Source organism: Pseudoalteromonas sp. MMG022, from assembly GCF_021654245.1.
GTDB classification, from domain to species: Bacteria; Pseudomonadota; Gammaproteobacteria; order Enterobacterales; family Alteromonadaceae; genus Pseudoalteromonas; species Pseudoalteromonas amylolytica.
On sequence record NZ_JAKFZQ010000030.1, the window covers coordinates 1 to 40,907 of the forward strand.

37 protein-coding genes are annotated in these 40,907 nt (G+C 42.5%); 12 read left to right on the forward strand and 25 right to left on the reverse strand.

The window, feature by feature from the left end; genetic code table 11:
- Positions 1 to 26: 26 nt before the first annotated feature.
- From L1070_RS18965 to ffh, 7 genes are all read right to left on the reverse strand, one after another.
- A complete protein-coding gene (locus L1070_RS18965) occupies positions 27 to 587 on the reverse strand; it encodes a hypothetical protein (protein WP_237126728.1) in 561 nt (186 codons plus the stop codon).
- A 191-nt stretch (positions 588 to 778) separates the two neighbouring features.
- Positions 779 to 1,648 (reverse strand): PhzF family phenazine biosynthesis protein, encoded by an 870-nt coding sequence (locus L1070_RS18970; RefSeq protein WP_237126729.1) that lies wholly within the window; start codon positions 1,646 to 1,648, stop codon positions 779 to 781.
- Positions 1,649 to 1,674: 26 nt separating this feature from the next.
- Positions 1,675 to 2,202, reverse strand: a complete 528-nt coding sequence (locus tag L1070_RS18975; RefSeq protein ID WP_237126730.1) for a T6SS immunity protein Tdi1 domain-containing protein — start codon at positions 2,200 to 2,202, stop codon at positions 1,675 to 1,677.
- A 142-nt stretch (positions 2,203 to 2,344) separates the two neighbouring features.
- Entirely contained in the window at positions 2,345 to 2,719 is a 375-nt protein-coding gene (locus L1070_RS18985; RefSeq protein WP_237126731.1) for a hypothetical protein, read from the reverse strand.
- A gap of 110 nt (positions 2,720 to 2,829) precedes the next feature.
- Positions 2,830 to 4,596: a hypothetical protein gene (locus L1070_RS18990; RefSeq protein ID WP_237126732.1), complete on the reverse strand. Its 1,767-nt coding sequence runs from the start codon at positions 4,594 to 4,596 to the stop codon at positions 2,830 to 2,832.
- Between the two features lie 127 nt (positions 4,597 to 4,723).
- Positions 4,724 to 5,476, reverse strand: a complete 753-nt coding sequence (locus tag L1070_RS18995) for a hypothetical protein (protein WP_237126733.1) — start codon at positions 5,474 to 5,476, stop codon at positions 4,724 to 4,726.
- A 427-nt stretch (positions 5,477 to 5,903) separates the two neighbouring features.
- Complete coding sequence (ffh, locus tag L1070_RS19000; RefSeq protein WP_070986713.1) at positions 5,904 to 7,283, reverse strand: signal recognition particle protein; 1,380 nt, start codon at positions 7,281 to 7,283, stop codon at positions 5,904 to 5,906.
- Positions 7,284 to 7,448: 165 nt separating this feature from the next.
- On the opposite strand from ffh, the gene ccsA reads away from it, so the two are divergent.
- The 3 genes from ccsA (at position 7,449) to L1070_RS19015 (ending at position 11,661) form a co-directional block, all read left to right on the forward strand.
- Positions 7,449 to 8,255 (forward strand): cytochrome c biogenesis protein CcsA, encoded by an 807-nt coding sequence (gene ccsA / locus L1070_RS19005; protein WP_237126734.1) that lies wholly within the window; start codon positions 7,449 to 7,451, stop codon positions 8,253 to 8,255.
- A 61-nt stretch (positions 8,256 to 8,316) separates the two neighbouring features.
- Positions 8,317 to 9,588, forward strand: a complete 1,272-nt coding sequence (locus L1070_RS19010; protein WP_237126735.1) for a CNNM domain-containing protein — start codon at positions 8,317 to 8,319, stop codon at positions 9,586 to 9,588.
- A 213-nt stretch (positions 9,589 to 9,801) separates the two neighbouring features.
- Positions 9,802 to 11,661 carry a choice-of-anchor I family protein gene (locus L1070_RS19015; protein ID WP_237126759.1) on the forward strand — a complete coding sequence of 620 codons (1,860 nt, stop codon included), beginning with the start codon at positions 9,802 to 9,804 and terminating at the stop codon, positions 11,659 to 11,661.
- A 145-nt stretch (positions 11,662 to 11,806) separates the two neighbouring features.
- Here the strand turns inward: L1070_RS19015 and L1070_RS19020 are convergent, their stop codons facing one another.
- Positions 11,807 to 12,226 carry a helix-turn-helix domain-containing protein gene (locus L1070_RS19020; protein WP_070986708.1) on the reverse strand — a complete coding sequence of 140 codons (420 nt, stop codon included), beginning with the start codon at positions 12,224 to 12,226 and terminating at the stop codon, positions 11,807 to 11,809.
- Between the two features lie 422 nt (positions 12,227 to 12,648).
- On the opposite strand from L1070_RS19020, the gene L1070_RS19025 reads away from it, so the two are divergent.
- A complete protein-coding gene (locus L1070_RS19025; RefSeq protein ID WP_237126736.1) occupies positions 12,649 to 15,594 on the forward strand; it encodes a TonB-dependent receptor in 2,946 nt (981 codons plus the stop codon).
- 88 nt (positions 15,595 to 15,682) lie between these two features.
- Here the strand turns inward: L1070_RS19025 and L1070_RS19030 are convergent, their stop codons facing one another.
- The 8 genes from L1070_RS19030 to L1070_RS19065 form a co-directional block, all read right to left on the reverse strand.
- Complete coding sequence (locus L1070_RS19030) at positions 15,683 to 16,066, reverse strand: hypothetical protein (protein ID WP_237126737.1); 384 nt, start codon at positions 16,064 to 16,066, stop codon at positions 15,683 to 15,685.
- A gap of 184 nt (positions 16,067 to 16,250) precedes the next feature.
- On the reverse strand, positions 16,251 to 16,802 hold the full coding sequence (locus L1070_RS19035; protein WP_237126738.1) for a GNAT family N-acetyltransferase: 552 nt from the start codon (positions 16,800 to 16,802) through the stop codon (positions 16,251 to 16,253).
- Positions 16,803 to 16,814: 12 nt separating this feature from the next.
- On the reverse strand, positions 16,815 to 17,414 hold the full coding sequence (locus tag L1070_RS19040) for a class I SAM-dependent methyltransferase (RefSeq protein ID WP_237126739.1): 600 nt from the start codon (positions 17,412 to 17,414) through the stop codon (positions 16,815 to 16,817).
- 118 nt (positions 17,415 to 17,532) lie between these two features.
- The gene (locus L1070_RS19045; protein ID WP_237126740.1) at positions 17,533 to 17,853 is read right to left on the reverse strand and encodes a hypothetical protein; all 321 of its coding nucleotides are present in this window, start codon (positions 17,851 to 17,853) and stop codon (positions 17,533 to 17,535) included.
- Between the two features lie 76 nt (positions 17,854 to 17,929).
- Positions 17,930 to 18,439, reverse strand: coding sequence for a hypothetical protein (locus L1070_RS19050; RefSeq protein ID WP_237126741.1), 510 nt, complete (start codon positions 18,437 to 18,439; stop codon positions 17,930 to 17,932).
- A 237-nt stretch (positions 18,440 to 18,676) separates the two neighbouring features.
- Positions 18,677 to 19,510, reverse strand: a complete 834-nt coding sequence (locus L1070_RS19055; RefSeq protein WP_237126742.1) for a DUF6279 family lipoprotein — start codon at positions 19,508 to 19,510, stop codon at positions 18,677 to 18,679.
- A gap of 143 nt (positions 19,511 to 19,653) precedes the next feature.
- Entirely contained in the window at positions 19,654 to 20,046 is a 393-nt protein-coding gene (locus L1070_RS19060) for an ACT domain-containing protein (protein WP_237126743.1), read from the reverse strand.
- A gap of 20 nt (positions 20,047 to 20,066) precedes the next feature.
- The gene (locus L1070_RS19065) at positions 20,067 to 20,381 is read right to left on the reverse strand and encodes an SMR family transporter (protein WP_237126744.1); all 315 of its coding nucleotides are present in this window, start codon (positions 20,379 to 20,381) and stop codon (positions 20,067 to 20,069) included.
- A 440-nt stretch (positions 20,382 to 20,821) separates the two neighbouring features.
- On the opposite strand from L1070_RS19065, the gene L1070_RS19070 reads away from it, so the two are divergent.
- The gene (locus tag L1070_RS19070; protein WP_237126745.1) at positions 20,822 to 23,068 is read left to right on the forward strand and encodes a M14 family zinc carboxypeptidase; all 2,247 of its coding nucleotides are present in this window, start codon (positions 20,822 to 20,824) and stop codon (positions 23,066 to 23,068) included.
- 92 nt (positions 23,069 to 23,160) lie between these two features.
- Here L1070_RS19070 and L1070_RS19075 read toward each other — a convergent pair whose 3' ends face one another.
- The 5 genes from L1070_RS19075 to L1070_RS19095 form a co-directional block, all read right to left on the reverse strand.
- Complete coding sequence (locus L1070_RS19075) at positions 23,161 to 23,388, reverse strand: helix-turn-helix transcriptional regulator (RefSeq protein WP_237126746.1); 228 nt, start codon at positions 23,386 to 23,388, stop codon at positions 23,161 to 23,163.
- A gap of 92 nt (positions 23,389 to 23,480) precedes the next feature.
- Positions 23,481 to 24,050, reverse strand: coding sequence for an SCO family protein (locus L1070_RS19080; RefSeq protein ID WP_237126747.1), 570 nt, complete (start codon positions 24,048 to 24,050; stop codon positions 23,481 to 23,483).
- Between the two features lie 58 nt (positions 24,051 to 24,108).
- Positions 24,109 to 24,504, reverse strand: a complete 396-nt coding sequence (locus L1070_RS19085) for a hypothetical protein (RefSeq protein ID WP_237126748.1) — start codon at positions 24,502 to 24,504, stop codon at positions 24,109 to 24,111.
- 16 nt (positions 24,505 to 24,520) lie between these two features.
- Positions 24,521 to 25,066, reverse strand: coding sequence for a carboxymuconolactone decarboxylase family protein (locus L1070_RS19090; RefSeq protein ID WP_237126749.1), 546 nt, complete (start codon positions 25,064 to 25,066; stop codon positions 24,521 to 24,523).
- A 43-nt stretch (positions 25,067 to 25,109) separates the two neighbouring features.
- On the reverse strand, positions 25,110 to 26,357 hold the full coding sequence (locus L1070_RS19095; protein WP_237126750.1) for an MFS transporter: 1,248 nt from the start codon (positions 26,355 to 26,357) through the stop codon (positions 25,110 to 25,112).
- Positions 26,358 to 26,482: 125 nt separating this feature from the next.
- Here L1070_RS19095 and L1070_RS19100 point away from each other — a divergent pair, with 125 nt between their 5' ends.
- From L1070_RS19100 to L1070_RS19110, 3 genes are all read left to right on the forward strand, one after another.
- Positions 26,483 to 27,439 carry a LysR family transcriptional regulator gene (locus L1070_RS19100; RefSeq protein ID WP_237126751.1) on the forward strand — a complete coding sequence of 319 codons (957 nt, stop codon included), beginning with the start codon at positions 26,483 to 26,485 and terminating at the stop codon, positions 27,437 to 27,439.
- 379 nt (positions 27,440 to 27,818) lie between these two features.
- Positions 27,819 to 29,750 (forward strand): hypothetical protein, encoded by a 1,932-nt coding sequence (locus tag L1070_RS19105; protein WP_237126752.1) that lies wholly within the window; start codon positions 27,819 to 27,821, stop codon positions 29,748 to 29,750.
- An 8-nt stretch (positions 29,751 to 29,758) separates the two neighbouring features.
- Positions 29,759 to 31,498, forward strand: a complete 1,740-nt coding sequence (locus L1070_RS19110; protein WP_237126753.1) for a HEAT repeat domain-containing protein — start codon at positions 29,759 to 29,761, stop codon at positions 31,496 to 31,498.
- 57 nt (positions 31,499 to 31,555) lie between these two features.
- Here L1070_RS19110 and L1070_RS19115 read toward each other — a convergent pair whose 3' ends face one another.
- Positions 31,556 to 33,706: a winged helix-turn-helix domain-containing protein gene (locus L1070_RS19115; RefSeq protein WP_237126754.1), complete on the reverse strand. Its 2,151-nt coding sequence runs from the start codon at positions 33,704 to 33,706 to the stop codon at positions 31,556 to 31,558.
- 232 nt (positions 33,707 to 33,938) lie between these two features.
- Here L1070_RS19115 and L1070_RS19120 point away from each other — a divergent pair, with 232 nt between their 5' ends.
- Together L1070_RS19120 and L1070_RS19125 are read left to right on the forward strand one after the other, a co-directional pair.
- Positions 33,939 to 34,799, forward strand: coding sequence for an alpha/beta hydrolase-fold protein (locus L1070_RS19120; protein ID WP_237126755.1), 861 nt, complete (start codon positions 33,939 to 33,941; stop codon positions 34,797 to 34,799).
- An 18-nt stretch (positions 34,800 to 34,817) separates the two neighbouring features.
- Entirely contained in the window at positions 34,818 to 36,041 is a 1,224-nt protein-coding gene (locus tag L1070_RS19125; protein WP_237126756.1) for a serine hydrolase, read from the forward strand.
- A 75-nt stretch (positions 36,042 to 36,116) separates the two neighbouring features.
- Here the strand turns inward: L1070_RS19125 and L1070_RS19130 are convergent, their stop codons facing one another.
- Entirely contained in the window at positions 36,117 to 38,180 is a 2,064-nt protein-coding gene (locus L1070_RS19130; RefSeq protein WP_237126757.1) for a S9 family peptidase, read from the reverse strand.
- 156 nt (positions 38,181 to 38,336) lie between these two features.
- Here L1070_RS19130 and L1070_RS19135 point away from each other — a divergent pair, with 156 nt between their 5' ends.
- Positions 38,337 to 38,840 (forward strand): hypothetical protein, encoded by a 504-nt coding sequence (locus L1070_RS19135; RefSeq protein WP_070986687.1) that lies wholly within the window; start codon positions 38,337 to 38,339, stop codon positions 38,838 to 38,840.
- Between the two features lies 1 nt (position 38,841).
- Positions 38,842 to 39,051 (forward strand): helix-turn-helix transcriptional regulator, encoded by a 210-nt coding sequence (locus L1070_RS19140; protein WP_070986686.1) that lies wholly within the window; start codon positions 38,842 to 38,844, stop codon positions 39,049 to 39,051.
- Between the two features lie 74 nt (positions 39,052 to 39,125).
- On the opposite strand, the gene L1070_RS19145 is transcribed toward L1070_RS19140, so the two are convergent.
- Together L1070_RS19145 and L1070_RS19150 are read right to left on the reverse strand one after the other, a co-directional pair.
- Positions 39,126 to 39,302, reverse strand: a complete 177-nt coding sequence (locus tag L1070_RS19145) for a hypothetical protein (protein WP_237126758.1) — start codon at positions 39,300 to 39,302, stop codon at positions 39,126 to 39,128.
- Between the two features lie 249 nt (positions 39,303 to 39,551).
- Positions 39,552 to 40,907: FimV/HubP family polar landmark protein (locus L1070_RS19150; RefSeq protein WP_343221780.1), on the reverse strand; the 1,356-nt coding region annotated here is incomplete at its 5' end.

The following is a 40,907-nucleotide window of genomic DNA, read 5'->3' on the forward strand; positions in this document are numbered from 1 at the left end:
GTAGCGCAAGCCAAACGTGTTTCTTATTATTGAGTAATTGCATTACTTTTCAACCAGTTACTAATGTAACTGGTGGTATCTTTAACTGATGCTACTTCATTAAATATTAAATCAGCATTATTTCTAACTTGTTTAACAGCTGAGATATAAATATCTCTAAAGTGATCTTCGTATCTATCCAAGTAATTAGAGATAGAGCATATTGAATTAGAGCTCGGTTGCTCAGTATGCCGCCTGATAATACGAGATAGACACAACTCCAAGGGTTGATCTAACAAAACAACGTAATCTATCAATGGCGACATAGCATCACGCTCTTTACCAAATGGTTCTTCAATAAAAATAAAACGGCTACTATTTTTTGAAATTAAGCTTTCCAATGAAGTAACAAATTTTGGCGTTTTAATCAAAGAAACGTTTGCTCCATTCATTAGCCAGTTTTTCATATTTTTAGGATATGTATGTTTATCAGTGTGGTCATCAAAAAGTAGAAATGGGCAACCAAACGCTTTAGCAAGTTCTTTAACCATGGTGGTTTTTCCCGCACCAGATGCACCACTGATTGCAACTACTTTTGTGTTATTCATATTACCCTACTGTTTTGCGTCCTGATTTCATTAGTTTGTTAGCGTTACACAACCATTTAGTTACAAAAATATTGATACCACAAACAGAATGACAAGAAAGACTTGTACTCGACGACACCACCTAAATTTAACCCATATACTTTGAGCGAAGCGAAAATAGCAAGCGTTGCAAGTTACTCTTAAATACGTTGTTATAAGGAAATTTCCTGTCTGCCAACTTTATGAGCAAAACCACCAACCCTAACCTTAATAATTCCCCGATCGCTCGCCTCAACAGACGCGGTAATTCTTGAAATACACTTCATCGCTCGACCTTGCTCAAAAGCAAAGCTATTCGAATGTGTATTAGGAAGATGCTTGGCTAAGTAACAGGCTAATGCACCGCTCGCACTGCCTGTCGCTGACTCCTCTGGGATCCCAAACAATGGAGCGAAATTACGACAACTTGCTGTTACTTTACTTGTTTTCTCACACAGCTCAAAAGCATGGATACCAATTACATCATGCCTTTTACAGAACTCACTGGTTAAATTTTCATTCACTTGAATTTGATCAAGATACCCAAAGGGCACTGGAACAATAATATCAGGTAAGCCTGTTGAAATAACCTCAATCGGTAACTGAGTTGACTCAAGTATTGTCAAGTCTAATCCAATTAGCTCCGATATAACCTCATGACTAAACTCTCCACGAAACTCTGGTAACTTCTGGTCCATAACTATATGACCATTCGCCTCTACAGTGACCATAAGTAAACCCGCTTTAGTCCGTTGAAGGTACTTACCTTCAGTTATGATTCCGCCTTGATACATTGTCGAAAATGCAGCCAATGTGGCGTGCCCACAGAAATCAACTTCACCTGTTATCGTGTAAAAAGACAACGCAAAGTCGGCTTCGTCATCGCGAGATACAAACGCAGTCTCAGAATATCCAACCGCTTGAGCTATTTGTAGTTTTTCTTCGTTCGACAAATGATCGGCGTGAAGCACTACACCCGCAGGATTTCCACCAGTTCCATTCGCTGTAAAGGAATTCACCAAAAAAGCTTCAACGTTCTTCAATCTCAATCTCTCCGTATAACGCCGCGTTAATGGGCGCATAAATGCTTGGCTAAAATTAGCGACGAAGGAGCAAAATCCTGCTGTTTTGTGCCCTTTTTTAACGGCCTTGTTAGCTTTCGCTTACACTGACTTGTTGTGCCACTTGACCTGTTAGGGAAAAATGAACCCTCAATTTCAGTTGGTTCAATATTTTCAATTTTATACTCCCCACCCAACAGCCAAGGTTTTGTTAAGCTATAAATTTGGTTGTGTGATAATGATTTACCTGATTCTATTAAATCACCTACCATTTGAACTGCAAAGTATTCTATAACGAACTCTTTATCAGCTAACAACTCATTGAAACCTTCAGGCGTCTCTGCCACTTGTGAGAACTCACCGCCTCCTGAGTCAAGCCACCAAACTTGGCCATTATTTACATTTTGAACAAATGCATCATCGGAAGCTGAAAGTAATATAGGTAAATACTCTCCACCCAATAACCACTCCCAGTCAGATAACAAAGAGTCTCGTTCAAGGTGCGAGAAATTTACCGTTAAGTCATTTAATGTCATCTGAACTTCCTAGAAAGCTAACGCCCTGTTAAGGTGTGAGCAACGCAATACAAAAGCCGCCGCATACCACCTTAAACACTAAACGCAACGTATAGTAAAAATGCCGCGCGTTGCGAATCACTCTTAAACAGTTTGTTATAGCTCAAGCGTAAACGTACTGCTCTACTGTTTTTCCTCGGTCATCTACTGTAAATACTTTTACATAGATTTGGTGATTTTTAGCCATGTAAGCTTGAAGATAAAACTCTTTAACACAATCTAATGAAACATTGTGACTAGCTGCATGTTTGGGAAGCCACTCACGATAATAACCAATTGATTTTCTTATTCTCGGTGTTAGCCGAAACAACTCCTCGGTGCGAACTGGAACCCAAGAAATCTGAACAGGCTTACCTTTGTTCAAGCGAGCTAAAGTATACAAGTCTTCAAAAACAAAGGCTTCATCAACATAGTTGCACCCACCAACAAACGAGTGGGTAAAGTTGTGAGCCATTGACTTAATTAACTTATACTTCATGTTACCCCTGATAACGCCTTGCTAAGCGGCAAAAATAGTTGGCTAAAAATAGCGAGGAACGAGCAAAAGCCAACTGTTTTTTGTCCTGCTGAATTGACTTGTTAGCACTACTATTCAGCGCAATAAATTATTGGAATAGCATTCATGTCTTTAACCGCATGAGCAAATGAAGACAAAATCCAAAGTAATTGAGTAACATGACCCGAAACAGCCTCCCCACGTTGAATTTTTTGAAACTCAGTTGTGATTGCTGATTTAGATATAAAAGAACAACTTAAAATGCACTTCCGATGAAGTTTATAATCTTTTAACAAGCCGTCTAAATAGTTATCTGCATTAGAAGGATCGCCTTTTCTAACTCTTGTGATATTAGTGCGGCATCCATCGTTATTATAAGTCCTTGAAAATTTCTCTCTTATTCTTTCGAGCATTTGTTCTTTAGTAAAATACATATTACCTAAATTCTTAATACCTTGACCCACAACATCATGAAGGTTACTTGCTGACGTGCTATCACTTCCATGTTTAGAATGAATAAAGCTTATATTTGATTCAGCTCTGTTTAGAGCGATATGGTCAGCCCACTCTATGCCTAAATCATCACAAAAAATATAATCATCATTTTGATGAAGAGCTTCAACTACGCCGAACATTGAATCAGAATCAAATTCTATAGTTACATCAGAAAAGCTACCCTTTTCAGAATTGACACTTTGTATTTCAACTTTAGGGTGTAATATTTCTAATATACTGCTTATCTCAGCAATTCCAGAAGCATCTTCAAAACAAGAGCCCATAAAATACATATATTTAGGATCTGAAAACGTCACACTATAATATGCATTTTTTACTATAAATTTTTGCAGTGTAATTTCTTTACCATTTTCAATAACTCGAAACTTGGTAAGGGCTTTTGATGTTAGAGTTAAACTCTTTTCATTTTTCCTTAGTTTCGTGCAAGATTCTCGTCCCACAACCTTACAGTGAGAGTCAAGTTCATAGACTTGTTCGAGCGCAGAAAAAAGCAAATTCTTAACCCTTGAAGATATAACAATACTTTTGTTTTTATTGGTCTTGTACTTGATGATAAGACCATCATTTTCGATTCTTTCATATAGTGGGGTGGCTTCAATTAGAATAGCATTTGGCTCACATGCACCTAACACATCACTTAATTCAGCTTTTTTTGCGAATGAGTCGAGAAAGTTGTTATCAGTAGTGGGGTTTTCAATTAATTCAACTTGCTCCTTTACCCATAGAGCAATTTCATCGAGTGACTTTCGTTGAGAAGATTCTACTAATCGCCCTGTCCCTGAAATAGTCTTTGTAATTGCCCCCTGTCTAAGTTTTAAATAGAAGGGAATAGAGCGACCTGCTGAATGAGTAGAAAGTAGACCTTTTAAATCAGCAGCTTCATAAGATCTAGCTCTCATAGCTCTCTCAGAAACAGTCATGTTTCTTAAGGCTATTTTTTGAAATTCAACACTATTATCGTCAAAAGTAGCCGTTAAATCTCGGCTATCTATTAACGTAAAGTGTTGCTTTATAAGCTCGGAAATATTCGCACAACTTTTCTTAAAGACTGCTAAATAATTTTGGTACTCGATCAATATAATGAATGCATAAACCCTATCTTCCAAAGGTTCATCGATAAAATATACAGGCCTGACTGAAAGAAATACCCTTATGGAATAATTGTAACTAAAGTCTTCCTCTTCAACAGTTTTCTCAGTTCTGAACACATCAACAACAAACTGTGCGTTCGTATCCATATTGTCAACAGCCGCTCCGAGAATGTCATTTATAATCGAATCATCGATTGAGTTTTTTGGAATGTAGAATTGCGCATTTTTTGTGAGTTCTAATCTATCTGGCAAAGTCCATACCTCCGTGTAGTGCTAACGCCGCGTTAAACGGCAAAGTAATGCTTGCTAAAATGTGAAGCGGAGCGGAACCGAGCAAGCATTACGGTGTCCGAATTTTTAAACGCCTTGTTAGCAGTACTTACACCATACTTTCTTGGTCTTCAGTTATACCTTTATAAATTAAAGATAATACGCCGATTTCAATTATTGCCACAACACTCCAAACTAAAGCTATTAACGCCGTGTATATATGGGAGTCAAAGCTTGGTAAGTAAGATATGATTAAATCCGTAACAACCGGTAATAAACCTACACCAATAAATAATTTAGCTGAGTAGTCGTCAGAGATTTTCCAAGCGGATTGAATTGATAAGCTATGATCTAAAGCCGCAGATGGTAAAACGATGGAAAGTCTCGACCAAACAAACGCAGTCATCAGCGTTGTAATTAAACCAATAACAAAAAGGATTACCTGATTTTCTGTTCCCTGAGCCAATTCTATCAAGTACTTACCAAACATAGCCATAATGACAATACCAACTAACATCATAACTATATTTAGTGCGATGAACTTTTTGATAAAACGAAAATCCCTTCTCGTCAATTTGAACAGTTCTTTAATTGAGGCATTCTCGCTTAATATAAATGATCTGTGGGTATGAACTATGGATTTAGCCAAAATAACTAAAAAAGCAAAAACACACAAAAAGATTAAAGGTATATAACCGAATTCTTTTGACTCTGGGGAAAGCTTACTTTCTATATCTATTGCGTACAATCCAAGTCCAATTACCAACAATGTAACTAAAGCAGGGAGAAAATTTCTAAGAAATAGAACTTTATCTCTATTAAAAGTAAAGAGAGCTTCAATTATTATTTTTCTAACTTCCATATTTAAATTTACACCTAATTTTACAGTACTGCTAACAGTGTATTAGCGTGAATTCGCGTTAATGTTCTACCGACTAGCCCTACAACACACCAATTATCAAATTTAATTGCACCAAATATTAGCAGGTTAGATGCTATTAGACCCTCTAAAAAATAACAATGGGCGTAGTTCAAACCGAGAATCTACTTAAACGAGAATGAGTGAACGTGTTTATAAAAGTTAAATCTATTATAAATCATGAAGATAAATATCCAGCCTGATCTTTAGACAAACAATTTACGCAAAAATTAACAGGGCCTCTAGTTACGAATTTTAACGCTTTAAATTACATCAGTATAAAAAACAGCCAATGCATTTACAATAAACAAGCAATGCGAACAGACACAAAAAACCCGAGCCTTGCTCGGGTTTTACTAAAAGTCAGTGATTAAAACTTCGGACCGCCCCCGCCGAACATACCCGGTGGCATCATACCTTTCATGCCGCGCATCATTTTTTGCATGCCGCCCTTGCCCTTCATTTTCTTCATCATCTTTTGCATCTGCGTGAACTGCTTAAGCAATTTATTGATGTCTTGAACTTGGGTGCCAGAACCTGCTGCAATACGCTTTTTGCGAGAACCTTTAATAATGTCTGGACGAGCGCGCTCTTTCGGTGTCATCGAGTTGATAATGGCTTCCATTTGCGTAAACGCCTTATCACCCACTTGACCTTTTACCGCATCGGGTAAGTTATTCATGCCCGGTAGTTTTTCAAGCATAGACATCATACCGCCCATGTTTTTCATCTGGCGTAGCTGCTCGGCAAAGTCTTCTAAGGTGAAGCCATCGCCTTTAAAGACTTTTTCGGCCACTTTGGCTGCTTTGTCTTTATCAACTTTCATCTCCACTTCTTCGATAAGTGACAATACGTCACCCATACCAAGAATACGCGACGCTACACGGTCTGGGTGGAAAGGCTCAAGCGCGTCGGTACGCTCACCCACACCAATGAATTTGATTGGTTTACCGGTAATATGACGAATTGATAACGCCGCACCACCACGAGCATCACCATCCGTTTTAGTTAAGATCACGCCAGTAAGTGGCAGCGCTTCATCAAATGCTTTGGCAGTATTTGCCGCATCCTGACCCGTCATCGAGTCAACAACGAATAAAGTTTCAATCGGGTCAATGGCACTGTGAAGGGCTTTAATCTCATCCATCATGTCGTTATCAACGTGCAAACGACCTGCGGTATCCACAAGCACGACATCGATGAACTTTTTCTTCGCATGGCTAATTGCGCCCGTTGCAATATCAACTGGCTTTTGTGAGATGTCACTTGGGAAAAACTCAACATCCACTTCACCGGCTAGAGTTTCAAGCTGTTTGATTGCCGCAGGACGATATACGTCGGCACTGACCACTAATACCGATTTTTTCTTGCGCTCTTTTAAGAATTTAGCAAGTTTACCCACACTGGTGGTTTTACCCGCCCCCTGAAGACCCGCCATCATGACTACCGCTGGCGGTTGTGCTGCTAGGTTTAGCTCTTCGTTGGCTTCCCCCATGGCTTTTTCAAGTTCTTCACGAACAATTTTGATAAAAACCTGACCTGGGCTTAGGCTTTTTGTCACCTCAACGCCAACGGCACGCTCTTTTACTTGTTTTACAAACTCACGAACTACAGGTAAAGCGACATCGGCCTCAAGTAGCGCCATACGTACTTCGCGCAGAGTTTCTTTAATATTTTCTTCGGTTAGACGGCCCCTGCCGCTGATGTTTTTAAGCGTTTTACCTAAACGTTCCTGGAGGTTTTCAAACATGTATTAGGTTCCAATAAATCGTAATTGCTCGACATTATACTGATATGGCCCCGACTAATACAGTGTTCAAGTGCAGACAAAGTTTCTTTTTGGAAACTCTATGCAAGCAGCAACGCTTAAAATACAATAGCTTTACAAAGGAAATTAAATATTGGGCACACTTTGATGTTGATTATCAGCTTGTCTTTATTCGCCAGTCTGTTTTACGTGCTTGCCACTGGCCACGTTTTATCAAGGCTATTTCATAAAGAAGGGCCAAATCAAAAACTGACCATTGTTCTTAGCACGCTGGCTATTCTCTCGCATATGCTGCTATTGGTAAACTCAGTGTTTACCAGCGAAGGACAAGACTTAAGCACGGTAAACGTCGCGCTGTTGACCTGCTGGGTTATCGTTGTCAGCGTCACGGCGGTGTCGTTAAAGCTCCCCGCTACCTTGCTGTTGCCCGTGGTGTATGGTTTTGCCGCAATATTACTCACCTCAAGCTTATTTATTCCACATCATATTGTGATGCAAACCATCAATGTTGATTTGGGTCTGGTTGTACATATTTCCTTATCACTGCTGGCCTATTGTGTGCTCATTATCGCCACATTGTACGCTGTACAGTTTTTCTATATCGATAACCGCCTAAAACACAAAGACCTTGCCATTATGCACAGCCATTTGCCACCACTTATGCAAGTAGAAAGACAACTGTACCAATTGTTAACCATAGGTACTGCGCTGCTTACTTTAGCGCTGTTGTCTGGGTTTGTTTTCCTAGATGGTATGTTTGCCAAAGAGTTTATTCACAAAACGGTCCTCTCGTTAGCGGCTTGGGTGGTTTTTGCGGGGGTTACCTTTGGTCATCATCAATTTGGTTGGCGTGGTAAAGCAGTGGTATTCTCAATTATGGTTGCATCTGGCTTAGTAACACTGGCCTATTTTGGCAGTCGATTTATTCAAGAAGTCATCTTAGGCAAGTTTTAACTTGACTCTTTGCGCTGGCTAACGCTTAATACACGTTCGTAAGAAAGAAAGGGATCCACTGTTGGACGACATATCTACAAGCACCTTATTTATTATATTGGGCTTGCTTATCATGATCTCGGGCTATTTTTCTAGCTCTGAAACGGGGATCATGTCAATAAACCGTATTCGACTACGTCACCTCGAAAAAGAAAACCACCGTGCAGCTAAACGCGTTAGCAAGTTGCTACGACGCCCTGATAGGCTTATCGGCCTGATCCTTATCGGTAACAACCTAGTGAATATCGCTGCAGCGCAAGTTGCCACGATTATCGGCTTGCGTTTGTACGGTGATATGGGGATTGCAATTTCAACCTTTGTACTAACACTTGTGGTACTGATCTTTGCCGAAGTAACACCAAAAACGCTCGCTGCGTTATATCCTGAAAAAGTCGCTTTTCCAAGCTCGATTATTTTAAAAGGCTTATTAAAAGTACTGTTCCCGCTGGTAATCACAGTTAACTGGATCACCAACGGCATGCTCAAGCTATTCGGTATTTCTAATCAGCAAATTGAAGAGCATAGCCTCAGCAAAGAAGAACTCAAAACTGTGGTGAATGAATCCAGCGCGTTATTGCCAAGCAATCACCAAAACATGCTGACATCAATTCTCGACTTAGAGCAAGTCACCGTTGAAGACATTATGATCCCGCGCAACGAGATCAACGCTATCGATATCAACGATGATTGGAAAGACATTTCTCGACAACTGACCAATGCACAACATACCCGTGTATTGTTGTATCGTGATCAAATTGACGATGCCGTTGGCTTCATCCATGCCCGCGATGCGTTGCGACTACTGACCAAAGAGCAATTTGATAAGCCTTCTTTGCTCAGAGCGGTACGTGAGATTTACTATATTCCTGAAAATACCTCACTGAATACTCAGCTGCTAAAGTTTCAGCAAAGTAAAGAGCGTATTGGCTTAGTAGTTGATGAATATGGTGATATTCAAGGCCTTGTGACACTTGAAGATATTCTTGAAGAAGTGGTTGGAGACTTTACCACCACGCAAACCCCAGCTGCCAGCGATGAAGTTGACGTACAAAGCGATGGCTCAGTGTTGGTAGATGGTGCAGCAAACATCCGTGATATCAACAAAGAGATGAACTGGGAGTTACCAACGGAAGGCCCGAAGACGCTCAGTGGCTTAATTGTTGAACATCTAGAGGATATCCCCGATGCACCTTTGAGCTTAATTATTTCTGGCTATCCAATGGAAGTGGTTGAGCTTAAAGAGAATATGGTGAAGCTTGTCAAAGTAATGCCTGGAAAGCAAAAACACGCCTAACGAGTATGTCCGTGGTACTGCCACGGGCAAACTGCTTACCAAACTTGCTACTTATCTTTTTCCTACCCACAGATAATATTGCCTTTTAAGAAATAACCTATTTATATTAATTGCCATAAAAAAGAAATAATTAAGTCACATTAGAGTCACTAATCTATGGTTGACTGTCCCCTTTTTAAGATTAATCAAAATTTAAAAGGGTCACTCATGAACATGCGCTCGCTACAACATTCTCTAAAATATTCATTACTTTCGTTATCGATTATTTCAGCCCTCGTTGGTTGTTCACTCAGTGGTGATGACGGCCAGCCTGGTGCACAAGGCACAGCAGGCGCTCAAGGTGAACAAGGAGTAGCGGGTGATAAAGGTGAAGATGGTCAGGATGGACTTAATGGTGAAAATGGACAAGATGGAAAAGACGCCAACCGCTTATTAGATATTCAATTAGTGGGTCGCGCTGTACTTAACCCACAAAGCCCAGAAGGTGCCGCCGAGATTGTTGCCTATCAAACCTCGAAAAAATGGATCTATGCAATAAACAGCTCTGGTGATAGCGCGGTGGTAGAAATTCTACCCGCTACCTCATTTGATACCGTAGCGCTTGCCAAAAATAACGAAAGTGTGGTGACAACCACAAACTTAAGTAGCGCCATGACCATTTTGTTAAATGAACATACACCAGGCGATGCCAATAGTATTGCTATCGACAACAACAACCAGCTGCTCGCAGTCGCGATGGCTTCAAAAACCACAGGTATTGCGGGTCATATCGCATTTTACGACATCTCTGGAGATGGCCCTGTATTTTTGAAAAACGTCCAAGCTGGTGCCCTACCCGACATGGTCACTTTCAGCCCTGATGGAACTAAAGTGGTGGTTGCCAACGAAGGTGAGCCCACTGGTGATTACAGCATTGACCCTGAAGGCAGTATCAGTATTATCGATGTCACTAACGGCGCAGTTGCAGATACTGCGACGCACATTGACTTCACGGCCTTCAACGACAAACAAGCAGAACTTGAAGCGCAAGGCATGGTATTTGCCAACCCAACAGGTCGCACGATTAATGGCAAACTCATTAATACCACTGTTGCAATGGATTTAGAGCCTGAATATGTCACCATCACTAAAGACAATCGCTATGCGTATGTTTCAATACAAGAAAACAATGGCATGGCGGTGGTTGATCTAAACGACAATAGCGTGAAGTTACTGGGCCTGGGCTTTAAAGACTGGTCAAACTTGACCATGGATGCATCTGACAAAGACGGTAAAATCAACTTCCGCGCATACCCTGGGTTGTATGGTATGTACCAACCAGACACCATTTCCAACTTTACATGGAAAGGCGCGAACTTTATTGTCAGCGCCAACGAAGGTGATGGTCGCGAGTACTTTTTTGACGTAAACAATGAAGCTGACTGTGCAGCCAAGGGTGGCCTAGATTACGACGAAGACGATGGCTGTTTAGCCTATATTGATGAGAGCCGAGCGAAAGACTTAACGCTTGCAAGTAACTTTTCATATCTGAACAATGACAATGACGACATTGGCCGATTAAAAGTCACCACGGTTAAGGGCGATGTTGACAATGATGGCCAGTACGAACAGCTTTACACCTATGGTGCACGCTCATTTACCATCTGGGATAGTAATGGTTTGGTGGTATTTGATTCTGGCGATCAGATAGAGCGTATCACTGCGGCTATTCACGGCGACGCATTCAACAACGATGAAGATGCCAACGAGGGTGATACCCGCTCCGATGCCAAAGGTCCAGAGCCTGAAGCGCTGGCACTTGGTAACATTGGCGAACGCCTGTTCGCGTTTGTTGGGCTTGAGCGCATGGGTGGTGTGATGGTGTATGACATCACTAATCCGTATGACGTTAAGTTCACTGATTATTTCTACAATCGTGGGCTGGTCGAAGACGCTGACATTTCAGGCGATCTAGCGCCTGAGGGTATGACATTCGTCAGCGCAGAGCAAAGCGCGACAGGCAAACCGCTGTTGATTATCGGCAATGAAATTTCAGGTTCTATTGCTGTATGGCAGGTTGACCTAAAAGACTAACTCAATGTTTTGCTCACACAAACAGGGTTACTTTCCATGTTTGTGTGAGCGCCCACATCTTTCGCCATGTTACTGCGTTTAAAACCAATACAGCCAAGTTAGATATCGATCTTATGCTGCTATGAGTTAACTCCATCAATAGCGACTAAGACAAAACTTCTCTTTGCATAATCACCAGCAGTTTATTGTCTGGCACTGCATAATTACCCATAATTTTATCTGGTGCGATAACCTGCGCCAGTTTCCAACCTGCCTGTCCATGCTTGTTTAGTTCCGCATTGAGTTCAGAGGCTAGGGGCTTGTTAAAATCCAATGCGATACGTGCATCAAACGCTATCTCCACTACTTTAAATTCATACCGTATTTGTTCATCCAACTCGCTTAGGGAGTCGACCTCAACATCAAATGTAGCAGCCAACGCTTTACTTGAGCGCATTGAAGCTACACCTTCATTTTCAATGCGCTGTATTGTTCTAAGGTTTAATCCAGTTTGTTCAGCCAATTGCTCTTGAGACCAAGATTTACTGCGCCGAAATCGGACAACTTGCTTTGCATTTATTTTCATACCTTTTCACAACTCGTTCTTTGCTTCCACTGTATAGAGTTCGTTACAGCTGAGCGCCAAAATTTAGCCGACATTTTTACGACACTTTTTCCAAATACAGATAGAACAGCATACGGGGATATGAACCCAGCAAGATTTTTTATTCAAAATTAGAGAATAAAAACCCACAAATCCCTTGCTATATCTAGCACATTAAAAATGCAAAATACCCAACAATATTCAATGAAAAACACAAATATGTAAGCATCCACTTACTTAGAGCTAAAACTTAAAATATTCAGCCCGATTTATGGGACGAAATGGTAAATTAATCGTAAACAATAATCCACATCTATGAATATTGTATTCATTCCAATCCATGTTCCCATATATAAAACTGTAATAAGGTAGCGCCAGTGACAACAACTAAAGAGTAAAAAACCGTGCAAAAAATCAATAAAATAACTCTCAGCCTTTTAGGCATATGCTCTTTTTTATCAACTTCTTGTGTACAAGCAAATACAGATAAAAATGGTGAAGAAAAAGTCGAACGGATCTCCGTAACAGGTAGTCGTTTGTTAAGTATTGAAGCCACCTCACCTTCTCCAGTGACCGTGATTGGAGAGGACATAATTACTGCCAGTGGTGCAACAGATATTGCAGAACTGCTGAACAAACTTCCTTCCATGGCACCCGGCCTAAGCTCAGGTACCAGTAACTATAACGGCAGTGCTGGTGTCAGCACGCAGGACTTACGTGGCCAAGGCGCTAAGAGAACATTGACACTGGTCAATGGCCGTCGCCATGTTGGCTCCATTCCGGGTGAAAGTACGGTAGATATAAGCTCTATCCCAACTGGGCTTATCAAACGTATTGAAGTACTCACAGGTGGTGCTTCATCGGTATATGGTGCCGATGCGGTAGCAGGTGTAATAAACATCATCACTAAAACGGATTATGTTGGCTCAAAATTAGATTTGTCAGCGGGTATATCTTCTCGCTCAGATGGTGAAAAACACGGCTTTAACTTTCTTCACGGTCTAAATTTTAACGACAACAAAGGTAACGCTACATTCTACTTTTCTTATAACAAGGAAGCAGAAATAGACGCCAAAGACCGACCATATACCAACGCAAACTGGCAATATTTACCTAATCCAGAACACGTTGACTTAAAACTAAGACTGCTCGCGGAAGGTAAAACCTCTGAAGAAGTGACCGAGATCACTAAACATGATGATATCCCAAACAACATCATGGCTCGACGTTATTCAATTTCTGCCAGCCCCACCACTGTGGTATTTATCGGTGGTGTCGCATACACCTTCAACAATGATGGCTCTATGCGCCCAGTAAAGTTGGGTAACAGCGGTGAACTGTATCGCCCAGAAAATGGCTTAACTGGTATTCAAACCGATGAAGGCGGTGAGCAGCTAGGCGCATATGAGTTCCAACGCCTACGCGTACCAGTTGAAAAAGCCCTATTTAATAACACCATTAATTATGAATTTGATTCAGGCCACCATTTCTCTTTGGACACCAAGTATGTAAAAACTGAGTCAGAGTCTCGTATGTTTCCGCACTCATTGTATGGCAGTGTACCGCTTACCAGAGATAACGCCTTTATTCGCTCAGATCTGGGCGCGTTGATGGATCAGAACGAAATGTACTATCTGCCCATTGCCCGTCACTTTGGTGAAATGGGCCAACAAGGCAGTGATTACAGCCGAGACTTGTTCCAGATTGTCGCGGCGGTTCAAGGCGAGTTCTCTAACAACTGGCTGTGGGAGTTTTATGCGCAATACGGTAAGGCTAGCGCAGATAACACCACCATCAATAGCTATTATGAAGACCGGTGGCTTGCGAGCCTCGACTCAGTAAGAGACGAAAATGGCAATGCCGTTTGTCGTGCAAGCATTGATAGTACAGCCGCCCCTATTCCGGGCAACGATTACAGTAATTGTGTTCCCCATGATGTGTTCACCCCTATGACGGATGAATTACTCAACTATATTGACCTTGAGCACACCTCTTCGCAATCGCAAACTCAAAAGGTGCTGCACTTCAACACCAGCGGTGACCTTTTTGAAGGATGGGCAGGTCCAATCGCAGTTTCTTTAGGTGCTGAATATCGTAAGGAAAGTAGCGAAACAGAACCGTCAGAAGCGCTTCAAGAAGGCTACGGCGCAGGCTACGCTGTATCACGTCCTGTGGTGGGAGAATACGATGTTAAAGATGTTTTTGTTGAAGCAAACATCCCGTTACTCAAAGATGTGTTTATGGCCTCCAAGCTTGATATGAGCTTATCCGCCCGTTCAGCGCATTATAGTGAAGCAGGTCAAAACACTAGCTGGAATGTCGGCGCAACTTGGCAGCCTATCGATGATTTAACGATACGTGTATCTCGCTCTCGCTCGGCCCGTGCGCCAAATATTAGTGAGCAATTTACCTCTGACGGTGAAGGGTTTGCATGGCTATATCAACCATGTAGTCAAAACCGCATTCAAACTGCCGAACCGCATGTGGTTGAGAATTGTAAAAAGCTGGGTGTGAATGTCTTTAAAAATGAAGATGGTATCACCACCAGTGATATTCGTTGGTATCAACCAGGCATATTGCTCACCTCTGGTAACAAAGAGTTAGATGTAGAAACTGCCAATACCCTAACAGCAGGTTTGGTGATCACCCCGCAAAGCATCGAAAACCTTGAAGTGACATTTGATTACTGGGATATTAGGCTTTCTGGGCTAATTAGCAGTTTTAATGTAGCTACTGTTGTAGATGCCTGTGTTGAGCAAAGCTCACTGGATAATCAATTCTGTGCCCTGTTAACGCGTCAGCCAGATGGCATCATCACCCACGTCAACCTAAAAACCCTGAACTTAAACGAACGTCGTACCAGTGGCTTAGACATAATCGCAAACTATAAGTTTGATGCTTTAGGTGGCACATTTGGCATTAACTCCATAGTGCAAAAGCTCATTAGGCGTGATATTCAAACTGACCCGACACTCGAGTTAGAACCGACAGTTGGCCTGTTTGCTCATCCGCGTTGGAAAGGGACAATTAACCTTAGCTATGAAAATGACGACTTCCGCATTGGTGCATCAACTCGCTATGTGGGCAGTCAGCGCAGCAAAGATACCTATACAGCATCTATCGTTACACCTCATGAAACACCCACTATGATGTATACCGATTTAACGGCATCCTACAACATCAATGAGCAGCTACGTATCAATGTAGGTGCCAATAACGTGTTTGATAAAGAAACACCACAAATGCCTGAGGCTGATATTGGCGGTGCTAGCTACTACACTGGCACTAGCGGTGGGTTATTCGACACCTTTGGCAGAACTTACTTCGCCAGTATTAACTGGGAGTTTTAAGATCTTAGATTAGTCCAATGTAAGCACAGAGGCTCCCCTTCTCTGTGCTTATTTCATGGTCTTTGACGCAGCAAAGGGCATAATATATTTAATTGAAATACGTGTTAATGATATAATGCCATGGCAAAACAATGGGCGTTAAAACAACCCCAATGATGCACGCAAACGCAACACCCATAGCATATTCATCCAAACCAGCATTCAAATACATGGGTAATGCGAACAACGCCAACCATAATATTTTCCACAATAACTCAAACATTAGAATTGGCAGCATTTTTAATGGATAAAAGGCACCCAGTAGTGACATCAACATAAACCCCATGAGCATTGCATTGATCACAGTGTAGGAGTCTGTGGATACTCCCATTTCAGATATGGCCTCAGGCGTATTTGAAAGCCCCAGACCCACGAAGATAAAAATATACATCGCTCTGAGTAAATAGAGCTTAACCTTTCCTATGTCTTCCATCACTCACTCCTTAATGTCTAAACAGTTTGTTATATGACTCAACCAGATACTTCGTATTACGAGTGCTTTGCGCATTTAACATCACTTTGCTTGGCCTGTTCAAAGTGAAGCACCACTAAGTTACGACGAGATTATGACCTTGAATTTACGGCAACCAATAAAATCGCTAACTTGCAACCTTGGCTCAGATCTTTATGACTTTTGGGCGAATGAAAAAGCCTAAAAACTTACCAAAGAGGCTTTTGTACATTGATTCGATTTCTTCTTGGTTAATGCTTCCTCCACGAATAAGCATTTCATGCATCTCACCAGGTTCTGCAACAAGAAAGCCCGTAGAAGTAAATCCATTTTTTTCATAAAACGCTTTACGTTTCACCCGTTGTTGATAGTTTTTTGCTCGCGTATCAATTTGTTCGATATTTAGGACGATTCTTTTTGTAGGATACATGCCAGACATAGTATTCATTACCTTGCTTCCATATCCTTTGGAGCGAAACTGCCCTGCGATAGCTAAGAATTGTACAAAAACAATGTCTTGGTAATGTGTGCAATAGATAAGACCAACCCATTTATCATTTTCATACAATACATTGAAGCCTTTGGGACCATTTCTCAATTTATAACGAAGCACAAAAGTCGGTATACGTTGTGCACCGGGAAATGCCTCTTTATATAAATCGATCACTTTTAAATAATTAGCATCGTTACTGTTAAACACTTGGAAGTTGATACTCATATGCTCGCCTCTTTAGGCTTTTTCAACAATTAGGTAAGCGTGTAAATCGGGATAATGCTCGTATTCAAGGTGCCTGCAAATACAACCCTCGCTAATTAATAAACTGAGAAATCCGTTAACCCCCAAAGTCGAATAGTAAACCTCAGGACCCATCGCGTTGTTGGTATGTTCATCTGGTGCAACTGTGCCACCGAAGGAGAAAATCAACACTCCACCTTGGTTAAGGCTGGCAAGCAACTTTTTCAAAACCTGCGCTTGGTGCTTAAGGGGGACGTGCCACATACTGTCCCAAGCCGTTATGAAGTCATATTGCTGTTCAATCACCCACTGACATATATCGCGGTGGTGAAAAACAACATCAGGGTGACGCGCTTTGGCTAAACTAAGCATTTTCTCAGAAACATCCACCCCCTCAGGCGAAAACCCTTCACTTTGTAAAAGGTCGATAAACCGCCCAGTACAGCCACAACCAACGTCCAGTGCCTTACCTTTGTTGTGGGCAAATACTAACGCACGCCTGTGCGCCTCAATACCATTGAGCCTGTTAAATTCTTCACTCTCCCATCGAAAAGTGATTTCATCGTATGCTTTACCGATATCTTGAGGGTTCATATCCAAAAACCTAACACCCTGTTAAGGGCCACTGTTATGTTGACTAAAATAGTTGGGAAGCAAAACAAGGTCATCAGCTACGTATCTCGCTTATTGTTTGCTAAACAGTGCTTCTCAATTACCGCTCAGTTGATAGTTCTGCTGCCTTTTTCAGCGCCCACCAGCCAATCACAACACTCGTTAATAAACGAATTGGAAAATACACCAGCGCGGGTAGTGAAAACACCCAAGTGACAAACCCATTTGGCATCACATAATAAGCGAGTTGCTTTACCCAATAAATAAACGCAACATGCTGCTTTATGAATGCATCCAAAGACATTAACACTTCATTACCACTGGATTGTACAACCACCCACAAGGCGTATAGCCCAAGCGCGCCATCAGCAAAACTTCCGACAACCGAAGACCAACCGATAAACAACAAAAACCAACGCATTATTTTGCTCCCTAACTTCTTGTAATACAGAATTTAAAGGCCTTAGATGCTTGCCTTATTTGTTGGCAATCCTGCCCTACTTGCTTGGTAGGCTTTTTAATACAACAATTGAGGACTTCCACTGTGCTGTAAAGAAGCTATTATCTCTGGCACCAATTACAAGAAACTCCACCTTAATGGGGCGATCATATTTCAGCACCTTAAATTCAGAGAATATCTTTCTATCGCCTGGCGATAGCCTGATGCGCTCAGTTATCGCTGCTTTAGAGTCAATATCTACCTTAGTAACACCTTCAAATTTAGTATAAGGAACAATCACCTCATTGCTTATCGCATCTTGAATTTTATAACTAATACTATTTACCCTAACAGAACCATAGTTCCCAGACTTTAATGACAAGCTCAGGTTTAACGCACTTCCCTCTTTTGTATTAACAAATTCAGCTTTGGGCTCTAACTCCATACTAATAACAAACGAGCCAACAAAAGCCTGAAATAGGAAATACCCTCCTACCCCTAAGATTGCTACTATTTCAACCAAGTTTTTAATTGCTTCGATTTCGTTTTTGTAGTCATTTAACTTCACGTTATAACCTTTAAAACTGATGTCCTGTGATTAGACAAAATATAGCGAAGGAAAATTTGAAAAAGCTTTTCCAGTAATGATCATATCGATACTTAAGCTCCTTCCAATATATTTTGACCATTTCGATTTCTTCGGTTTTCAATGGATACACCTGGTAGCACTTACAGTCACGGTAAGCACGCATACCTCGTTATTGTGTGCTTACCAAACAACTCAGTCCAATGAACTGTGGCAGCGTTACTTTTGCAAAGAACTCAAATCTTCTGCCAGATCATCAAGCTCTCTAAGCAAGTGTTTACGCTGCTTGTCCGTTAAACTTTTATAAATTTTAACTAGAAACGTGCGGTCTAGCGCTTGATTATGCTCATTTCTTGCATTGAGTTGTTCAGATCTAAACTGCTCTGGGTTGTTCAATAGTGCCAGCAAGGTGTTAGTGAAATTTTCACCTCTATCAGGTTGTTCAAACACCGCTTTTAGTTGTTGATGATATTCCGTACGATATTGATGCCAAAGATCCGCTGTGCTTTGTTTTTTCCCGTACAAATCTTCCACTAACTGCTCTTGCTCATCGGTTAGCTTACCCAACCACTGATTTAAATTATCTTTATTTCCCTCGACCCAGCGCTTCTTACGCTGCTCTGCAGTTCGCTTTTCACGCTTTTTAGCATTCTTCGACTGGGATTCCGCCAGCTCTTCGAAAAGTTCATCCACTTGCTCTTGGTTAAGCATGTGTGCCATTTGCGCCAAATCTGGGGTTAGCTTATCTCTAATTCTATGCCAGTGAGACAACATTCTATTTTGGTGTGCTTCGATACTTTGTTCGGTTATATTGTCGGTTTGTATATCAGATTTTAAATCGTTCAGTTGCGCAACATATTTACCAAGCTCTTGCGACTTATGCCATTGCAGCCAATCAAGCAAACGTTCGTCAAAACGCGCTTCTTGTTCACTGTCCAACGAGATATAGTCATCTAAATACCAGTAAGTTAGCCAATCGGCGTTTCTGTACACGAATTTGGTGGAACAGCCTGCTAGCACCACCACAGTGAGCATTAATATTATTTTTTTCATTTTTTATCCCATTGTTCATGTTGTTCCCTAGTCTATACACGGAACCACAGAAAATGGATTAAAAAAGTGTCTGAAAGTATTACAAAATGTGTCACAACTTCGTTGGTGCATTCCACAGAGATAACTTTAGTGTTCAGACGCAGCTAACACTGGCGCAGTGCAACCAGCGCATCCTGTGCCTTGTGCGCTTGCACAAAAATATGGTCATGATAAAAACCCGCGATCACATTGGCGCTAATCTTTTCTTCAGTTAATCGTGTGGCAAATGCCGCTGTTAGTCCTACGGCATCGAGGCTCGAATGTACATTGAGCGTAATACATTTGAATACCGAGCTATAAGCCTGCTGATACTGATCTGCTCGCGCTTTGGGAATAACCAAAGTCATCCCTTCTGATTCCATGAACATAGCAATGGGGTTTAGCTGTGCAGCATCACCATACTTGCTTTGCTGCAAAGTGATAAATACAAACTCCTCAGCTAACAAGGTAGGTTGCATTGATTTAAGCAAGATTGCTAAGTTAGTTTCACCATTCATAATTACTCTCCTAAATACTGTTAACTACTCACCTTAAGGCCTATGATTGCAATAAATAACAACAGCATAAAAATGCCCTGCATGAGTGACACCGTGCTGCCCAGAAATACATGATTAAAAAAGATAAGGCTACAAACGCCCACACCAAGCCATACCATGTAGGCAATTGCAACTTCTATATCTTTGACTGATAGTGCGAATAAATAAAGGCTAATTGCCATTGAACCACATGCTAAAAACACAAACGGTGGTTTAGAAAATGATGCAGATTTTTCTAAAAAGATAAGCCAGCCAGCTTCAAACAAACCAGCCAGAACAAGATAAAACCAAGACATACTGCACTCCATCTATGGGGCCGTCCCCAAATGAGATAGAGCGGTGAGGTCGTCCTCACTTCATGGTTAGAGGTGCTAAGGCTAAAACGCTTTGTGTTTGCTGTCAATATTGCTTGGTATCTAAACCTCCACCATGTACCTCATCGAAAACCCCCATTTATGAGATAAACATATTGCATGGATATGATTATTTTCATATCCATATAATTTTTATGAGTTTTTTATAAATTTCTTCGTTTCCCTGTAGCGCAGAATATACCTAGGCTGAGCACTAAATTTTGCATAAAACCGTTCCAAGAAAAGGTAATTTAGGTGAAAAATGAGATTGAAAAATAATCAACTTCAAATTACGGTAGGTTAAACGCATTGAACATAAGGAGACCATTTACGCTGTAAAAATATTACCAAATAACAATAACTACCAGTAATAAGGAAATAACATGAAACTAACTTCAGCGATGATGCTGTTGGCGTTATCTGTCTCTACCAGCTACGCCACCACGCAGTCACATTCTCAGCTTCCTAGCGATGTTGCAAGTACAACAAATTCATTAAAAACTTATCGTATACTCGCCGACAGTGCGCAACACAGCTATCAACTGGCGCACGAATATCATGATGCCCTGATAGACAGACAAAACCGCTTTGTGACTCTATTGTTAGACGAACATGATGTCGATAAGCTGCGTGAACGTGGGCACTTAGTCGTGCAAGTAGAAAGCAAACAAGTGCTTAAAAATCAGCCTCATTTACAGCAAGCGCTACAACAAAAAACCACCAGCAAACTGACGCGTTCAACCAAATTGAGCAATCTAAATGAGTCAGCTGGGATCCCTGGGTTTGCGTGTTACCCCACTGTGGAAGAAACCTATCAACAGGCGCAAAATATTGCAAAACGTTACCCACAACTGGCCTCGTGGCGCTCAATTGGCCCATCTTGGCAAAAAGAACAAGGCTTAGGTGGCTATGATCTAAACGTGCTTGTGCTTGGTGATAACAGCAAAAAACGCAAAAAGCCTAAACCTATTTTGTTTATGCAAAGCGCATTACATGCCAGAGAATACACAACAGCGGCCACGACCCTAGCATTTGCTAATTATTTGGTAGACAACTATCAAAGTAACGCCGACGCACAATGGATACTACAAGAGCGTGACATCCATATTCTCTTTGTTGCCAACCCTGATGGCCGCAAACAAGCCGAAACGGGAGTGTCGTGGCGTAAGAATACCAATGAAAACTATTGCGCAGATACACCGCAAAGACGTGGTGTCGATTTGAACCGTAACTTTAGCTACGAATGGTTTGCGATTGATAATGGCTCCAGTGGTGAGCAATGTGACCAAACTTACCGTGGCCCAGTTGCCGCTTCAGAGCCTGAAGTTCAGGCTATTGAGCGTTATGTACGCAGTTTGTTTGAAGACCGTCGTGGCGACTTACCAACCGACCCAGCACCACTGGATACACCGGGTCTATTTTTGGATATTCACAGCGCGGGCGGTATGATTTTATATCCCTTTGATACAACCTATGAACCAGCTCCCAATGAGCCGCAGTTAAAGCAATTGGCTCAGCGCTTTGCAGCTTTCACGGGCTACCGTGCAATGCCCGCAGTAGACTTGTATCCAGCAGATGGTACGTCACTAGGGCTTGGTTACTCTGAATTGGGCGTCCCCAGTTTTGTATTTGAGCTAGGCCGAACCTTCTTTGAAAGCTGTCAAGACTATCAACAGGAAGTCTTGCCCAACAACTTACAAGCATTGCTTTATGCAGCCAAAGTAGCTGGCACCCCTTACATCACACCACAAGGGCCAGAAGTGCTAGATTTAAGGATCTCTGGCGCAGGCTCAATGGCTGTGCCGCAAGGGAGTGAACTAACCTTACAAGCAAAAATCAGCGATGAGTTTTTATTGGCACCTGATAATGGCCCAATCGAAGCAGGTCAAGCTATCAAAAAAGTACGCCTGAGAGTTGAGCGCAACGGTAAAAAGTTTGGCAAAAAAGTTAAGCTCAGCCCTGTTGATGGCGTATTTGATACGCCCGAGGAGTTCATCAGTCACACTTTAGATACTCGGTATTGGCCAAACGGCACTTACACCCTTATTGTGCAAGCACAGGATAGAAATGGTAATTGGGGCGTCAAAGCAACCCAACAGCTGACGCTTGATAATAACGCTCCAGCCCCTGTTTCAGCACCTGAGGCAAACTTTATAACAGAATGTGTATATGGCGGCTGCGCGCTAACCGCAACAAAAGAGCCAATTCAAGGGGACGCTCTGACCTACAAATGGTACATCAATGAGAGCGAAGTACCATTGCACGGACCTAGCGTACAGTTTTGGGGGCTCAAAGGTACACAAACAGCCAAACTAGAGGTCGAGAACAACTATGCTCAGCGCACCATTATTGAGAAAAGCTTCGAAATGGATGGCCCTGTTCTGCCCGTAACCAATGTAAGCTACGAGTGTGACAAACTACGTTGTCGCTTTGATGCTTCAAAAAGCTACGACCCCGATGGCTCGATTGAATTTTTCGTTTGGAGAATAAACGGCGAATACTTAAGCTCTAGAGAAGCCATACTTGAATATGAGTTTAGTCAAGCCGGCGAACAGAAAGTAGAAGTCGCAGCAATAGATAATGAGTACTACTTGAGCGTAAAAACGCTCCTTATTACCGTAAACGAATAAAATCGTTCCCCAGAATCAAGGGCCCTTGTGGCCCTTTTCTTTGCCATCTATTATGTCAATGAACATGCTCAGTAAATGTATTGCTATATCGGTTATGCTAACTCAATATCAAAAATCAAGGCCATTTCATAGGCTTGCTTGACGCTCATCACCGTTCTTCCGCTTTCAAAATTACTTATCGTGGCTTGATCTACCCCGATTAGTTCACCGAGCTTGGCTTGTGATAAGCCATTTTCCCTACGCAAATCGCGAAAACGCAGCCTTAGTTCTGTTGTGTATCTGTTAGCGGCCTGATGCCTGTTAATATTATTATCTCTCATACCCACTCTTATCACAGCCAAACCCTCCCCGTTAACTCGTTGGTTAATATGCTGAGTGATTTAAATTTGTTGGTTGAAATAACAATCACACTCTATGGCTTCTCTTGGAGAGGCGACATACTCGCTTGCATTTTTATTCGTAACTCACGCGCTAATACCTTGGCATCAAAATCAGGTGCAAACCGCCCTACCAAGGTGCCATCTGGCGCTATCACAGAAAACATCACACTGTGTGATACGCTATAGTTTTGCTCCTCAGATGAGACACGAAACCGTACCCCTAAACTACCAGTGAACCTCTCAAGTGCTAGCTTGTCTGCCGTTGCGCCCACAAACGATGTATCAAAATACGTTACAAACTGTGTTATGCGCTCTGTGCTATCTCTCATTGGATCAACGGACACAAAAACAAATGATATTGGCACAGGCCCAGTCCCCAAATACCGAAGCTGTTTTGCAAGTTCCGAGGCCTGCATTAAAGCCAATGGGCACACATCTACACACTGTAAAAAGCCAAACCACACAATAGTAAATCGACCAAGTAGTGATTGCCGGTTGTATTCTCCTGCTTGTGTTTGCAGACTGAAATTCACTATATGCTTGGGCTTTTCTAGCCACTCAATACCACTTACCGACTTAGCCTTGGGGGCAAAAAAAGACAACGCCACTCCAAGCAAGATAGCCACACAAATGACGCAAATTGTCAGCTTGAAGCGCCTACTAACGATGCAATGTATAACTGACATAAGTTAGATACACACTTAACAGAGCAGGTAAAGTCACCCCTAAAAAATCTATCGCAAGAAAAATGGGGCTACATAGACCGACGAGAACTTCCCAAATATGAAAAATGCCATGACCTAACAACCAAGCAGCGGGATAGAACCAAAGTGCTAACCGAAATCTCTCAAAGGTGCAACCAAGTACAAAGGCAACCCCAATGAGCAAGTAATTTATGCCTATGTCTCGCACAAGATGTTGATTAAATGGCCCTCTGTCAGGTACCCCTGGCACCAGCCAATACCAAGGCTCGGGAGCCAAGATCATAAATGTTCCGTTTGCCACAGCAAGTACACCTAACAGCAATGCGATTGTGACACTCATCCGTTGTGACATGTCAAACCTCCCCCCGCTAAACACGGCTGATGTTAGGGGTCAGGGTCATATCATTGAGCGTTATGCGGCTGCAACTTTTGCCATAACCCAGCGTATATTTGAGTGTGGGATAAACCCGCATCGAACTAATAGCAAGTGCGAGCGAGACAACCCCCTTTTGCCCCCAAATCGCTTGGATCTTTGCTCTTAATTCATCCGCATAGAGGTTATGAGCCAACACACTATCTGTAAATTCAACAATCAATGCTAACTCTTGAGGTAACAGTTTTGTATCATTGGCGATAACCGCTTGAATATGCTCAGCACTCACACCCGCTTCTAAGGCCATATTAACAACCAATTGTGTACACGGGCCGCAATCCTCCCAAAGGATGGCTCTAAGCCTGGCTGCAAAGACAGCGTCTGCCGGCAAATTACCTGAGTAAGCGGCCATCGTCTGAAACCCCATAAACCTTGTAAAAGCCGATAAGTCATTGGTTAAAATGTCTTGCATATAACTCACGTCGTAATCGTAACGTTCAGCGTGAGCACGCAAGGTCTTATTCAATATAAAGTTGATCATTGTCATCTCCTTGAGCAGTTATTGGTATCGTTGTTTCTACACGCTATCGCACCGTCTGTTGATGTGATGGCGAGTTTAGCGGTTTACTGTTGGTTGTTTTGTGTCTAAGCACTGGCTTGATCAGCAATAAAAAGCTCAAGGCAAACAACAATACACAGCCGCTTAGCATGATAGAAAAGTGTGCTTTGCTAAGTAACACAGACCCCAGCATAGGTCCGGTTGCCAACGCACCGTATGACACCAATGCAGCTATACTTGCCAGCTTCACATGGTTGTTATGTTGCGTAATCAACGAGAGAAAGTAGGAATGAACCGCAGGCCAAGCAAAAAATAGCAACGACATGGCGACAACATAGGCCAGCAGCTGATGTGAAAAGCACAGTAAAACAGCACTACCTATTGATAGCGCAACCCCGATCATTAACCAGTAGCAACGCCCCACTCGGTGAATACCAATGATCGGCAACATGGCCCCTGCCAGCCCCAACAACCCCGTCAGCGCGATGGAAGTATGGATCGTGTGTTCATCGAACCCCGCTTTAAGGCCGATTTGACCCACGTAGCTCCAAATAGCACTCGCAGCAATTAAATAAGTGCTCATAGCAAACAATAGTCGATATGCCTGCGAGCTTGATTGTGACTTTTTACCCTGATGTGATTCATGGGTACTTGCGGGCACGCGCTGAGCGTTAAAGTTAGGTAGCAACAAAGTACACATCAAACCAAGTGCACACAGTGCTGCCATCACGTAGAACACCGCCAGCTCACCTCCCCAAGCCTTTAACATAGGAAGTACATAGATCACCAAGGAGCCAATACCAAACTGCATCAACAACAGTAAACCAAAAGCACGATCGCCATTGTGCAGCTTAGCTAAGATGGTAAACGCAATACCAACGCCCATCCCGCCAAGCACGCCACCAATAAACCGCAAGCTATGTATCAGCGAGTTATCATTAAGCCAAACCGTACCAATATCTACCGCGCACAATAACGCCAACACCACAAAGAGCATGCTTCGCCATGGCAAACGGTCGATTAGCAGCGTCACGCCCATTAAGCCCAATAAAGCGCCATATCCATTTAGCGCCACAACCTGCCCTGCCTGCGATTCGCTCAACCCCATACCACTTACCAACGCATCCACAACAGAGGGTAAAAAGTTAAGATAAGCCAGACCCACCATGGCAACAAAAGCCATAAATAGATAACCTAACATGCTATCGGCCGATACTTTACCGAGTCGAATGTGTTTTAACATGATGTACTCACAAATTGATTTATTGTTCATGAGCTAGATTCTATGCTGCTGAAAAAAAGAGAAAAATGGGGGTTCTCACCAAACAATCATGAATAGTATTCACGAATTCTTACTGCTATATTCAACATTGATACTGGGTAACTGAGATACAAGGAATGGATAAACTTAGAGCGTTGGAAATGTTTTTAGCCACCTGTGACAGTGGCAGCTTTGCCTATGCTGCAAAGGCCTGTAAGACCGACCCATCCACAGTCAGTAAGGCGATTTCTCGCTTAGAGGCACAGTTAAATCTAACTCTGTTTCAGCGCTCAACAAGACAACTGCGCATCACTGACAGTGGCCTGCACTATGCAAACACCGTACGCAAACTTGTCCAAGAGCTGTCAGATGTTGAAAAGGAGTTGCGCCATAGCAACGATGCGCCAAGCGGCACATTACGGATCAGCTCAGCCGCTTGTTACGGACATCTGTATCTAAGCCAGATTTTACCTGCTTTTTGTAAACGCTACCCGGATATCAAATTGGAATTAGAAATTAATGACCTACATGTTGATATTATCGACAACAATATCGACATAGCGATAAGAACGGGGTTTGTAAAAGACAGTCGCCTGATTGCCCGCAAACTAAGCCCTATGGACTTTCTTACCTGTTCATCTCCTTTATATTTAAAAGAGCACGGTACGCCAAGAACATACCAAGACTTCGAACATCATAGGTGGATTGGCTTTCGCATCAAGGAGACACACCAACTACAACCTATTTACCTACCCAATGAGCACGGCGAGTTTGAGTTATGCGAGCTCAACCGAACCCACATAACCGATGATGGTGAGTCCATGGCAAATATGTGCGTAAGCGCTATGGGCATTGCGCAACTACCGCACTTTTTAGCCAAACAACATCTTGAAAATGGCGCTTTGCTGTCTTTGTATCCTCATATTCGGCCACCACAAATCGACAGTGGTGTATTTGCAATTTACCCAAAACGCGAATATTTGCCTGCTAAGGTCAGAGTATTTCTAGATTTTTTGATAACAACGCTTGAGCAACAAGGAGAAAGCACACAGCAAACATGGGCGCAGCACTATGAGAACATAGTTAAGTTTTAACGTTACAAGCTTGGTTTGCCTTTGCACCACTGATGACTAATTGCTTATGCGCGGTGATAGCGCAGAGCACCATCAACAGAGCCCATATATTCAAGCTCAGCGTGTAATCAAACACTGTGAATGAGACGCTATATCAGCAATAGGAAATACCCACAGCAACACAATGCATTTCACACCTGCAAATCGGGCGGATTGTATTAAAACTTACAAAAAACGTACTCGGCCTTTTCAATTCATCATCATCGATGAGGCCCTCTAGTGACTGAATAACAAAGAATAATTAATCACTAAAAACTGGTCTGAACAGAATACTCCTCCATATTCCCTCCATTTTTAATTGCTACAAAAGCACTGTTTTTTATAATGGAAATAAGAAAATATGCGCACAAAATATCTAGCCTTAGTGCTACCACTCTTTTTAGCGGCCTGTTCGAGCGACGACAACGCTCTAAAAGTTACTGTAGATGACCAAATCACTACTGATGTTGAAAACGTTGCTTTAGTGGAAATTAAAAATCCCGAACAAGGGCTTTTCCAACCAGGTCAACCTATCAGCCTAGATTTCACAATTAATACGACATTGCTTGAAACTGAGCACGTTGGTGTGACCTTTATGGCTATTCCAAAAGACAAAGTAGAGCAGCTAAAAACGCACGACAATCCAGAAGGTTATAACTTAGGTGTGCATTACATCGCGCAGCTAACGCCCGGAGAGCAAAGCTTTACTGCCCAGCTGATGCTACCAAACCAAGAAATGCCAAGCGGTGAATACCTGGTAGCAGGCTATGTTGATAGTGCACGCAGCATCGAAAATGAACAAGATCTAGAAGACAATGCCTCACGCGGACACGAAAGCGGTGACTTCACCACCTACGCACAAGTTACGGTAGACTCGTCTAAGTATCACGATTTTGTGATGGACAAGCTGGTTGTAGGTGATGGCTATGCTCTTTTCCCTTACATTGGTTTGCGTGAAACCACATCTGATAATGCGCCAGAACATAAAGAAGCGGACTTAATCGGCCACTTTGATGCCAGTAAGTTTGGCTCAGGTGTAAACAGCGCAAATGTATCAGCGACCATTACCATCAACGGCGAAACCTTGCCTGTTCACTTTTGGCAAGAAGGTCTAAATCACTATGATGATAAGATGCATATTGAGTTTAAAGATCACGAGCAAAGCCATTATTTCCCGTATGACATTGCCATCAATGGTGTGTTACTTGGTAAGTTACAACAAGCATATGATGAAAACGCTGATAGCAATAGCTTTGAGCTAACCATGACGCTTGAAGACACCTCTGAGTATGATGAAAGCAACACAGCTAACAATACGCTGACTATTGAGGTGCCATACTCGCTGTATAAAAATGAAGTGCCTGACGATCATCCTATGGCTGATGAACTCAACCAAGTAGCAGCTCAGTCCAATGCAATGCCTTATCCGTATGCTGCAAGAGCCATCAACGATAACGTCGATACATCTGCGGTTGTTATAAAAGGGCAAGACTCGCTATTTATCATGGACATGTTTGTTAATGTGTATGGCGATAAGTCAAAAGTCGCTGTAGTTCCTTTATTTATGTCGTCTTTAGCCTATGCCAATGTCAACGGTGGTCGAGCTTCAGCAGCCGCCAGCGGTGCTTTTTCGTTATACATGTTTAATCAAAGTAAGAGCCTGTTTAGCGTAGGAGCTTATGGTAATGCAGATGGTGGCGCTGGCACTATCAAGTATGGTGTGAATGTGAGCTTGATAGGTAACTCTCTTATTGATGAGTCGCACACACTCGAAGCGCTAAATAAAAGCTATGGCCTTGATTGGGAAGAAGAACAAAAGCTATTCTCCACGACCTTCACGATTGTGATTGTGCCAATTAGCGTTTCAGCAGGCGTAAAAGGCAGTGTTGGTATTAACACAGATCTTAAATATGAAGATCAACGCTTTAGTATTGGCGGCGACGTATTAACAGCAAGCCTTGAAGCATACGCAACGGCTGGGATTGACTTATTAATTGCCAGCGGTGGTATCGGCGTCGACTTCTTGATTATTTCCGATACGCTCTCGGCAGAAGCCTATGTAGATATCAGCAATGTTATCTCAAACTCAGAGTTTATCTATGGCATCGATGTTAGCAACAACATGAAAGCGATTGAGGGTGAGTTTTATCTATGGGTTAAATACCCAGGCTACGAATTCTGTTGTTCATTCCCAACCAGAGAAGCCACTAAAACGCTTTACAACACAGGCGCTTTATACGATAAAACTTGGCAGTTAGTTAACTACCAAGACACTCTGAACTTCGCTAATTAAGGAGTAACATGTCGCGTTTAACCTTATTTATGGTTAGCGCCCTGACACTGCCATTTGGCAGTGTCAGTGCTAGCGCCAACGATAACTGTACCAGCTGGGGTAACTTTACAACCTCAGCAAGTACACAAATGACTACATTAAACAGCCCTAGTAACAACCGCTTAAGCATCTCAGGCGCATTGGTTTACAGACCTCTACTGCGCACAGAGAAAGCGTATTGGTTAGGTCTGCAACTTCACAAAGCAACATTAAGCGTTGATAGTAACACAGCAAAATCGCCGTTCTATCAGGTGCCATTCGCCGTCAAAATTGGCGCTCAGTCGGGCCAAATATTGGCATACCATTTTGCTGCCAAGCTCAAAAGTGAAGATGAGCAAAAGCTCATCGCTTTATATCAAGCAATGCATATCGAGCACCTCAAACACCTAGATTTAACTGTTCCAGTTACGGTTGAAGAAAATGACAATATGGGGCGCTACAAGGTACGCTATGAACGCGTTGATAACACGTCACTCATACGTCAAAAGTTGGTTTACCTGCAAACCACTCAAGGTAGCAACCTGTTTAACTTCAAGCTACCCGAAGTGAAAGCCGACACTTTCAACATTCAGCAAAATGCCTGTTGGATCTCTTTGCTTGAGGGCGAAAACAAAACCTATGTGGAGAGTGAAAAGGGCGATATTCGCATCAACGTGCAACAACAAGTATCGTATAAAACGAGTCAACAGCCTGTGCCCTCAGAGGCCTTGCTATTAACACTGCCTCTAGATCCAAAGAAATGGCCAATGTTGCCAAGCAGTGTGGTATACCCTAAACCTGCACCAAATCCACTGCAAGATGTGCAAACGTTTATCAATACACTGACAGCCTTGGACTTAGCAAGTCTTGACGAAAAGACCCTAGAACAACTGCTGTATGACAATCAAGCCTACCTACTGTCATTGCAACAAGCCATTCGTGATGGCCTATTCAATGATAAAGCGCTAAGCCGCTTATTTTTAAAATTAGGTCAGAATGATTCAACTAACGCACACCAGTTGTTGGTTGACTTGTATCTTGATGGTGAAATAGCCCCAAAGCAGCGTTTTCGTAGCTTAATGGCGCTTAAATACATCCAAAACCCGCTTTCTGAGAAATTGGCTGAGCAAATTTTTTCGCAGCTCGACAGTACCGAGTTGAGTGATGAAGAACAGCTACTGTCTCGCAGCGCCATGATGGTCATGGGGGTCATTGCTCACAATCAAAGTGGCAGTGATTTTGCGCATAAAGTGACAGACACACTTGCAGACAAACTCATCACAACGCGCGATCAGCAAAAGCAGGCAACTTTATTGAATGCATTAGGAAATAGCCGCGATATGCGTCACCAAGATAATATCAATAAGTATATGAGTGACGACAACGCCGAACTACGTCGCCGTGCAGCTGAAGCGCTCGGCAAAATGCCTAACCCACAAAGCCTAAAAATGCTCGAAACCCACTTAGGTTCAGAGCAAAACAATAAGGCTAAAAGTGCGATTCTTGAGGCGATGGGTAACAACAAGCTCAGTCACCGACAGCTAGATACCCTAATGGCTTACACCCAAAAATCAGCGAGCAAATCATTACGCCTCAGTGCAATAAATGCTGTGGCAAAACAGCAAAGTGATGATGTGGATGTAAAGTCAAAGCTCAAACCTTTGCTTAAAAAAGAGCGGGACCAAGAAGTTCTTCGAGCCTTAATGCAAGCCATTCACGGCGGCAACTAAAAAAGGGACCTTGGGTCCCTTTTTCGTTGTTCGTCACCTTGATCTCAGTAACTTACATCAGTCGTCTAAAATCAACTCAACCACAGCTTTTCTTGAAACTAGTGTAATATCCATCAACACTTGGCTTGCATTGACATCAGTCAGGTTGCTTACATTACTTGGTACCTTACCAATAACGGTAAATTCTTCGCTGTCTAAATCATATGACCATAGTTGGAGTGCGTCGTTAATACCGTAAATGTGATTGTTTCTCACGACAAAGTTTTTATCACTGCCTTGATTTTGCAATGCTTCAAGGTGTCTATCCTCCAAGGCAGAAGACAACCAAAAGCGGTCCATTTTGTCTTTATATACAACTTGCCCATCATCGCTACTGTCTGCCCAAGTGGCTTGCGTGTCTAAAATAACTTGGATACTGGCCAAGTTCAGGTTGATCTGTACCAACTTGACGATTCCAGCAATCCTAACGTGAGCCAGTACCATATTGGTGTCACTGTGCCATTGAAACAAACGCTCTACAGGGTGATCTAATACAAAGCTAGTTACCTCACCTTCTAAATTAATTAAGGTAAGTGAGCGATTTAAATTCACCAGCAATCGATCCCCTTGCCTCGACCACACCATACCCGCCATCATTGAGTCCATTGCAAAGTTTGACAGCTGGCGGGTCTTGCGGCCCTCGGTTAACCAAACTTGTAGATCACCCGAACGCGCTGACTCATAGGCTATCAACTCTCCGCTGGGCTGGAAAGTTGCGCTATCATCCGCAACACTAGACCGATGCAGTACGCGATACACACCCTGCTTATTGCTTTGTTCCTGCGCGGCTGTACTGTTTGTAATGTCATCAAGTGTAGCGATTATCACATCACTGTCGAAATAACCCTTGATGGCCAACATTCTCTCCCCTTGTGGATGAACCACAGGTGCAGCGATAGGTTGATCAAGCGGCAAGCTAACCTCTGAAATTTTGCCTTGTTGTGTTACCGTAAACAGTCGTCTTCCTGTACTAAAGATCAGTTGATCTTCCTGCGGGGAAAAATTTGGATAAATCAGCGTATACTTTGCAATATTTTCTGGATACTCAATGCGGTGACTAGATAGTACCTCACCTTGCAGTGAGAGCATTTCAATATAGTATTGGCCATCATTATGAAACCCAGTCAACGAAATTTTATTGCTGTTGGTGGCAACATCATAGTCACTAATACTGCCACCGGGCATCTCGTACAGCGGCGCACTCTCATCTTGTGCCACGGAATAACGTATCAACTTCCAAGCATCAGTATGTTTTTGTAACAAGGCAATATCATTGTTATTTAACCAAATTGGCTTGCGGATCTCGGAGTTCTTACACTCCATCAATACCGTGGGTGACTGAGGGGCATTTAGCGCTTGAGTTAAATCTAAGCTGGCCAATTGATAACACATTTTTTGCGTGATGGGCTTGTCGCATTCGTCTTGTGTAATAAAAGCCAACTTACTGCCATCGGTAGAAAAGCTATGTGGACCATAGGCTCTAAGATTTTTGGTCAGTTGGAATTCTTCCTGCGTTTCGATATTTTTAGCCCAGATATGGTTAATACATAACTCATCTGAATAACGGCTAAAAACGATGAATTTACCATCAGGTGAATAAATACCGGTACTTTCTTTATAGTCAGTGGCGGTCAGAGCCCTTATCTGACTAACGGATATACGCACTGAGTTTGACGTTGAAAAGTAATGAAAACCGACCATGAACATGACACACAAAGTAATCACTAAACTTCCCCACTTTACGGGGGCTTTAGCTGACATCGCAACGGGCTGATGGTCCTCGGCGTCGTGCTGTGTAATGCTTGCTGTGGTAGCATGTTCTGTTGAAGAATCTGTGACACGCTTTGTCGCAGCTTTTTCTCTGCGAACTTCACATTCCAAGCTATACCCTTTTTTGGCATGTGTTTTTATCAACACCTGAGTTTTACCATCATCTCCGAGCGCCTTGCGCAGCTGCGCAATACTACGCTGTAAGGTATTTGGCGACACCACCGTCCCTGCCCACACGTTATCAAGCAATTCATCCTGACTTATCACATCCCCCTGTCGCTGCGCCAAATATGTTAGTACCGCAAGCGCTTTGGGTGCCAGTATTTGCGTGGTGTTATGTTGTGTGATCTGATTTCTCGATAAATCTATAAAAAAGTCACCAATCCAGTAGTGCTGCATTGCTTGTTACCTTAATTTTGATGAATATGCGCATTCAAAAAAGAGCTTGAATAAGATGAACACCTTATCGAACCCAGTTCATTAGTCAAACTAAATATACCTAACAGACTGATAAAACTACTTTTTATTTTATCATTAAGACGTCAGTTAAAAATCACCTTAACATCAAGTTATTTAGTCGCTGTTGCGTGATGCTTGGGTTATTCAACACCTAAGCACAAGGACTTCTGATATGTCTAGAGCCATTTTATTCGTTATTTTTCTACTGCAACCCATTTTGATGACAAACGCCAATGAGCAAAACCAATATGTAATGCCCAGAACACACATCATTGATCTCAAAGACAGCCGCATGGGCTATCAGTATGAACTACTGATCAAATTACCCGAAGGCTATAAAAAAAATAAACACTTAACCTATCCCGTGATCTACTACACCGATGCCGTGTGGCACATTGAAAGCCTCTCGGGCATTAGTGAATTTTTGATAACCGATGCCATTCTAGTCGGCATATCATGGCAAACAGATAACCACAATCCGTTATTACTGGATGAAGGAGAGTATGCCAGTCGGTATCGTGATTACACCATCAGAACATCAACAAATGCAGCCAATCAAGCTAAATATAAGCTTGGTCAGGCAGATAAGCACTTAGCGTTTATTCGCAATGATGTGATCAAATATGTCGAAGATCATTATCGAGGCGACCCCACTAAGCGCACCTACTTTGGCTATTCACTGGGCGGCTTGTTCGGTGCTTATGCCTTAATGGCACAACCGAACACATTTCAAAACTATATTCTGGGTAGCCCATCACTCAGAAACAACTTAGCCAAACTTGAAGATTCACATCAAAACATAAAAGCCAAGCAACTCGACACAAATATCAATGTATTTATCGCCCACGGTACGCTGGAACAAGACCGCACTAAGGTAATTAATGATTTTGTGGCGACGCTAAACAAAAAACACAGTGCAAACGTCAACGTCACCAACGTTAAGGTGACAGGGGATCATCAAAGTGCTTTTCCAGCAACTTTAGTGCAAAGCCTGACTTGGTTGGCTGGCCTAAAAAACACCACACACCAATAATTCTGCTAAGGACTTGTTATGAATATGTTTGTTAAACACCTATTGGCGATGTCAGTACTATCTACAATGAGTACAACGCTTTACGCCAACACCATAGATACAAAACCATGTGCTAAAACAACAACACCTGCGCCAGTGATATTGGACACACAAAAAACGCTGTCATTTTGGGACTTCCCAAACCTCGAAAAGGCCTACCTTGAAAGTACACCTAGCAAAAGAAAAGATGGTATAAAAGTGGGCCAGCTTGGCATTGATGGTGGTGATAAAGCACACATAATTACGCTGGCAAAAGAGATAGCAAATCAAAAGCACAGCGATATTGACAGTTTACTCATTGCCCACAAAGATAAATTAATATTTGAGTCTTATTACTTACGAGGCAGAGTTGACTTGCCTCACCCACAGGCATCAGCCACCAAATCTTATGTAAGTATGGCCCTCGGTCGCGCTATTGAGTTGGGTTATCTTTCTATGGCTGACTTAAACAAGCCCATCATTCATTTTTTGCAGCAACTCGACACCAGCAAGATGGTAAAAGGTGCTGACAAAATCACCTTACATAAAGCGCTAAATATGCGTTCAGGTATTCGCCTTACACGCGCGCAGCAAGACGAACTTGCCAAACAAAGCGAACAAATGAAAGGCCAAGCTCAAGTGCAAACCTATTTACAGCACAGCCCTACTATTTCAGCGCAATCACAGAGCTTTAACTATCAGAACCTCGACCCTAAATTAGTGATGCAAGTACTGGATGCAGTCGTGCCAGGTGGTGCAAAAGCTTTCATTAAAAAGGAGCTACTTGATAAACTAGGTATAAAAGCATACCACTGGGCGGATGACGTGAGTGGGTTGCCCATGGCGCCTTACCACTCACAGATGACCTCTCGTAACATGCTCAAATGGGGCCAACTGGTTAAAAACAAGGGAAAATGGCAGGGTGAGCAACTGATCTCAAAAGAATTTATGAGCAAGGCCACGCAAAATCATACCACACTGGGACAAGACGATATCTTCTTCACAGGAAAACACATTATAAACCCAGGTTATGGCTATTATTTTTGGCAAGCTGATATGCAGGTCGGAAATAAGCGCTATGCCACTACGTCTGCGCAAGGTGGTGGCGGTCAGTACATTATCCTTGTTGATGAACTAGACCTGATCATTGTTTTTACCGCGAGCACTCGTGAGGAACGTATTATGGAGTTAACCGCACAAAGGATCTTACCTGCATTTATCTAATTGGATGGGAGGTTGGATAGGCCAAATTTGCCCTATCCAACCTAAAACATATCAGTCAGTCGCAAGCGCGTTAGCTTATAGCTTGCTAATATCCACTTCAAGCTTTGCCAATTGCTCCGCTGTTTTCGCACTCACATTATTGCTCATACGTCCTCCTAGGTGCTGAGCAAAGAACTCTTCCATTGCGCGGATTGATGCGAGTTTGTTTTCACGCTTTAAAAAACCATGCCCCTCATCCTTGGCGAGATAATATTTCACTGGTGAACCCGCTTGGTATAACGCTCGTGCGATATTATCAGATTCAGCCTTAGTTACTCTTGGGTCGTTTGCGCCTTGTAGCAACATCAATGGTGCTTTAATGTCATCAACAAAGTTAATTGGAGAACGTGATGCCATATCTTGGCGGTCAGCCTCAATTAATGGGTCACCAACCGCTTTAAACCAATCACCTAGGTATGGACGAAATCGCTCTGGAAAAGATTCTACCAGCGTAATTAAGCTAGATGGGCCAACATAAGAGATCACTGCTTTATAAACATCAGGTGTAAAAGCCGCACCTGATAGGGCTGCATATCCGCCATAAGAAGCACCTAGGATGCCAACTCGGTTTTTATCCGCAATACCTTGTTCAACAAGATATTTCACGCCATCAGTTAAATCGTGCTGCATGTGGCCTGTGCCCCAATTGCGCTCTCCGAGCAAGGTAAAGCGCTTACCAAAACCGGTTGAACCACGGTAGTTTGCCTGCAACACCGCATAGCCACGATTCGCAAAATAGTGTGCGATTGGGTTGAAGTAATCGCTGTCATACGCCCAATGATCACGTGCCCAAGGCCCGCCATGTGGTAAAACAATGGTTGGTAGGTTTTGTGCATTCTGCTTTGGTAATGTGAGATACGCTTGGATTTTCTCCCCATCTCGGGCTGTGTAATAAATGGTCTTTTTAGGTGACAGTAGCTCTGGCGCTATTTTTGGTGCCTTATTCAATAAGTCTACCAGCTTTTGCGTGTGTGCTTCATAAACAAAACGTCTTCTCGGCTGTACCGAAGAAGTGATACTGATGTCCCAATGACCTTTTTCGTGATCAATTTTATTGATTAAAATGTCGACGTCTTCGTCGCTAAACTGTGACTCTATCACTGCCAGTTGCTGTTTAGCCTCGTCCTGTAGAGGGTAGTTACGAAGTCGGTCGCCATAGTAAGTCACCAAATATGGTGCCCCGTTATCATCGAGAATGACCTTCTCTAAATCAGACTCATTTTTTGGGTCTTGATGAATTGGCTGAATATCACCATTGCTTAAGTTCAGTGACAGTAACTGCTCTTTATCACGTCCTTCAATATTTGCACTCACCAACGCCGTATTTGTTTCTTTATTAAAATGATAAAAATCAATATCTTCACCCTGTAATGTGGTCAGAACCTCATGCCATTGGCCATTATTCTTGCGATACAAGGTGCGAGTATTGTCTTTATTTTTAACTAAGCCAAGTACCACCTCACCTTGCTCATTTATATACTCGTCAGCAAAAAACAGCGTATTAGTGTGAACTGACTTCAACTTAAGGGTATCTGCGTTAAGGTGATACACATCCAATCTGCCGATGTCACTGTGGTTTGCCTTAACCACTAATGTTTGTGGCTGCTCACTCAGTTGCTGGATGAACTCAAACTGTGCGTTAGGGTTGGTTGTCAGTTTTGTTATTTTCGGTGCTTTTTGTAGGTCATTAACATCAAACTTCAACGAGAAAAGCTGAGTATTTTCATCTCCTTGGTGATCCTTGAAAAAGAAAAGCTCCCCTTCTCTTGATGACCAAGCATAGCTATCTACTGGGTCTTTAAGCTGTGTGAGTGCAACCGCTTCAGAAGCCTTGCCACCCTTGGGAACAATAAACAGGTTATTTGCGCCATTTAGGGTTTTCAAAAACACCAAAAAGCGACCGTCTTTAGACAGTTTTACGCGACTAATTTGCGCTTTATCAAATAGATCTTCCATCTGGATCAATGCGCTTTGCTGCTCGACAGATGCAGTCTTGGCATTTGTTAGCACTGCGGCTCCCTGACATCCAGTTAAACATACGGCCACAGCCATAGCGGTACCAAGTAGGGTTCTTTTAAAAGTGGTCAATTGTGTTGTCATAGAATTACTCCTCCTTAAATTTGAAATCATCATTACACACAATTTTATTATTGTAAAACGATAATTTATTGTTTTTTTGCAATCATTACTTTGTGATTTATAATAATTAAGGCAAAATAACCGCTATAACATAGGAACAATAAGAGCAAATCAATAATGGATAAAATACAGAAAATCAGTGGCGTCATGCGCTGGACAGTGGTGCTTATTGCAGTTGTTGTGATCTCCTACTTGCTTTATCAACAGTGGGTTGCAAACACAATTGTGTACTTTGAGAATCATATGCTTCATGAGCTTTGGGAATCAGACCAAGCCAATAACAGCCTTGTCGCTTTGTTACTCGCCCCGATCCTCATGCTGATGATCCTAAGCGTCTACTGGATCTTGGCTTTGCTTGGGCAATTTCAACAAGGTGAGTTTTTCAGCCCTTTAGCGCTACGTTACTATGTGGCCTTTATTTGGACTAAGGTGGCAGGTTTACTATATAAAATGCTGTTGGGCTTTGTTGTCGCAAAATGGCACGATGCCCTATTTGATAGCAACCTGCTGATCATACAATTTGAATTTGGCTACCTAACCACATTAATTTTGATGGGTGTCGTTGCCTATTTACTCAAGGCGGCCAAAGCCATCGAAGATGAAAACAAAGAGTTTGTCTGATATGGAAATAGTCGTAAATCTAGACGTAGTCATGGCGATGCGTAAGGTCAGTTCAAAAGAGTTAGCCAAAGCCATTGGCATCACTGAAGCCAACCTGTCACTGCTCAAACGCGGTAAGGTAAAAGGCGTAAGATTCGAGACCTTGGCGCAAATTTGCCAGTATTTAGACTGCCAGCCTGGTGATATTCTCGCCTATAAAGCCGACGGATAGCCTAGCGAGTAAGATAGCATTACAGGTTTGCTGTGATAGTCATAGTAAACCTGTGAGCAAGCTGCGCTGGTGGTTTAGCGATTGGTTTTACCGCTTTTTTTAAGTGGGAATAGCTTAAACCAAAATGCCATTTCAAAAGCAGCCCCCAAAATGATAAATAGAAAAATACCTGTAGTGCTGCCATAACTGTATGCCGCAATTGCAGCAATGAGTAACAGCAAACTGATGAGAATGCGGTATAACGTGTTCATCAAGGCCCTCTATTGTCGTTCTTGATTTAAAAGTTCCTTTATTAGTACCAAACCTTTAGCCCGTTGACTAGTATTAGTTTTCAGCTTAGACCCACTTTAACTACAGTGGACGGGATCATTTGCGTGTCAGAATATTTGATTTTTCTGATGGCTCGATGGTATTGCTAATAGAGGTCACAATGAAGGGTTCTGTGTCATTACTGCTTAACCACAGAAATGACACAGTCCTTGATGAGATATCCAGATGTTCTAACTATTACCTTTTATCTTACTTTGTAAAGCGCTAGCTTCTTCTTGCACGCTTTGTGGGCCCGTGCTTATAACGTCATCAATCACTTTATTTGCTGAGTCATAGTCTTCTATTTCAATGTAAGCTCTAGCTAAGTCAAGTTTCGCAGAATACCCTTCTTCTTCAAGGTCAACATCGGTTGCGTTATCACCTGCCAGCAAATCATCGAACTCAGATAGCCCTACATCCATATCAGGATCTGCATATGGCTCATCTTCTAACTCAAAGTCATCACTTTGCGCAAGCAATTCGTCTATATCAACAAATTGTTCATCTTCAAGATCACCTTGTTGTTCATCACCTTCAATATCTGAAATACTCTCTTCATCTTGCAAGAGTGATTCAAAATCGACGTCAACATCATCTAAATCAACTTTTTCAATGGGCTCAGGCTCTGCCAGCTCGTTTAGCAATGAATCAAAATCTGACTGGGTTAGATCAGACATAAATTCATCTTCTATTGCAGCTTCATCAAGCTCAATATCATCGACCGCCTGTTCCGAGCCAGCAGTGTCATCATCTGACTCTAGTTCAAACTCAGGTAGCGACTCTACATCATCCATGTCAAAATCATCTTCTGATACATCTGACTCTTTTGGTTCGTCGGTGATTGACGCTTGCTCGTCAAATTCGCTCAGCGACTCTATGTCCTGTTCGTCATCATCGCTATCTAGCTCATCCGTTACAACGTCTGATTCTTCTGGCTCATCGGCAATTGACTCCTGTGCGGCTTGCTCGTCAAACTCGCCAAGCGATTCTAAATCTAGTTCGTCATCATCGCTATCTAGCTCATCCGTTACAACGTCTGACTCTTCTGGCTCATCGGCAATTGACTCCTGTGCGGCTTGCTCGTCAAACTCGCCAAGCGATTCTAAATCTAGTTCGTCATCATCGCTATCTAGCTCATCCGTTACAACGTCTGATTCTTCTGGTTCATCGGTCATCGACTCCTGTGCGGCTTGCTCGTCAAACTCGCCCAGCGATTCTAAATCTAGTTCGTCATCGTCGCTATCTAGCTCATCCGTTACAACGCCTGACTCTTCTGGCTCATCGGCCATTGATTCTTGTGCAGCCTGCTCGTCAAACTCGCCCAGCGATTCTATATCTAGTTCGTCATCATCGCTATCTAGCTCATCCGTTACAACGTCTGACTCTTCTGGTTCATCGGTCATCGACTCCTGTGCGGCTTGCTCGTCAAACTCGCCCAGCGATTCTAAATCTAGTTCGTCATCGTCGCTATCTAGCTCATCGGTTACAACGTCTGACTCTTCTGGTTCATCGGTCATCGACTCCTGTGCGGCTTGCTCGTCAAACTC

Excerpts from the sequence above, each read along its gene's own strand:
- L1070_RS18965 (WP_237126728.1), bottom strand. The coding sequence starts at position 587 with ATGAATAACACAAAAGTAGTTGCAATCAGTGGTGCATCTGGTGCGGGA.
- L1070_RS18975 (WP_237126730.1), bottom strand. The coding sequence starts at position 2,202 with ATGACATTAAATGACTTAACGGTAAATTTCTCGCACCTTGAACGAGAC.
- L1070_RS18985 (WP_237126731.1), bottom strand. The coding sequence starts at position 2,719 with ATGAAGTATAAGTTAATTAAGTCAATGGCTCACAACTTTACCCACTCG.
- L1070_RS18995 (WP_237126733.1), bottom strand. The coding sequence starts at position 5,476 with ATGGAAGTTAGAAAAATAATAATTGAAGCTCTCTTTACTTTTAATAGA.
- ffh (WP_070986713.1), bottom strand. The coding sequence starts at position 7,283 with ATGTTTGAAAACCTCCAGGAACGTTTAGGTAAAACGCTTAAAAACATC.
- ccsA (WP_237126734.1), top strand. The coding sequence starts at position 7,449 with ATGTTGATTATCAGCTTGTCTTTATTCGCCAGTCTGTTTTACGTGCTT.
- L1070_RS19015 (WP_237126759.1), top strand. The coding sequence starts at position 9,802 with ATGCGCTCGCTACAACATTCTCTAAAATATTCATTACTTTCGTTATCG.
- L1070_RS19020 (WP_070986708.1), bottom strand. The coding sequence starts at position 12,226 with ATGAAAATAAATGCAAAGCAAGTTGTCCGATTTCGGCGCAGTAAATCT.
- L1070_RS19030 (WP_237126737.1), bottom strand. The coding sequence starts at position 16,066 with ATGGAAGACATAGGAAAGGTTAAGCTCTATTTACTCAGAGCGATGTAT.
- L1070_RS19035 (WP_237126738.1), bottom strand. The coding sequence starts at position 16,802 with ATGAGTATCAACTTCCAAGTGTTTAACAGTAACGATGCTAATTATTTA.
- L1070_RS19040 (WP_237126739.1), bottom strand. The coding sequence starts at position 17,414 with ATGAACCCTCAAGATATCGGTAAAGCATACGATGAAATCACTTTTCGA.
- L1070_RS19045 (WP_237126740.1), bottom strand. The coding sequence starts at position 17,853 with ATGCGTTGGTTTTTGTTGTTTATCGGTTGGTCTTCGGTTGTCGGAAGT.
- L1070_RS19055 (WP_237126742.1), bottom strand. The coding sequence starts at position 19,510 with ATGAAAAAAATAATATTAATGCTCACTGTGGTGGTGCTAGCAGGCTGT.
- L1070_RS19060 (WP_237126743.1), bottom strand. The coding sequence starts at position 20,046 with ATGAATGGTGAAACTAACTTAGCAATCTTGCTTAAATCAATGCAACCT.
- L1070_RS19065 (WP_237126744.1), bottom strand. The coding sequence starts at position 20,381 with ATGTCTTGGTTTTATCTTGTTCTGGCTGGTTTGTTTGAAGCTGGCTGG.
- L1070_RS19070 (WP_237126745.1), top strand. The coding sequence starts at position 20,822 with ATGAAACTAACTTCAGCGATGATGCTGTTGGCGTTATCTGTCTCTACC.
- L1070_RS19075 (WP_237126746.1), bottom strand. The coding sequence starts at position 23,388 with ATGAGAGATAATAATATTAACAGGCATCAGGCCGCTAACAGATACACA.
- L1070_RS19085 (WP_237126748.1), bottom strand. The coding sequence starts at position 24,504 with ATGTCACAACGGATGAGTGTCACAATCGCATTGCTGTTAGGTGTACTT.
- L1070_RS19090 (WP_237126749.1), bottom strand. The coding sequence starts at position 25,066 with ATGATCAACTTTATATTGAATAAGACCTTGCGTGCTCACGCTGAACGT.
- L1070_RS19095 (WP_237126750.1), bottom strand. The coding sequence starts at position 26,357 with ATGAACAATAAATCAATTTGTGAGTACATCATGTTAAAACACATTCGA.
- L1070_RS19100 (WP_237126751.1), top strand. The coding sequence starts at position 26,483 with ATGGATAAACTTAGAGCGTTGGAAATGTTTTTAGCCACCTGTGACAGT.
- L1070_RS19105 (WP_237126752.1), top strand. The coding sequence starts at position 27,819 with ATGCGCACAAAATATCTAGCCTTAGTGCTACCACTCTTTTTAGCGGCC.
- L1070_RS19110 (WP_237126753.1), top strand. The coding sequence starts at position 29,759 with ATGTCGCGTTTAACCTTATTTATGGTTAGCGCCCTGACACTGCCATTT.
- L1070_RS19115 (WP_237126754.1), bottom strand. The coding sequence starts at position 33,706 with ATGCAGCACTACTGGATTGGTGACTTTTTTATAGATTTATCGAGAAAT.
- L1070_RS19120 (WP_237126755.1), top strand. The coding sequence starts at position 33,939 with ATGTCTAGAGCCATTTTATTCGTTATTTTTCTACTGCAACCCATTTTG.
- L1070_RS19125 (WP_237126756.1), top strand. The coding sequence starts at position 34,818 with ATGAATATGTTTGTTAAACACCTATTGGCGATGTCAGTACTATCTACA.
- L1070_RS19130 (WP_237126757.1), bottom strand. The coding sequence starts at position 38,180 with ATGACAACACAATTGACCACTTTTAAAAGAACCCTACTTGGTACCGCT.
- L1070_RS19135 (WP_070986687.1), top strand. The coding sequence starts at position 38,337 with ATGGATAAAATACAGAAAATCAGTGGCGTCATGCGCTGGACAGTGGTG.
- L1070_RS19140 (WP_070986686.1), top strand. The coding sequence starts at position 38,842 with ATGGAAATAGTCGTAAATCTAGACGTAGTCATGGCGATGCGTAAGGTC.
- L1070_RS19145 (WP_237126758.1), bottom strand. The coding sequence starts at position 39,302 with ATGAACACGTTATACCGCATTCTCATCAGTTTGCTGTTACTCATTGCT.